This window comes from Kribbella sp. NPDC050124, from assembly GCF_044460355.1.
In the GTDB taxonomy this organism is placed as follows: domain Bacteria; phylum Actinomycetota; class Actinomycetes; order Propionibacteriales; family Kribbellaceae; genus Kribbella.
Genome location: NZ_JBITJU010000005.1, coordinates 283,576 through 341,246 on the forward strand (window position 1 = coordinate 283,576; position 57,671 = coordinate 341,246).

Consider the following 57,671-nt stretch of genomic DNA (forward strand, 5'->3'; position numbering starts at 1 on the left):
GGGTGTTCGGCAACTGGGACCCGAAGCAGGACTACACGCAGAAGTCGTACGACGGCCGATGACAGCTCTGCTCGACCAGAAGCCGGCCCCGCCGCGTGATGCCCCGGCAGGCGGCGGGCGGCCCGCGCGACGGCGCCGTACCTGGTGGATGTATCTGTTCCTGTTGCCGACCGTCCTCGGCTACGGGGCTTACACGGTGTATCCGCTGGTCGCGTCCTGGTGGTACGCGCTGCTCGACTGGCCCGGGTTCGCCCAGACCGGGACGTTCATCGGGTTGGAGAACTTCCGGCGGCTGTTCGAGGACGACCTGTTCTGGAACGCGTTCGGGAACTCCTTGGTGTTCCTCGTCGTCGCGGTCCCGCTGCGGGTGGGGCTGGCCCTGGCGCTCGCGCTGGTGCTGAACTCCCGGCGGACGCCGTTCCGCGGCTTCTTCCGCACGCTGTTCTTCCTGCCCGTGGTCACCACCGGCGCGATCGTCGGCATCGTCTTCACGCTGCTGCTCGACGCGAGCGGGCCGATCAGCCTCGCCATGGTGAAGTCCGGGCTGCTCGACAACCCGGCCAACTTCGCCGCCAACGCCGGGACCTCCCTGTACGCCGGAATCGCGGTCTGGGTGTGGAAGTGGCTGGGCATCACGCTGATCTACTGGCTGGCGGCGTTGCAGACGATCCCGCAGGACATCCACGAGGCGGCGCTCGTCGACGGAGCCGGCGCGTGGCGCGAGTTCCGGCACGTGACGCTGCCGCTGATGGTGCCGTTCCTGGTCATCATCACGCTCATCGACACCGTTGCCGCGCTCAACGTCTTCGACCTGATGCAGACGTTGACCGCGGGCGGACCGTCCTTCTCGTCGGAGGTGATCGAGATCTACATCTTCCGGACCGCGTTCCAGGCGACCGTTCCCGAGCTGGGGTACGCGTCCGCCGCGGCGGTGCTCTTCGGTGTCCTGACGATCGGGCTCGCGATCGGGCAGGCAGTGGGTGTGCGGTGGGCCCGGCGGCGGATGGGGACGTCGTGACGAGCAAGCGTCGCAGTTGGCTGACCGGCGTCGGCCTCGCCGTGGCCGCGGCGGTGTGGATCTACCCGTTCGTGTGGCTGGTCTCGGCCTCGCTCAAGTCCTCCAGCGAGGTGTTCGGCAAGGGGCTCGACCTGGTCCCCACCGAACTGCAGTGGGAGAACTACGCCCGTGCCTGGACAGACGTCGGCTTCGCGTCGTACATGATCAACACCGTCGTCATCACGCTCGGCACGGTGTTCCTGGTGATCGTCCGCAGCGCACTCGCCGGGTACGTGCTGGGCAGACACGACTTCGCGGGGAAGAAGGTGCTGATCGGGATCTTCCTGCTGACGTTCTTCATCCCCGAGGGGTACACGATCATCCCTATCACCCAGCTGACCGACCAACTGCACCTGCTGAACACCCACGTCGGCGTGATCCTCGGCCTCGGCGCCGGCGGACATGTGGCCGCGACACTGCTGTACGCCGGGTACTTCCGCAAGCTCCCCAACGAGCTCGAGGAGTGCGCCGAGCTGGACGGCGCCGGCCCGATCACGATCTTCTTCCGGGTGATGCTCCCGCTCGCCTGGCCGATCACGGCGACCGTGTTCATCCTGACCTTCCTGTTCGCCTGGAACGTCTACCTGCTGCCGTTGGTGTTCACGTTGAGCGATCCGGACCTGCGCACCCTCGCCGTCGGTATGACCGTGTTCGTGGGGGAGCAGAGCACCGACTGGTCCGGTCTGGCCGCAGCCGCGGTGATCTCACTGATTCCGGCGATCGCGGTCTTCGCCGTACTCCAGCGCCGCTTCGTCGACAGCATCGCCGGGGCGGTGAAGCAGTGAACGAGGACTACCCGCGTCCGCTGCTGAGGCGTGCGCACTGGCAGGACCTGTGCGGTCAATGGGACTTCGCGACCGGCGACGACTCGCCGTACCTGCGCAGCATCCAGGTCCCTTATCCGCCGGAGAGCAAGCTGTCCGGGATCGACGACCAGTCTCCACAGTCGGTGGTCCGGTATCGCCGGACGGTCAACCTCGATCGCGAGCCGTTGCCGGGTGAGCGGGTCCTGCTGCACTTCGGCGCTGTGGACTACCGGGCAGACGTGTGGGTCAACGACGTCCACATCGGCGCGCACGAAGGCGGGCACACACCCTTCACCCTCGACATCACCTCGGCGCTGGCGGGCCACGACGAGCACGTGATCGTGGTACGCGCCGAGGATCCGCTCGACGACGGCACGCAGCCACGCGGCAAGCAGGATTGGCGTGAGCACCCGCACGGCGTGTGGTACCACCGCACCACCGGCATCTGGCAGCCCGTCTGGCTGGAGAGCGTTCCAGCACTGCACGTACGGCGCTTGCAGTGGACGCCCGACGTGGTCCGCGGGTCGGTCACTGCCGAGGTGGAGCTGTCGCACGCACCGGCAGACGGCGCACGCGTACGTGTGGTGCTCTCCCACGAGGGGCGAGTCCTCGCCGACCAGACGGCGCTGGCCCAGGGCCAACGGCATCGCTGGGACGTCGCCATCGAGGCGGCCCGGCACCAGTTGGATCAGCGTCTGCTGCTGTGGAGTCCGGACCAGCCGACCCTGCTCGACGCGCGGGTCGAGGTCATCGAGGGAGACCGTGTCGTCGACAGCGTCACGTCGTACGTCGGTCTGCGAAGTGTCGGCGTGCGGGACGGGCGCTTCCTGCTGAACGGGCAGCCGACGTTCCTGCGGCTGGTGCTCGCGCAGAACTACTGGGCCGAGTCCCGGCTTGCCGCCCCGAGTCCCGCCGCGCTGCGTCGCGAGGTCGAGCTGATCAAGGAACTCGGGTTCAATGGAGTGCGTGTGCACCAGAAGGTCGAGGACCCACGGTTCCTTGCCTGGTGCGACCGCCTCGGTCTGGTGGTCTGGGACGAGATGCCGAGCGCGTACGAGTACTCGTCCCGCATGGTCGAGCGGCTGACGCGGGAATGGCTCGAGGTGGTCGAGCGGGACCGGAGTCATCCCTGCGTGGTGACCTGGGTGCCGTTCAACGAGAGCTGGGGTGTGTGGCACGCGACCGAGTCGGCCCAGCAGCGGCATGCGACGACCGCGCTCTACCACCTGACCCATGCGCTCGACGGCACTCGGCCGGTGATCTCGAACGACGGCTGGGAGCACACCGAGAGCGATATCTGGGGCTTGCACGACTACGCTCCCACCGCTGAGTCGCTGCGGGCCCGGTACGCGGATCGGGAAGCGGTCGAGCGGGTGTTCGGTAACCGGCCGCCGGCTCGTCGTACGGCCTTGCTCGGCGACCCGGTCCGCCGGGGACAGCCGCTGATGCTCAGCGAGATCGGCGGGTTGAGCCTGCGTCCGCCGGAGGGGGAGGAGTGGCACGGGTACGCCGCGGTGGAGTCGGTCGCCGAGTTCACCAAGCTGTTCCAGGACATGGTCGATGCCATGCTGGACAGCCCGGAGATCGCCGGGTTCTGCTGGACGCAACTGACCGACACCGATCAGGAGACCAACGGACTGCTCACCGCCGACCGGGAGCCCAAGCTGCCGATCGACGTGGTCCGCGCGATCCTCGCGCGGCCCGCCCGTTCCACCCCGGCCGAGGCGATCGACGCCGCCCGCCGGGAGGCCCGCCGTACCACTCGATGAGAGGAGTCCCATGGACCGGCCGAACATCTTGATCCTCTGCACCGACCAGCAGCGGTTCGACGCGTTGGGTGCCGCGGGCAACCCGCACATCCGCACACCGAACCTCGATCGGCTCGCGGCCGAGGGCGCGATGTTCACGAACTGCTACGTGCAGGCGCCGGTGTGCGGCCCGTCCCGGGCCAGCCTGATGACGAGCCGGTACCTGCACAACCACGGACTCTGGGCGAACGGCGTCGACATCTCGCCCGCTGAACGGGTCTTCACCCGCGACCTCGCCGACGCCGGCTACGACTGCGGCCTGGTCGGGAAGTTCCACCTCGGGGCCGCCGCCGGGGGCCGGGTGGAGCCGCGGATCGACGACGGGTTTCGGGTCTTTCGGTGGGCGCACGACCCGTACCTGCCCTGCGAGCAGAACCACTACCACCGCTGGCTCGACGCCAACTTCCCCGGCCTGCTGGAGAAGACTCTTGCTGAGGGCAACGGGGCGTTCGACCGGCTGCCGACCGAGTCGCATTACAGCCACTGGATCGGCGACGAGACCATCGACTTCCTGCGCGACGCCGCGCGCGCGGACACGCCGTTCTGCTTCGTGGCCAACTTCTTCGACCCGCACCACGGCTTCGGCGCGCCGGCCGAGTACCGCGAGCTCTACGACCCGGACAGCCTGCCGGCTCCGATCGGGGACGAGCAGGAGCTGGCCGGCAAGCCGCCGATCTACACCGAGGCGTCGATCAAGTCGTACGCCGGCATGAGCCCCGGGTTCCGGGACTTCACCGCCGCCGAGATCCAGGAGATCAAGGCCCAGTACTACGCGATGGTCACTCTCGTCGACGACGAGGTCGGCCGGATCCTCGCTGCCCTTGACGACGAAGGCCTGGCCGGCAACACGGTGGTGATCTTCACCAGCGACCACGGCGAACTCCTCGGCGACCATCAACTGTTGCTGAAGGGCCCGATGATGTTCGACTGCTCGATCCGGGTCCCCTTGCTCGTGCGTTGGCCGGGGCAGGTGGAACGCGGCCAGGTGCGGGACGAGTTGGTCGAATGGATCGACCTCGCCCCGACCGTCCTCGCCGCCGCCGGTGCCGACGGACTACCGGCCGCGCAGGGCCGCTCGCTGCTGCCGCTCATCACCGGCCGGACCGATGATTGGGTACGGCGGGACTGGGTCCTGAGCGAGTACCGGAACAGTGGCTCGCCGTACGATCCGCCGGTCCACACGACGATGCTGCGCCACGGCCACCACAAGCTCGTCGTCCACCACGGCGCCCCGGCATCAGGGCGGCCCCGGGACGGCGAGCTGTACGACCTCGACGCCGACCCTTCCGAATTGGTCAACCTCTGGCACGACGCGGCCTGCACGGCCCTCCGTACGACCCTGCAGGAGTTCCTCCTCGACGCGCTGGTGGCGACCGAGGAACGCTCGAGTCCCCGCGTGGCCAACTTCTAGCGGGAGCTCTCAGGTTTGTCGGCGAACACCGTCGCCCAGTCGTTCTTCATGCTCACGACGGTCCAGCCCCGCTCCGGGGCTCGTTCGAGTGCTTGCTCTGCGCCCGACGTGTACTCGAACTCCCGCTCGGGGTCGTCGTGCAGCACCAGCAGTTGTAGGTAGGGCCGGTCCTCATGCTGGGTGTAGTCCAGCATCGGGACGTCTCCGTTGGAGTTGCCGGCCGCGAGCACCGGGCGTCGTCCGGTCCGCGACCAGATCCGCACGGGCTTCTCCGGACCGTCGTCGAGGTAGTCGGCCGCGGCCGCTCGCATGATCGTGCCGCCACGCTCGTCCGGGGAGTAGACGAGCGCCGTACTGCTGCCGATCACTCGCTCGCTCGGCACCGCATACAGTTCCTGACTGATCGGCCGCATGAAGTCCCGGCCGCCGCCGGAGGCGATGTAGTTCGCGAAGCCGTTGTCCGCCAGGTAGGCAAGGAGCTCGACCATCGGCGCATAGGCGCAGGTCAGGTAGCCGCGACCGAGGGTGGGATGGCGGGCGGTGCGGAGAAACTGCTCGGCCCAGGTCGCGAAGGTCTCGACGCTGATTCCGCCGAACGCCGCCAGGACGCCGGCCGCCAGTGTTCCGACGTTCGTGTCATCGCCGGCGTAGTGCTCGGCCATCACCGCGCCGAACCAGCCGTAGTCGTGGTCGGCGGCAGCTTTCCAGGGCTGGCGTTCGCGCAGGTCGGGGTCTTCGACTGCCATCTCGACGAGGCGACGCAGAATGAAGTCGAGCTGGATCGGCATCGGCTTCTCGCACCAGAGGGTGCCGTCGTTGTCGAAGACGGCCACCCGCTCGACCACCGGCAGCCCCGGTCCGGAGCCTTCGCCACCGGCTCGCCTGACGAAGTCGACGATGTCGTGCTTGCTCTGGCCGTCGTTCCAACTGGGCAACGGATCAGGCATCTGCGGACCTCCGATCGGGCGACGTCGCAAGGATCCCGTGAACCTGGTCAGGCGCACCTCATCCGCAGCGGGGGAGGCGTGGCAGGCGTCGAATCGACCAGCTTTGGTGAAACGAGCCCGGGGGAGCGATGCCCCCGGGAGGCCGTCGATCTCGAAGGAGCCGATCATGGGCGAGCCGTTCAGGGGCGTGATCAACACCGACATCCGTGACTCGGTGCCGGACTGGTCGCCGTTCGAGCCGCCGAAGGCGCCCGAGGGGGCGCCGAGTGTTTTGTACATCGTGCTCGACGATGTCGGCTTCTCGGCCATGGGTTGCTACGGCGGTCCGATCCCGACGCCGAACATCGAACGGATCGCCGGCGCCGGGGTGCGGTACACGCAGTGGCACACCACGGCACTGTGTTCACCGACGCGCTCGTGCCTGCTGACCGGCCGTAACCACACCCGCAACGGCATGGCGTGCATCACCGAGTGCGCGAGCGGGTTCCCCAACGCCAACGGGGTGATCCCGCCCGAGAACGGCCAGATCCAGGAGATCCTCGGCGCCCAGGGCTGGAACACCTACATGGTCGGCAAGTGGCACCTGTGCCCGGAGGCCGAGATGAACCTGGCCTCCTCGCGACGCAACTGGCCGAGCGGCAGAGGGTTCGAACGGTGGTACGGGTTCCTCGGGGCCGAGACGAATCAGTGGTACCCGGACCTGGTCTATGACAACCACCCGGTCGACCCGCCGCGCTCGCCCGCGGAGGGCTACCACCTGAGCGTGGACATCACCGACAAGGCGCTGGAGTTCATCAAGGACGCCAAGGTGCTGGCCCCGGACAAGCCGTTCTTCCTCTACTACGCGCCGGGCGCCTGCCACGCCCCGCACCACGCGCCCAAGGAGTGGATCGATCGCTTCAAGGGGCAGTTCGACATGGGCTACGAGGTCCTGCGGGAGCAGACGCTCGCACGCCAGAAGGCGATGGGCATCGTCCCGCCGGAGACGAAGCTGCCGCCCCTGAATCCGATCGGCACGCCCGAGTCCCGCACCGGCCCGGACGGTCAGCCCTACCCGGCCCTCGACTACACCCGGCCGTGGGACTCGCTGTCGGGTGCGGAGCAGCGGCTGTTCAGCCACATGGCAGAGGTGTACGCCGGCTTCCTGGCGCACGCCGACGCGCAGATCGGCCGGTTGCTGGACTACCTCGAGGAGACCGGTCAGAGCGAGAACACGATGGTCATCGTGGTCTCCGACAACGGCGCCAGTGGCGAGGGCGGACCGAACGGGTCGGTCAACGAGAACAAGATCGCCAACGGAATCCCGGACGACATCCAGGAGAATCTCGCCAAGATCGACGACCTCGGCAGCCCGGCGACCTACAACCACTATCCCAATGGCTGGGCGATGGCCTTCAACACGCCGTTCAAGATGTGGAAGCGCTACGAGTTCCAGGGCGGTACGTCGGACCCGTGCATCATCTCCTGGCCGCAGGGCATCAAGGCCCGGGGTGAGCTCCGCGAGCAGTACCACCACGCCATCGACTTGGTCCCGACGATCCTCGACGTGCTCGGCGTCGAAGCGCCCGGGACCATCGCCGGCCACCAGCAGAGCCACTTCGACGGCATCAGCATGCGCTACAGCTTCGACAGCGCGTCGCTGCCCAGCGCACGCCAGACGCAGTTCTACTCGATGCTCGGCTCACGCAGCATCTGGCACCAGGGCTGGAAGGCCGTCACGACCCACCCGACCATCAGCGGCTGGAGCAACTTCGGCAACGACACCTGGGAGCTCTACCACACCGAAGTCGATCGCTCCGAGGCGCATAACCTTGCTGCCGAAGAACCCGAGCGACTGGGCGAGCTGATCAACCTCTGGTACGCGGAGGCCGGCAGCAACGCCGCCTTCCCACTGGACGACCGCTCCGCACTGGAGCTCCTGACGACGCCGCGACCGCAGCTCTCACCGCCGCGGAACCGCTACTTCTACTACCCGGGCGTCGCCGAGGTGCCGGAGTCCCAGGCAGCCAACATCCGCAACCGCTCTTACGCGATCGCCGCGCGCGTCGACATTCCCGGGCTCGGGGCTCAGGGCGTGCTGTTCGCGCACGGCTCGCGCTTCGGCGGCCACGCACTCTACGTCAAGGACAACCGGCTGCACTACGTCTACAGCTTCGTCGGGAGTCTCGAGCAGAAGATCGTCGCGTCCGCGGACGTGCCGACGGGCGAGGACGTGGTGCTGTCCGCAGCCTTCGAGAAGGAGGGCGAGGACCCGCCCGGCGTCGCGGTCGGCACGCTGTCGCTCTTCCATGGCGACGTCAAGGTCGGCGAGAGCCGCATCAAGACCCAGCCGGGCAAGTTCTCGATCGCCGGCGACGGCTTGTGCGTCGGCCGCGACGGCAGCGACCCGGTGACCCAGGACTACCCCGGCGAAGCGCCGTGGCCGTTCACCGGTGGGACGATCAATCGCGTCGCCGTCGACGTCAGCGGCGAACCCTACGTCGACCTGGAGCGCGAGGCCGTCGCGATGATGTCACGGGAGTAGCGGCGACATCACCGCGGACTGCCCGCGGTGCGGTAGGCAGTGAAGAGGTCCTCGAGGGTCGGGAAGATGCTGTCCTCGCCGATCGCGTCGAGGGTCCCGTACGCGCGAAGCGTCGACAGCAACTGGGTGTCGGGCCGGACCAGCACGAAGCGGGCGTTGTGCGCTTTGCTGTAGTTGATGAGGTTGGACAGGGTCACCCCGGCCGAGTAGTCGATGTCGTCGATCGCGCCGCAGTCCAGCGCCACCCAGCGGACCGGGTCGGGAGCGGCGGAGATCACCGACTCGAAGTGGTCGGCGAAGCGGTTCGCGTTGGCGTAGAAGAGCTCTGCGTCGTAGCGGAAGATCACCAGCCCGGGAAGGCTCTGCGCGCCCGGCAGGGCCGGCACGTAGGTCGGCTCGCCGGCCTGGTCCTGACCGATGACGTAGTCGCCCGGTGTGTACTGCCGCCGCACGAGGTCGAGCAGCGAGAGCACGACCGCGAGGATGATGCCCTGCTCGACGCCGACCGCGAAGACGGTGACCGCGGTGATCACGGCGACGATGAACTCGTCCCTGCGTCGCCGCCACAGCTGCTGCAGGCCCGGTATGTCGATCAGGCTGACGCCAATCAGGAAGACGATCCCGGCGAGCACGGCGTTGGGCATGTCCGCCAGCAGCCCGGTGAAGAACAAGGTGAACAGCAAGACGACGGCCGCCATCGTCAGGTTGGCGAGCTGCGTGCGCCCCTTCTGCTCGTCGAGGATCTGCGTCTTGGTCGGGCTGCCGTTGACCACGAAGGTGCCGCTGAGCCCGGCGGCGATGCTGGCGCCGCTGAGGCCGACGATGTCCCGGTTGATGTCGACCGAGTCCCCGTGCTTGAACGCGAAGCTTCGGGAGGTGGCGGCGCTCTGGGCGATGATGAGCACGAAGCAGGACACGGCCGTCGGTATCACCTTCCCCACATCCGACCAGGAGATGCCCGACGGCAGCCCGATCGGTGGGAAGCCGCCCTGCACGTCGCCGACCACGGCCACGCCGTGGGTGTCGGCGTCGGTCAGCGCGGAGATGGCGGTCAGCAGGACGACGGCGACGATGGCGCCCGGCACCACCGGGATGAAACGCTTGAAAATCTGGATGATCACGATCGTGGACAGCCCGAACGCGAACGTGCTGAGCTCGATCGAGGACAGCGAGGAGATCCAGTGCCACTGCTGTTCGAACCAGTTGCCCTTGCCCTTCGGGATGCCGAGCAGGTCCGGAATCTGCCCGGACAACACCTGGATGCCGACGCCGGTGAGGAACCCGATCAGTACTGATGCGCTCAGGAAGTCTCCGATGAAGCCCAGCCGCAGCAGACGCGCCACGATCAGCAGCGCACCACAGACCAGCGCCGTCAGGCTGGCCATGGAAAGCCACTCAGGCGATCCGGGTGTGACTCCCGCGATCCCAAGGCCCGTCAGGCCTGCCGCGAGTACTGCGGCCGTGGCCGAGTCCGCGCCCACCACGAGCAGCCGCGAAGAACCCAGCAGGGCGAACAGCATGGTGGGGAAGATGACGGTGTACAGCCCGGTCACGATCGGCGTTCCGGCGATCGACGTGTAGCCCATCACCTCCGGAATCGCCACCGCCGACAGGGTCAGTCCGGCGATGATGTCGCGCGCGAGCCAAGCCCGCTGGTATCCACGCAGCGGTTCGGGCATCAGGTTCATGTCACCCCCCGGGACTTGACGGCCGGTGCAGGATCCTGGGCCGGCGGTTGTGCCGGTTGTTGCGGACCCGGAACCGGAAGCATGTTGGTGACGACGAAGGCCACCGCGACGGCGACCACGACCTGCGGGGTCACGATCACGCCGTCCGTACCGAGCAGCACCGTGGCCAGCAGTGTCGAGGTCAGCGGCAATCGCAGCATCGCGGCAGACATGGCGCCGATGCCCATGCCGATCGCCGGCGCGAGATCCATGCCAGGCAACGCGTCCGCGGCGATGCCCAGGACCGCACCGATGAACATGGCGGGAAAGACCGGTCCGCCGCGGAACGCGCTCAGCGAGAGCCCGTAGGCGAGCAACTTGCAGGCGGCAAGCAGGATCAGTACGCCGAGCGAGTAGTCCGCGGCGTCTTCGACCAGTTCGGGCAAGGCGTCCTGGCCGGAGTACAAGACCTGGGTGAAGCTGCGGTCGGAGATCAGCTGATAGGCCATCGCGATCAGGCCGATGGCAAGGCCGAGTCCGGCTGTCACCAGCACCCGGTTCGTGTGTACGACCGGACGCAACGACAGTCCGATCCAGCGGATCAGCCAGCCCAGCAGTGCCCCGGCAATGCCCATCGGCACCGCCCAGGCCATCGTGGCGACCGTCGGCTCCACCGCCGGCGGCACCGAGGTCAGCGCGAGTGAGAAGGTGCCGAGTCCGGTCCAGTTGTCCAGACCGACGAAGACCAGAGCGCCGATGCCGGAGGCGAGCAGTCCGGGCAGCGCCACCAGGCTCAGCGTCGCACCCCCGATGCCGGCGACCTCCATGATCAGGAACGCACCGAGGACGGGGGAGCCGAGCAGCGTGCTGATCGCCGCGAAGCTGCCGGCCGATGCCAGCACCGTCACCGCCATCGGCGGCGCGTCCTTCCGGAGCAGATGCACGGTCAGCGCGGCAAGGCCACCACCGATGGCGATCAGGGGAGCTTCGGGCCCGAGCACCGCGCCGAGACTCAGCGTGGCCAAGGCGGCCAGGATGATGCCGGGCAGCTCGATGTCGGGCGTCGGACCGCCGGCCTTGAAGCCGAAGGCGGGCGAGTGCCCGCAGTTGCCGGGCAGGTACCGGATGGTCAACCCGGTCAGGAGTCCACAGAGCGCCAACCAGGGCACCGGCCACCACGCGGGGGTGCCGCCGGTGAAGATCGCCTGCGGGAGATCGTCGAACAAGGCCTCCTGGATTGCGCCGACCAGAGCCAGGAAGCCGTACGCGATCGCCGAGATCGGAATGCCGAGGATCGCGGCGAGCAACAGTGCGACCAGGTACGGCCTCGACCGGATGACCGCTGACGGGTCTTCCGCCAGCGACGCTGCGGTGCGTTGCGTATCGGGCATCAGACGCGGGCACTGATCGGCACGGTGGACTCCCCTCAGACGCCCCTACCATCCGGGGCGGGGCCGCCCGGCCGCATCGTCCGGGCCGGATGATCGACCACCGCGGCAGCACCCGGGAATGAACCCGCCGGCATCTGTGTTGACATGTCAACCTAGACTAGTGCGGTGACTGCAGATGGGGAGATGGATTCATGACCGACGTCGTGTTCGGCCTCGACACCTTCGGTGACATTCCGGAGGACGACGCCGGCGTCGCAGTGTCGGACGCCGCGGCGATCCGGCAGGTGGTCGAGGAGGCGGTCTTGGCCGACCAGCTCGGCGTCGACGCGATCGCGCTCGGCGAGCACCACCGGCCGGAGTACTCGATCTCCACCCCGGAGACGGTGCTGGCCGGGATCGCGTCCCGGACGTCGCGGATCAAGCTCGGGTCCGGCGTGACCGTGCTCAGCTCCGACGACCCGGTGCGGGTGTACCAGCGGTTCGCGACCGTGGACGCGCTGTCGAACGGGCGCGCCGAGGTCATCCTGGGCCGCGGCTCGTTCACCGAGTCCTTCCCGTTGTTCGGCTACGACCTCAAGGACTACGACGTCCTGTTCGAGGAGAAGCTGCAACTGTTCGTCGAGCTGCTCGACGAGAAGCCGGTGACCTGGAGCGGGACCACCCGGGCTGCGCTCGAGAACGCGGACGTCTACCCCAAGACCGAGTCCGGCCGGCTGACCACGTGGGTCGGCGTTGGCGGGTCACCGCAGTCCGTCGTGCGTACGGCGTACTACGGCCTGCCGCTGATGCTGGCGATCATCGGGGGAGCCCCGGACCGCTTCGCGCCGTACCTGGATCTGTACCGGCGGGCCGCCGAGCACTACGGCACGGTCGCGCACCCGGTCGGGATGCACTCGCCCGGCTTCATCGCCGACACCGACGAGGAGGCCAAGGAGCTGTTCTGGCCCCGCTACAAGGTGATGCGGGACCGGATCGGCGCGTTGCGTGGCTGGCCGCCGGTCAAGCGGCACGAGTTCGACTCCGAGGTCGCCCACGGTTCGATGTACGTCGGTTCGCCGGAGACCGTGGCCCGCCGGATCGCCGGCGCCATCCAGAGCCTCGGCGTCGGGCGGTTCGACCTGATCTACACCGCCGGCCAGCTCCCGGTCAGCGCGCGGCTGAAGGCAGTCGAGCTGTACGGCGAGAAGGTCGTCCCACTGGTTCGCGACATCCTGGCCGGGTGACCGCATGCCGACCATTGCCATCCTCGGTGCCGGGAAGCTCGGCACCGTACTCGCCAGGCTCGCCGTCGCGGCCGGATACCGGGTGCTGATCGCCGGCTCGGGTGACGTGTCGAAGATCGCGCTGATCGTCGAGATCGTCACGCCCGGCGCGGTCGCGACCACGTCGGTCGATGCGGTGGAGCAGGCCGATGTCGTCGTACTCGCGCTGCCGCTGGGCAAGTACCGCAGCATCCCTGCCGAGGCGTTGCGCGGCAAGCTCGTGATCGACGCGATGAACTACTGGTGGGAGATCGACGGTGTCCGCGACGACCTGACCGATCCGCGCACGTCGTCCAGCGAGACCGTTCAGGCATTCCTGTCCGAGTCACGCGTGGTGAAGGCGTTCAACCACATGGGCTACCACGACCTCGAGGACGGGGCCCGGCCCGCCGGATCTCCGGAGCGCAAGGCGATCGCGATCGCTGGCGAACCCGCCGACGCGGCGGCGGTGGCAGAGATCGTCGACGAGCTCGGCTTCGACCCGGTCGTCGCCGGTCCACTGGCCGAAGGCATGCGTCTCGAACCCGGCACCGAGCTGTTCGGCGCGAACGTCGACGCGGCCGAGGTGCAGGCCATGCTTGAGCGTTTCCCGGGCACAGCGCGCGGTCAGCTGGTCACCGAGGCCCGCACCGACGCCGCGTAGGTGCCCTGCACGGACCCGGATTTCCGTGCGCTGCACGGATGTACGGCGGGCCGCGCGACCCGACCCTGAAGGCAAGAGTCCTTCAGGGAGATGGTCGAAATGATGATGCCAGCCGACATGTCAGCCGCCGTGGCCGCCGAACGCCGAGCCACGCTGCTCGCCGAAGCCGAACAACACCGCCGGGCGCGCACAGCCCGACGCCCGCGCCGGAGCTTCGCCGCGGCAGTCATCCGGGTGCTTGCACGAGTCGCAGTACCTGCAGCGGGGGCACGCGTGCGCCCTCGGAGTGCGCCGTGACGAACTCCGCCTCGCCCAGGGCGCCGACCAGTGAGTTCCGCAGTTCCTCGTCGGGCGGTTCGCCGTGGAGCACCGGACCGCTCGCCGACTGCCGCGCGCCGGCCGCCGTACCGAGAACGATCGCCGCTCGCCTCGGGTGACCCTGTTCAGCAAGTACGGCGGCCAGCGCCTCGAGCGCCCGGACCAGGATGACCGACTGACCCGCCTGCGCGACCGCTTCGACGCTGGCGGTCAGCCGCTGCGCGGCCGCGGTGAGATCACGTTGCTCGAACGACCATTCGCCGAGCACGAACAACGCGCGGCCGGCGCATCGCCGGTCGCCGAGCCGGCGCAGCGCCGGGAGGCAGTCGCCCATCAGCTCGGCCGCGCGCTGGTGGTCACCACGCAGCCAGGCGAGTTGGCCGAAGCCGACGTTCGCGTGCGCCCGGTCCTCGTCACTGTCGACGGCCTCCGCGAGCTGCTGGCTCTCGGTCAGCCACTCCTCCACCTCGCGGCTGGTGACGCCGGAATAGAGCGCGCGTTGCGACATCAGGTACAACCCGTTCGCGGCGAAGCTCAGGTCACCGACCTCGCGGAAGAGCGCGACGCTCCGGTGGCCCCAGCGCAACGCGCCAGGCAGGTCGCGGTGAGCCTGCGCGACACTCTGCATGACCAGGGCTCGCTCCCAGGGATGATCGTCGCCGAGCAACTCCAGAGCTTCCTCCAGGCTGGGCAGCATCAGCTCGGGCCGAATCCACATGGCGCCCAGAGCCAGTTCGCGGGCGGCGATCGCCCGGCTCAGGTCGTCGAGTCCCGCTGCGAGCCGGACCGCCTGCTGGGCCAGCTCGAACGAGCCTTGGGAGTCCGCCGAATGCCGCAGCGCGCTGGCGGCTGCGATTCCGGTGACGACCCTCGGGGTGGCTGGTGGCTCGCCCAGCGCCTGTGCTCGCCGGATCCAGTCCTTGGCTTCGAGATGTTGGCCGGTGATGTCCCAGAAGCGTTGCAACGTCGCCACCCAGTGCCACGCGGTCTCGACATCGCCGGTGTTCGCCATGGCTGTGCGCAGGTTGGGCTGCTCAGTCGTCAGGCGATCGGCCCAGGTGCGTTGGTCGGTCGTCCGCAGCTTGGGCGCGATCTGCTCCGCGAGGGCGAGGTAGTGCGAGGCGTGCTTGGCTCTGGCATCGCCGTCTACCAGGCGCTCGACGGCGTACGCGCGAATGGACTCGAGCAGCCGGTAACGGCCGCGGCCGACCGTCGACACGAGTGACTTGTCGACCAGCCGGGGGAGCAGGGTGATCGCCTCCGCGCCGCACACGGCCCGTACGGCGTCGAAGTCGAAGTCGGCCGGGAACACGCCGAGCCGGTCGAACAGCCGGCGCTCGTCGTCGTCCAGGAGGTCGTAGCTCCAGTCGATCGCGCCGCGCAAGGTCTGCTGGCGCGCCGGGGCAGTTCGGGCTCCTGCGGAGAGAAGCTCGAACCGTTCGTCGAGATGCGCCAGCAGGTCGGCCGGTTCGAAGCTGCGGATCCGCGAGGCCGCCAACTCGATCGCCAACGGCAGTCCGTCGAGCCGTCGGCACAGTGCAGCGACGGCAGGCGCGACGTCGTCGGTGAGCGTGAAGCCGGGCGAGGCAGCTGCCGCCCGATCGACGAACAGGCGTACGGCGGCATACGTCCCGGCCTCGGCGTCCGGTGGCGGAACGGGCAACGCCGGCACTTGATAAACGATTTCGCCCGGCACACCGAGCGGCTCGCGACTCGTGGCGAGCACCCGCAAACCGTTCCCGGCGGCGAGCAGCTCAGCAACCAGTTCCGCAGTCCCCGCGATGACATGCTCGCAGTTGTCCACCACGAGCAGCCCTTGCATGTCTCCGACGACGTCCCGCAGCGCCCACCCAGGCTGCGGTACGACGCCCAGCGCGCGAGCCACCGTGTCGCCGACCAGCTCCGCGCCGACCGGGGCCAGGTCGGCGAACCGAACGTGATCGGCGACCAGCAGGGCCAGCCTGGTCTTGCCCACCCCACCGGGCCCGGTGAGCGTGACCAGGCGATGTGCGTGCAGCAACGCATTGAGTTCACCGGCTTCGTGGTCCCGGCCGACCAGGCTTGTCAGTGGCGTCGGGCGGGCGGGACTCGCGTCACGCCTTAATTGGTTCCCCAGCTCGACCAGTGCGGCACGGTCGGTGACGCCGAGCTTGCGGAGCAGCGCCGCGATGTGGCTCTCGACCGTCCGCACCGAGACATGCAGCTGCTCGGCGATCTCGCGGTTGCGGAGCCGATCGGCGATCGCCGACAGCACTTCCGCCTCCCGCTCGGTGACGCCGTACCGGCCCAGCCCGCCCTGCAGGCCCCCCATGCCTGCATTGTGACCTACGCCGCGGGGACAAACCGCAGTCGGTTGCCGTCCGGGTCCTGCAGGTCGCTGCCAGGGTCGGCCACTTCGAGGCCGAGGTGGCTGACCGGCGTACCGGCGGTCGGGAGCAGCTTCACCGCGTCGACGCCGAGCCGGAAGTAGACCGCGTCGTCCGGCCGATCGGGCGTCCAGCGCTCCATCCCGAGGTGGTCGCCGTAGAACTCGATCGCCGCGTCCAGGTCGGGTGCGGACAGGGCGACGTACGACAACCGCCGTACCGGACCTGAGGTGATCGGCGGCACCCGGAACTCCTCCGTGCGCTGGAGAAGCTCGATGCGCACACCGTTCGGATCGGAGAGGAACGCGAGTCGGCCCTGCCCGCTGCCCGCGACTCGCGGCGCCGACAACTCGGCGTACCCGGCGTCGATCAGCCGCGTGTAGTCGGCGTCCAGGTCGTCGGTCATGAAGCCGACGTGGTTCAGCCCGTACGTCGCGTCCGGGTCCGGCTCCCGGTTGTGCAGGAGCTCCACCAGGCCGGTCGCGATCTGGATGTGCACCCGGTCGACGTTCGCGCTCACCATGAACAGCCGGTCCACCACCTCCGCCCCAGCCGTCTCGCCGTAGAACGCCAAACTCGCGTCCAGGTCCCGGATCCGCCCACCGACATGGTTCAGCTCATAGATCACCGCCTGATCATGGCAAACGCTTACCGGAGGCTGTCAAGGATTGACCGCGGGTACTTGGAGAGCGTCGTCCAGCAGCGGGCGGATCTTCACCCTGCATCCCGGAGGCGACCGTGATCACGGTTGGCGGCGTAGACACCTACTACGACTACAACGAACAGTGCTGGAAGTACCGACGCCTGGGCGGCGGTCCGATCCGCCCTTCTGCCACTCCAGGCGGGAGCAAGCAGCGTCCCGAAGGCGGTCGCGGCGCCTCGCAGCAGGAGCGCGCCCCCGACAAGGCACGCGACCGCAAGGCAGGCACCCGCCGCTGACTCCGCGGTCGCGGCTGTTGCCCAGACGCGGAGCACAAACGCATCGAGCGGCACGGAGGCGGCCGCGAAGCTGAATCCCGTGACGACGAATGCTGGAAGGACGGCAGTCGCACACGCGTCGTGCTCCGGCGTATGGCGGGCAGGTCAGGTCGCGGCCGTGACACGCAGGTCGGCGACAGGGGTACGCAGACAGGCGTACAGCGCCCACCCCCACGTCGAACCAGCCGGCGCCGACGTCCAGTCGAGGTGAGGTGGTGAGTGTCGACTGCTGCCAGCGTGGGCGCAGAGCGCTGCCGGGGGCGAACGCGGATGCGACGGGTTGCCGCGTGGACACCCCGAGCAGGTAGCACGTCGCGACCACCGAGGTGAGTGCTGCTTCGGCGCGGCGGCGCCGTTCCAGCAGCCAGTCCGGGAAGTACTTGCCTTCGCGCAGTTTCGGGACCGCGACATCCAGCGTGCCGACCCGGGTGTCTCGCGGTGGCGATAGCAGTTGCGGGAGTTCACCCGGTCCGGGTCGCGAACCCCGGAGGAGCACCGCAGACGCGGTCGGCATCCGCGGACAGCAGCTTGTTGATGAAGCCTTCCATCAGCTCCCGTATCAGGTCCGGACTGGCCTGCTCGAGATGCTCGTGCAAGAACTCGGCAGGGTTGATACTGGGCCCAGCGGTCATCGCGGTGTCCTTCTTCGAGTCGGTTGTGAGAGATCACTCGAAGGATCACCCGATGACCGCGTTCACGTTCACGCGACCCACCGGGCTCTCGCCGTACAGCGCTCGGCTGGACTCAACTAACGCGAGTGCGACGTGCCGTGCGGCGGAGTTGGGCAGGTGAGGTGGCGAGTGTCGACTGCTGCCGGCGCGGGTGCAGAGTGCTGCCGCGGCGAACGCCAAGGCGACCGTCGCACGCGATCCTGGGCTAGGCCTTAGAACGTGTTTGAGATGGTTGATCAGGTCGAGGTGAAGGTTCGGCGGGCCTGTCGTTGGGCCGGTTCGCCGCGGGTGATCCGACGCGCTGTCCCGGCGATGGCGGCCCAGCGGATGATCGCTTCGGAGTTTTCCGGTACGCGTTCGTAGTCGCGGGCCAGGCGTCGGCAGGCGGTCAGCCAGGCTAACGTTCGCTCTACCACCCACCGACGCGGGTGCACCGCGAACCCCTGTTGGTCTGGTGGCTTGCGGACGATCTCGACCCTGGTACGCAGCGTGTCTCGTGCCCAGTCGACCAGCCGACCGGCGAAGCCTTGATCGGCGAACACGTGCCGCATCGACGGCGCGGCCAGGGTCGCGGCGACCAGGGCACCCTTGCCGCCGTCACGGTCCTGCCAGGAAGCGGCCAGTACCCACGCGCTGATCAGCAGGCCCAACGTGTCGGTGACGATGAACCGCTTACGGCCATTGATCCTCTTGCCCGCGTCGTAGCCTCGGCTGTCCCGGCCCACCGTGTCGGCGCCCTTGACGGACTGGGAGTCGATGATCCCGGCGGACGGGTCGGGGTCGCGCCCGGCCTGCACCCTGGCTCTGACCCGCAGCGCGGCCAGCACCCGCTCGATCAGCGCCCACTGCGCATCGGACAAGTCGGACGGATAACCACGTCGAGGAGTCGGCACCCGACCACCCTGGCCGCCTCAACACCTCCCCACACGCCACCACGCCGGTCCACATCGGACTCTTAAACACGCACTAACTAACGACTGCTGAGCATTGCAAACATCTGGGGACGGTCAAACCAGTCAGTGTCCAGTCTCAGGCCGGTCAGCGACTCAACCGTAGCCATCGCGGTCTCCCAATCGGGCCACGGACCGTGCTCACGATCGCGGAGATCGCGCAACGCGTCGAGGTGGCCGGCCAAGGCGTCTGGGTCGGCACCCCACCGTTCCTGCGGCCGCAACACATCAAGCTCGGTGACCACCACACCGTCGACCGCGTAATAAAGTCGGTTGAAGTTGTTGATCACCCAAAACACCTCGTGCACGGTGGCGTCCTGACTGAGCCGCTGCAGTACGTCCTCCTCGTCGTTGTTGACGCTGTACCTCACGGTGATGACGGCATCGTCGCGTTGTTCCAGGAAGACCGCGTCGTCGTCGTATCCGACCTCAACCGGCCGGCGCGTCGTCACGGTGGCCGCGTTACCGCCCAACCGGCGTATCACATCGTCTATCGTCAACCGTGCCTGGTGAGGGCGGACCACCGTCCAACACATACTCTCGCTGAAATCGCAGGTATCTACAGTGCCGAGATGCTCAAACATCCGCACATAGTGCTCGACGCGCTCCGGTGACGGACCCGCCATGGTGGCTCCCCTCAGCAGCTAACGGTCGGCCGACCCTACCTGGCGCCTGCGCCACGCCCACGCCCACGTCGTCAGGCCATCCATGAACTCGGATGATCGGCTGGTTCGCACATCACCGTGTGGGTGCTGGCCGCTTCCTGGCAGGACCGTGACGGCGGCAAGGGTGCCCTGGTCGCCGCGACCCTGGCCGCGCCGTCGATGCGGATCGCTGACCAAGGCTTCGCGGGCGGCGAGCTGGACCGGTCCGAGCCGATGCCGGCGGCGCAGGCTGACGATCCGCCGTACGACGCTCCGCGGGGTCTTGTTCGGCTGCCGGTGCGGACGTGACGAACGGTCGGTCAGGCCGTCGGCGCCGAGCTCGCGGTACCGGACCGACCAGCGTTTCGCGGTCGGCCACGACACCTGGAACAGCTCGGCGGCTCGAGCGATCGGCCAGCCATCGTCCACGACCAGACGCGCCAGCCGTAAACGAGCGCGCGGGGTCAAAGCAGCGTTAGCGTGGGACACGAAGACCTCCCGGTCGTTGGAGCGGTTCCTAGACAGCTCCACTCCACGCCGGGAGGTCTTCACCCATCAAGAACATTCACCTCGTGTCGTCACACGATCTCGACCAACGTGCCTGGTCAGTACACCTAGCCCAGGATCGTGAAGCGGGCGGCCTCTTGGAGTGCGTGTTCGTCGGCTGCCCAGCGGCCTGTAGGGGGCGACTGCTCGCCCGCCGACTGCTCGCCCGCCGACGGCGCCGGGCCCGGTGGGTCGGGATCGCTGGTCGGCATAGGTGCGTGGGAGCGCGCGGAGTTCGACGCGGCGGGATCAATCGGTCTCAGTGGTGGTGGATCCGCCCAGGGTGGGCGGGAGACGTGGACTCTGCCGTTCGTGATGGTGATGGTCCAGTGGCCGGCGTGGAGGTCGCTGTGGTGGCGGCGGCAGAGCAGAGCGAGGTTGTCGATGGCGGTGGGGCCGCCGTCGATCCAGCTGCGCACATGGTGGGCGTCGCACTGAATTGGTGGAGCGCCGCACACGACGCAGCCTCGGTCGCGTGCGTTGAGGGCGCGGCGCATGGCTCTGTTGACGAGGCGTTCGGCGCGGCCGACGTCGAGTGGTTCCGAGTTCGAGCCGAGCACCAGTGGGATCACGTTCGCGTCGCAGGCCAGTCGGCGAATCGCCGCTGCGGAGAGGTCGTCGCCGTACACGAGCTTGCCGGTCGCATCGGCGGTGGCCGCCTTCAGGTCCGCCAGGTCGATGGTGACAGTGATGTTCGCCTTGGCTCCGAACCCAGGCGCGAAGCCGTCGTCGGCTGGACGGGTGGTCGGATGGGGCGTGAGGCCTGTGTCGGTGGTGCGGGCGGTGGTGGTGTGCGGCCTGAGGCCTGTGTCAGTGGCTGCGGCGGCGGTGGTCAGGACGCCGGTGAGGGCGTCGGCCTGGCGCTTGTCGCGGGGGCGTGGGTCTGGTTCGCCGTCGACGGTCTTGTGTGGGCGAGCGCCGGCGTGGATCAGGGCGCGGAGCAGTTCGGCGTTCTCGTTGGCGAGGTAGCCGCGGAACGTGACGCCGTTGTCGGCGGTGCTCAGGGTGAGCGACTCGCGGGCGTAGGCCTTGCGTTCGTCAGGTTCTGGGCCGTCGGTGTCCAGGAGATCGCGGATTTTCTTGCCGGCTTGGCGAAGCTCGGCCGGTGACAGGTGGCGCGCCAGGTTGACCAGTTGCTGCTCGGCGACGTCGAGGTCCTCGGCGGGAACGGTCGAGGGGACGCGCTCGAGAGCTGACACGATCGCCTCGGCCTGAGCCGGACGCAGCAGCCACCGGCCGTCACCGCCGGCACCACGATCAGCCCCACTCGCCCCGTCGGCGGCCATGTCGGCGCCGCTCGCCCCGTCGGCGGCCATGTCGGCGCCACTCGCCCCATCCGCGGCCATGTCAGCACCACTCACCCCATCCGCGGCCACGTCGGCGCCGATCACGCCGCTGGCGGGCACCTCGGCAGGACCGGCGGAGTACTGGACAGTCGGGTCGGGGAGGGCCGCAGCTACGTCCGCGTACTTCGGGAGCGCGAGGGCGAGCCGGACGTCGCGCCGGGCGTCGATGCCGTTGATGCGATACCGGAAGGCCAGCAACCGGGCCGTGTCATGGGCGCCGAGTTCCTCGGCGTACCCGCCTGTCTCCAGGCCGCCGATGATGTGCAGGCGGTAGGTCTGGAGCCGGGCGAGCTCAGCCTCGAGCGTGTCGAGAGTCGACAGCATCTCGCCGCCGCTCATCGACCACACCGGCCGCTCACCCAGGGTTTCCATGCCCCAACCCTAGACACCGCCACCGACAGAATTCAAACCAGAATCCCCTTATTTTTAAGGGGATCCGGCTGTCCCGGTTGTCCACAGGCTGCCGTCCCTGTGGACAACCGGGTATCACGTGCTGGGTGAGAACCCCGACGACAGTGGCCTGGTTGCTGGGAGCAACATTCGGCAGTCCCAGGCGCTGTGACCACCGGTCGGCGGGGATGATGCGACCGGCGAGGCGCGGAGATCTCGTGTCAAGACGTCGGCCCCAAGGGTTCCGCTGGAAGCTACTTCCGGGTAAGACTGGTGGGTAGTGTTCGCGCCCCAGCCAGGAGGGATGTGGCATGACCACCGACGTCAGTGAGCGTGAGGCCAGGAAGGTTGCGGAAGCCGCCCGCGAGACCGAGTGGACCAGGCCGAGTTTCGCGAAGAAGTTGTACCTCGGCGACTTCGACCTGTCGCTCGTCCACCCGCACCCACGGCCCGCCGCGGACGACGTCACGCGCGGCGAGGAGTTTCTCGGCAAGCTCCGCGCCTACTGCGAGACCCTCGACGGCCTGCTGATCGAGCGCGAGGCCAAGGTCCCTGACTCCTACCTGCAGGGGTTCGCCGACCTGGGCGTGTTCGGCATCAAGATCCCGAGGGAGTACGGCGGCCTCGGCCTGTCGGCGTCGTACTACGGCGAAGCCCTGATGCTGGTCGCGTCCGTGCACCCCAGCCTCGGCGCGCTGGTCTCCGCGCACCAGTCGATCGGTGTCCCCGAGCCGGTGAAGATCTTCGGCACCGACGAGCAGAAGCAACGCTTCCTGCCTCGGTGCGCAGCGGGAGCGGTGACCGCGTTCCTGCTCACCGAGCCCGATGTCGGCTCGGACCCGGCGCGACTGGGGTCGACCGCGACGCTGACCGAGGACGGCGAGGCCTACCTGCTCGACGGCGTGAAGCTCTGGACCACGAACGGCGTGATCGCCGAGCTCGTCGTGGTGATGGCTCGCGTGCCCGCCCACGACGGCGGCAAGGGCGGTATCAGCGCGTTCGTCGTCGAGACCGACTCACCGGGGATCACGGTCGAGAACCGCAACGTGTTCATGGGACTGCGCGGCATCGAGAACGGCGTGACCCGCTTCCACCAGGTCCGGGTGCCGGTCGAGAACCGGCTGGGCCGCGAGGGCGCCGGCCTGAAGATTGCCCTCACCACGCTGAACACCGGCCGGCTGTCGATCCCGGCGACCTGTACGGCGGCCGGCAAGTGGTGCCTGAAGATCGCTCGCGAGTGGTCGGCCGAGCGCGTGCAGTGGGGCCGGCCGATCGGCAAGCACGGGGCCGTGGCGGAGAAGATCTCGTTCATCGCGGCCACCACCTTCGCCCTCGAGGCAGTGCTCGACCTGTCGGCGCAGTTGGCCGACGCGGGCAGCAAGGACATCCGGATCGAGGCCGCGCTGGCGAAGTTGTGGTCGAGCGAGATGGCCTGGAAGATCGCCGACGAGCTGGTGCAGATTCGTGGCGGGCGTGGGTACGAGAGTGCTGACTCGCTGGCCGCCCGCGGCGAACGCGCCGTACCGGCGGAGCAGATCCTGCGGGATCTGCGGATCAACCGGATCTTCGAGGGCTCGACCGAGATCATGCACCTGCTGATCGCCCGGGAGGCGGTCGACGCGCACCTGGCCGCGGCGGGCGACCTCGCATCGGCGGACGCCAACCTGCAGGCGAAGGCACGCGCGGCGGTGAGCGCGAGCGGGTTCTACGCCAAGTGGTTGCCACAGTTGGCTGTCGGGAAGGGCGCCGTACCGACGTCGTACGCCGAGTTCGGTCCGCTCGCCAAGCACTTGCGGTACGTCGAACGGGCCTCGCGGAAGCTCGCGCGGCAGACGTTCTACGGGATGGGGCGCTGGCAGGCGAAGCTCGAGTACCACCAGGGTTTCCTGGCCAGGATCGTGGACGTCGGCGCCGAGCTGTTCGCGATGGCCGCGGTCTGCTCGCGGGCCGAAATGATCCGCTCGGACGAGCCGTCCCGCGGTGCGGCGGCCTACGAGCTGGCCGAAGCGTTCTGCGAGCAGGCTCGCCTGCGCATCGAGCGCCTCTTCGACCAACTGTGGAACAACACCGACAGCGCCGACCGCCGGCTGGCCCAACGTGTCCTCGACGGCGCCCACACCTGGCTCGAGGAGGGCATCCTCGACCAGTCCGAAGGCACCGGCCCGTGGATCGCCCAGTGGCAGGCGGGGGAGTCCAAGGCGGAAAACGTCGCCCGCCGCTACCGCTGACTCACAGAACTCCGCGGGGAAATTCAGTGGCGGGGCGTTTTGGGGTGGTGGTAACTTGCTGGGCTTCTCGGTGGCTTGTGTTGTGAAGGATCGCAACGAACCGGATGGATCCGGGGCGGGACCCTGTTGATCGCCGCCAGTCCGTCGTTCGTCGACCTGCACCCACGAGACGAGGCTTCCCGATGGTCGAAACCGCACTGATCCCGTCCCCTGAGCTCGAGTCCGAGCGCGCCTTCCTGGCCGAGGCACGCGCCGCGCTGGCCCGGATGCACCGCGACGTGGCCGCCCGTGACGTCCCGATGATCGGCGGTGAGGACAACGACGAGCGCTTCACCAACGAGGCCAACACCCGCGCGCACGAGCAGCGCACGCTCGCGCTGGTCGACATGCCGGACGTCCCGCTGTTCTTCGGCCGGCTCGACTACGAGCACGGCGCGATCGAGGAGCTGGACGAGTTCTACATCGGCCGCCGGCACGTCCACGACGGGACCGGCGCCCCGCTCGTGATCGACTGGCGAGCGCCGGTCTCGGTGCCGTTCTACCGGGCCACCCGCAGCGACCGCCAGCGGGTCCTGATGCGCCGCCGCTACGGCTTCTCCGACACCGCCGAGCTGACCGGATTCGAGGACGAGCCGCTGATCGGTGCCACCGAGTCCGACCACGCCGACGCCTTCCTGCGCGCCGAGATCGAGCGTCCGCGCACCGGCCCGATGCGTGACATCGTGGCCACGATCCAGCCGGAGCAGGACGACCTCGTCCGCGCGCCGCTGCACCCGAGCGTCTGTGTGCAAGGCGCCCCCGGCACCGGCAAGACCGCCGTCGGCCTGCACCGCGTCGCCTACCTGCTCTACACCGAGCGGGAGCGTCTGACCCGCGGCGGCGTCGTGATCGTCGGACCGAACCGCTCGTTCCTGTCCTACATCCGCAAGGTCCTGCCCGCGCTCGGCGAGGTCGACGTACGCCAGATCACCATCGACGAGCTGATCAACCTGCCGGCCGCCGCGTCCGACGAGCCTGAGGCCGCGCGCGTCAAGGGCGACGCCCGGATGGCCCGCGTGCTGCATCGCGCGCTGTGGTCGTACGTCGGTACGCCGACAGCCGGAATCCTGTACAGCAAGGGATCCCACCGCTACCGCGTGCACGACTACGAGGCCGAAGAGATCGTCGCGGCCCTTCGTGAGTCGACCCGCTACGCACCCGGGCGGGCTGCCCTCGCGCAGCGGATCGCGCACGCCGTGCTGGTGCTGATGGAACGCCGCGGAGAGTCGCCGGACGACCGGGTCCAGAACGCGGTGGCCCGCTCGAAGCCCGTCAAAGAACTGGTGGACGCCGTGTGGCCGCGCGTGGCACCCGAGCAGGTGCTGCACCGGCTGTTCTCCGACGCGGAATTCCTGGCACAAGCGGCTGGTGACGACCTCACGGAGGAGGAGCGCGCGGCTTTGCTGTGGGCGAAGGCGCCGCGATCGTGGAAGTCGGCGAAGTGGTCGGCGGCGGACACGATCCTGCTCGACGAGCTCGATGACCTGATCGAACGCCGTACCGGATCGCTCGGCCACCTCGTCCTGGACGAGGCGCAGGATCTCTCGGCGATGCAGCTGCGCGCGCTGGGCCGGCGTTGCCGCACCGGCTCGGCGACCGTGCTCGGCGATCTCGCCCAGGCGACCACTCCGTGGGCTGCGGGGTCCTGGGACCGCGTACTCGGCCATCTGGAGAAGTCGGACGGCCTCGTGGCCGAGCTCGACCGGGGTTTCCGGGTGCCGGACCAGATCATCGACTTCGCCGCGAAGCTGCTGCCGCAGATCGCGCCCACGCTCGGCATCCCACGCGGTGTCCGGTCTGTCATCGATGCGCTGAGCATTGTGGAAACCACCGAGGACTCGTTGCCGGAGGCACTCATCGCGTCCTGCCGGGACGCGCTGGCAGGGGAGGGCTCGGTCGCCGTGATCGCCGCCGACGAGCAGGTCGCGGCCCTGCGCGACGCGCTGGCCGCCGCCGGTCTCGAGCCGGGGCTGCTCGGCGAGACCGAGGACACGATGGACACCGCGCGGCTGGTCTGCGTCCCGGCCACGCTCGCGAAGGGCCTGGAGTTCGACGCGGTCGTGGTGGCCGAGCCGGCCCGGATCGTCGACGCCGAACCCCGGGGGCTGCACCGCCTGTACGTCGTACTGACGCGGGCCGTCAGCCATCTCCGGATCGTCCACGCCGCACCGCTGCCGACGGCGCTGTCGCGGTCCTGAGGACCTCCGCACGGTTATCCTCCGAACCGGAGTCACCAAGGAGGTGGACGTGAGCGCAGCGACCGTCGTCGTGCTGGTCCTCGGACTGCTTGCCGGGGCAGGAATCGTCTGGGGCATCGTCGCCCTCGTGCGGCGGCAGCAGTACATCAGTTCGCTGCGGGAGCGTGGCTGGACGTTCGTGAACACCCCGGCGTTCGACTCCATCGCCCGGCTCGGCAACCCGCCGTTCGGGATCGGCTTCAACCGGCGGCCGGACGACCAGATCACCGGACGGACCGGCTCGGGCCGGTTGTTCCAGGTGATCGAGTACAAGTCCGACCACTGGTCGGGCTGGGTCGGCATGGTCACGCTGTCCAGGCGGCTGCCGGAGCTGTGGATCACCGGGGGCACGACCCAGCCGCGGTTCGGTGTCGAGGCGACCGCCGTCCAGGCTCCGCCGCAGCTGGGTCCCGGCTGGCAGGTCGGCGTACTCGATCCGGCGTTTGCCTCGGAAGCGCTGACTCCGCAGGTGTGCGAGCGGCTGACCGCGTTGGCCGCCGGCCAGCCCGGCGTGAACCTCAGCATCGACGCCGACCAGCTGGTCGTGCTGGATCCGCCGCGCAAGGATCCCGAGCTGCTCGCGCCATGGCTGGACCAGCTGGCGACAGTCGCCGACGCGATCGACGCCGCGCCGCTGGACCGCTGGATCATCCCGGAGCCGCCGCAGCGGCTGACCTTCTACCACCACCCGGAATGGCACTGGGTCGGTGAAGACGACAGCCTGCTGAGCCTCCCGCCGGTCACCAAGTCCGGTCACGGCCACGGCACCAGCGAGGTGATCCGGGGCCGCGACGGGAACGGCCCGCCGTTCGTCGCCTTCACACACGAGTGGAAGACCACGCGCACCGAGACCTACACCGACAGCGAGGGCCGGACCCAGACCCGGACCGTGACCGAGAACCACAGCGAGGCGATCCTCGGGTTCCAGTTGCCGCTCGTGATGCCCTGGCTGGAGGTCAGCCGCAAGGGCTGGGGGCGCGGGATCAGCTTCGAGAGCGAGGCGTTCAACGAGAAGTTCGCGGTCAGCGCGCAGGACATGAAGTTCGCGTACGACGTGATCCACCCGCGCCAGATGGAGTACCTGATGGCGAACCCGCCGACGCCGTTCCGGATGGCCGACGGCTGGGTCTGGTTCTCACCCGGTCAGCACAGTCACCTGGTGATCGCCCACTGCTCCGCGTTCCTCAACGGCTTCCTCACCCGCATCCCGCGCTTCGTCTACCGCAACCTCGGGCTCCCGGAGCACCCATACCCGGCCCTCGACCCGGCCCCGGCGCCGGGTGCGTAGTTGCTGCTGGCAACTACGCACCCATGGCGTGCTAGCGACCGGTCTTCTTTGCCGTCTTGCGGGCGGTCGTCTTCTTGGCCGGAGCGCGGCGGGCCCGCTTGGCGGGCGAGTCGGCCGTCCCGGCACCGCGGTCGGGCAGTAGGCCGGCGAAGGCGTCGGCGACTCGTGACGGGGGGCCGGCATCGGCAGCTCGGGCTTCCAGGCCGGCTCCGCCACCGGCCAGGTCGGCTCCGCCCCCGGCCAGGGCGGTCAGCCGGTCGACCGCTTCGGTGAGGTGGTAGGCGCCGCCGCCGAGGGCGACCCACTTGCCGACCTCCGGGTTCATCGCCAGCGCGGCGTCCCGGTTCTCGGCGTCGTTGGTGGGGTGGTCCACCCACAGCTCGACCTGGCCGGTGACGCCGACCGGAACGCCCGCGGTCGACCAGGTCACGGCCGCGCTGACAAGGTGCCGGCCGGGCCGGTCGAGGGCGAACCCGGCGGTGCTCCAGAACAGCCGGTAGCTAGCTGTCAGTTGGCCGCCGGCGGCGAGCGGCGCGAGCCGCACGGCCTCGCACTCGATCACGAACGGCCGGACGGGGCGCTCGCTGCCGCGGTCGTCGGTGACGGTCATGGTGGCGAACAGCCCTTCCAGCCGGACGTCGTTGGGTACGACGAGCTCGGCGTCCGAGGTGTTCGTCAGCGTCCAGGTCACCGTGACCGGTGCACCGAAGGCGGCTCGTGCGTTGTCGACGGTGACCTCGAGCGACAGCTCGGAGGCGTCGAACAGCTCCCGGTCACCGGCTTGCGGCGCACCGGACGGGAACCAGCTGGCGAACGGCCAGCCACCCGGCCTGATCACCGGGTCCGGCATGTGCGCCAGGTGGTTGCGGACGGTGGTGTTGAACCCGAGGTTGATCTGGTCCGGGAACACCCCGGGCGCGCCGGTGGCGGGTCCGCCGAGCACGTCGGCCACGCTCGGCGTGGTGGTCATGATCGAGTTGTCCGCCGAAGTCTCGCTCTCCTGGTGGATCTGGTTGAACGCGTGCGTGACCTCGTGGCTGGCCGACCGCAGGTACGCGCGCGGCACGTCGCGCTGCATCTCGTCCTCGGCAGTCCCGAAGTTGCTGGAGTGCGAGGCCGGGTAGCCGTCGTTGGAGAAGCTCGCCGACCCTTCGCGGGGTACGTCGATCTGGTCGTACATCACGCCCCTGGAGCACCCCATCGCGGCCGGCACCACGATCAGATGGGTCCGCCACTCGGTGTCCAGATTCGTGGAAGCCTTGCGAACCGTCGACATCAGGTTGTGCAGGTCGGCACTCGACCAGCAGATGTTCGGGTCGACGCCGCCCGGCACCGGCACATCGACCTGGTCCTCCTCGACGGTGAGCTCCCAGCGGGCGCCGGCGAAGACGGTGTCGAAGTACTCGCTGCCGGTCCCCGACGGGTGCGGGACCGGGGCCGGCCCGACCGCCCCGGTGAGTACGTCGATCTCCAGGACGGCCCGTCGCAGGTACGACGAGACCCACGTCAGCGTGATCGATCCGCGGTCCACGGTGCCCTGGAACACGCGGCCCTGGAAGCTGGGGCCGCCGAAGACCGGGTGCGGGAAGCCCGGGCTGCTTCGATGCAGGACGAAGCGCAGGCTGCGGCTCGGCGACGCGGGGAAGGAACCCTCGTGCGATCCGGCGGCCGGCTGGGTGTAGTCGAACTGGTCGACGTCGATGGTGAGCTGGCAGGGGCGGTTCCCGACAGAGAACGCGGGCACCGAGAGCCGGGTTCCGCTCAGGTAGGAGTGGTAGCGCTGCCTGGGGTGGATGGGAATCCTGCGGACCGGCAGCAGCTCGAACGGCAGGCCGCCGCGGCTCAGCGATGCCGCGACGGATCCACCCTGCCCGGGCGCGGGGCCGGCGGCGGGCTGGACGACCCACGGCGGTGCGCCGGTGTAGAGGTCGCCGCTGACGATGACGCCGTCCGGCCCGGCGTCCGGGGCGCCGCGGTCCACCCGCAGCGTGCCCACCAGTGGCCGGACCGCGCCCTTGGGCTTGAACGTCACCGCGTAGCAGCCGTCTTTGAACCCGAGGTTGCACGGCTTGACGGGGATCGGTGGCAGCTCGGGCGGACCGGACGGCGGGAACGGCCCTGGATCCGGCCCGGGAATCGGCGGCGCGTCGGGGTCCGGTTGCTCGGACTCGAACGCGATCGGGACAGCGAGCGGGACGCCCGGCGGCTCGACAGCGCCGATGCCGGACAGTTCGTGACCACTGGACATCTTTCTCCCCCTTGGAAATGGACCCCTGCTTACGGCGGGGGAGGAGTCATGCGCTCGTACACGACTTCACATCCGTCCGGGTCGGTGAACGTGAAGCGTTGCGGCGTGAGCTCGACGACGTACTCGACCAGTTCGTCGGTCGCCGTACTCAGGACCAGGGTCTGGTCGTCGGCGAGTCGATACGTCCCGGCATCCCACCAGATCATTCCCTGATCCGGACCACGGACGCCGCGGTACGTCGCGGCGACGAAGGTGAGCTCGGCCGGATACCGCCCGGCGCACTCAGCAGTGGACAGTCGTCGCCACTGGCCTTGTAAAGAAGGCCGTCCAGACGCCCCCGGCATGATTCCCCCTCGGCATTCTCATGCTCCCCCAACGATCGACGCCCAGCGTGACCTCGTCAAGGCGCTGCGCGAGGTCAGTCGAGCCAGCTCAGGCTCGACGTGGTGTCGGTGGTCGGTTTGTACTCGCAGGCGACCAGGCCCTGGTAGCCGGCAGTCTTCAGGGCGTCCAGGGTCTGGGTGAGCGGGAGGGCGCCGGAGCCTGGTTCGCCGCGACCGGGGGAGTCGGCCAGTTGGACGTGGGCCAGGCCGGCGCCCAAGGTGGTTGCGGTTTCGATCAGGTCGACACCGTTGCTGCCCAGGTGGAAGGTGTCGAAGAGCAGGGAGACATTGTCGACGTCCTTCAGCGGTCCGTGCAGGATCGCGAGTACGTCGTCCGCCGTGAGCAGTGGATAGTTGCCGTTCAGTCCTTTGGTGAGCGGCTCGATCAAGACGGTCCCGCCGAGGTGGCTGACGGCTGCTGCCGCTGAGCGAATGGCCTCGACCGCCGTGTCGGCCTGAAGCGACGGTGACCAGCGGTCGTCGAGCTGGCCGTAGAGCAGGTTGAACAGCCGGCACCCGGTGCGTTCCGCGATGGCGACCACAGCCCGCACGTTGGCGGCCAACTGGTCCTGCCGATCGGGATGCGAGGCCACGCCACGTTCGCCGGCCGGAATGTCCCCGCCGTAGAAGTTCAGCGCGCTCAGCGACACCCCCGCGGCCTCGACCGACTGCACGAAGGCGTCGAGCTCGGCCGCCGGCGGATCCGGTACGGCGAACGGCCACCACGACTCGACCGTCGTGAAACCGGCCCGCGCGGCCGCCGCGAACCGCTCCGGGTAGGGCAGTTCGGTGAACAGCATCGAGACGTTCGCACTCAGCTGATGTCCGCGGTACTCCACGTGAGAAGCCTAACACCAGCTCTTGCCAGGCGTGCAATCTTGTCTGACAATCGACGGACCCGGCGATGGAGGTGCAATGCACACAGAGTCCACCCCGCAGGCGACCAGAACGACGGGGCACCGCGGTCCCGACTGGCCGTCGGAGGCGACCCGATGGGCGCAGATCACGCTGGCCGAGGACGATCCGCTGCACTTCGACGCCGACTTCTGGCTGGACCTGATGCGCAGCAGCCAGTCCAACGCGACCTGCATCAGCGCGGGCGGCTACATCGCGTACTACCCGACGCAACTCGAGTACCACTACCGCAGCAAGTACCTCGCCGACACCGACCCGTTCGGCACCTTGGTCGACGGCGCCCGCAGTCTCGGGATGAGCGTAATGGCCCGCGTCGACCCGCACGCGGTGCACGCGGACGCGGCGGCTGCCCATCCCGAGTGGCTGGCTCGCGACCTCGACGGCAACCCGCTCGAGCACTGGGCGCATCCGGACATCTGGCTGACGTGCGCGTTCACGTCGTACCACCGGGAGTTCATCACCGAGGTGGCGCGCGAGATCGTCCGCGAGTACGACGTGGACGCGATCTTCGCGAATCGGTGGGAGGGGTACTACGGGATCTCGTACAGCGAGGCGGCCCGGCGGTCGTTCCGGGACGACACCGGTCTGGAGTTGCCGGTCGCCGAGCAGGCGGAGGGCTGGCACGAGTACGTCGGGTGGCGCCGCCGCCGGCTGAGTGAGCTGGTCGGGATCTGGGACCAGGCAGTCCGCGACATCCGCCCGCACGCGCGGTTCATCCCGAACCTCGGCGCCTTGGCCGCCCGCGATCTCGACCGCGGACTGGCCGAACGGCTGTACCCGATCTTCATCATCGACAAGCAGGGCCGGTCCGGGATCGAGGCGCCTTGGGGCGCGGGGCGTAACGGCAAGCGCAACCGCGGGGTCTTCCCCGACCGCCCGGTCCGGCTGATCACCTCGGTCGGTCCCGAACACCACCAGTACCGCTGGAAGGACTCGGTCGCACCGGGCGAGGAAGTGAAGACGTGGATCGTCGACGGCTTCGCCCAGGGCGCGTTGCCGTGGTTCACCAAGTTCAATGCGAGTGTGCCGGACCGGCGTTGGGTGGAGCCGATCGTCGAGGCGTTCACCCTGCACGCGAAGGTCGAGCCGGTGCTCAAGGACCTCCACATCACGGCCGAGGTCGCGCTGCTCGATCCGACCCGCGCCGGCCAGCTGCGCAACGACCACCGCGGTGACCACGAGGACGGCTTCTACCAGGCGCTGGTCGAGGCTCGCGTCCCGTTCGAGTTCATCTCCGACCAGGTCCTGTCTGCCGACCGGCTCCGCCCGTTCAAGGTCGTCGTGCTGGCGAACGCCGAGCAGCTCAGCGACGAGCAGTGCGCCGTACTCAAGGAGTACGTCGACAACGGCGGCTCGCTCGTGGCTGCGTACGAGACCTCTCTGTACGACGAGCGCGGCCGGGCGCGTGACGACTTCGGCCTCGGCGAGGCGCTGGGGATCCGGCTGACCGAGTCGAGTCGCGCGGTCAAGAACAACTACATCGCGCTGATGGACTCGCACGCGCTGAACCAGGGCTTCGACGGCGCGACCCGGATCATTGGCGGCACCCGCATCCTCGGCGTCGAGGCCGATGCCGTCGCGGTCGTGCCGTTCCGGTTCATCCCCGACTTTCCGGACCTGCCGATGGAGGAGGTCTACCAGCGCGACGCGCCGGACCGGCCGGCGGTGATCTGCACCGAGAACGCCAACGGTGGCCGGACCGTCTACTTCCCGTTCAACCTCGGCGCGATCTTCTGGGAGGCGCTGCAGGCCGATCACGGGCGATTGATCGCGAACGCGGTCGGGTGGGCGCTGGGCAAGACGCCGGAGGTGACTGTCGAAGGAGCGGGTCTGCTCGACGTCGCCGTCCATCGGGGGGAGACGAGTGTGGCCGTTGCCTTGGTCAACCTCACGAACCCGATGGCGATGCGCGGCCCGATCCGCGAGACGCTCCCGCTGCCTCCGCAGACGGTGTCTATCGCCGTACCGGCCGATCGGGTGAAGGTGCGGCTGCTGGTCGCCGACGTGGACGTTGAGCCGACGGTCGCGGACGGCCGGGCCGAGGTGGTCATCCCGACCGCAGGACTGCTCGAGATCGTGCACGTCGATTGGGGTCACGCATGAGGATCGGTTTCGTCGGGCTCGGCGTGATGGGCCGGCCGATGGCCGAGCACTTGATTGCCGCCGGCCACGAGCTCTCGGTCTACCGCGGGCGGACCGACGTCGAGGCCCACGTGTGCGGATCGGCCAAGGAGGCGGCGGAGCAGTCCGACGTCGTGATCCTGATGGTGCCCGACACCCCGGACGTGGAGGACGCGTTGTTCGGGGCCGATGGTGTCGCGGCCGGGTTGCGGCCCGGTTCGCTGGTGATCGACATGAGCTCGATCTCGCCGACCGCGACCCAGGGGTTCGCGCTTCGAATCGAGAAGCAGGGCTGCGACTACCTGGACGCGCCGGTGTCCGGGGGCGAGGTCGGCGCCCGGAACGCGACGTTGACGATCATGGTCGGCGGGCGACCGGAGGTGTTCGAGCGGGCCCGGCCGATCTTCGAGACGCTCGGCAAGAACATCACGCTGATCGGCGGCACCGGCGCCGGCCAAACCGCGAAGGTCGCGAACCAGATCGTCGTCGGTCTCACCATCGAGGCCGTCGCCGAGGCCTTGCTGTTCGCGAAGGCGGCCGGCGCGGATCCGGCCGTCGTCCGGGAAGCGCTGATGGGTGGGTTCGCGAGCTCGCGCATCCTCGAGCTGCACGGCGAGCGGATGGTGCGGGAGACGTTCGAGCCCGGCTTCCGGATTCGCCTGCACCGCAAGGATCTCGGCCTCGCCGTCCAGGCCGCGGCCGACCTCGATCTCGCGCTGCCGAGCACCGCCGCGACTCAGCAGTTGATGAACGCGGCCATCGCGGACGGCGACGGCGACCTCGACCACTCGGCGCTCTACAAGACGCTGCGGAGGGGACGCGAATGAGGCTGTGGTGGCATGAACCCTTCCGGATGTTCCAGACCAACCTGCGCGAGATCGACGCCGGCCTGGATGTCGAGAAGGTGCTGGACTACCTGGTGGAGTTCGGCGCCGACACCTGGCTGCTGAGTGTGGGCGGGATCCTGTCGAACTACCCGACCGACCTCGACTTCCAGACCCGCAACCCGTACCTCGCCGAGCGTCCGTCCGGCGACCTGGTCGGCGATGCGGTGAAGGCGGCTGCCCGGCGGGGGATCCGGGTGATGGGTCGGATGGATTTCTCCAAGATCGACCATCGGCGCGCGGAGGCTCATCCCGACTGGTGCTTCGTCGCGCCGACCGGTGAGGCTCAGGTCTACAACGGCCTGACGAGTGTCTGCCCGAGCGGCGACTACTACCAGCTGCGGCTGTTCGACGTACTCGACGAAGTGCTCGACCGCTATCCGCTCGACGGCTTCTTCTGCAACTGGATGTCGTTCAACGAGGTCGACTACAGCCGCCGCTACTGGGGTGTCTGCCACTGCGTGAACTGCGTGGCGGCGTACGGCGAACCGCTTCCGGAGGGCAGGAGTTCGGACAACTACGCCGACTGGCAACGGTTCTCGAAGGGTGTGCTGGCCGACCTGACCCAGCGGATCCGGGACCATCTCGCGGCCCGGCGACCCGAGGCGCCCCTGGTGCTCGGCGATCAGGCCGACATCGTCTTCCACGAGGCGAACAACGCGGTCGGCCGGCCGCTGTGGCACCATCGCACGAGCGAGAGCGTGAGCGCGGCGAAGACCTATCGCCCGAGTGTGCCGGTGCTGACGAACTCGGTCGGCTTCGTCGACATGCCGTACCGGATGGCGAGCGAGGATCCGAACCACTTCGCGCAGTACTTGCTCCAGGCAATCGCTCGCGGTGCGAATCCCTCGACGTACATCATGGGCACGCCATCGGACAATCCGTACGCGTGCCTGCAGGTCGCGGGCGAGCTGACCCGGTTCCATCGGGACCACGCCGACGTCTACACGGACCTGGTCCCGGCCGCTGAGACCCTGTTGGTTCGGGACAACTCGGCGGAGTTTCAGGGGCTGTACCTGTCGTTGCTCCAACGGCACGTGCCGTTCGACGTTCTTCCGGAGGATCGGCTGCTCGAAGCCGACCTCAGTCGCTACCGGGTCGTCGTACTGCCGGATCTCGGGGCGGTCGATCTCGGTGATTACGGCGGCGGGATCGTCGCCACGGGTGCCACGGAGGTGGCGCGACTGTCCATCACTCGGCTTGCGAGTTACAAGACGGAAGAGGCTACGCGGTCGCTGCACCTGGAGGGTGGCATCCCGGTGTTCGGCGCCTTCCACGTGGTCGAGACCTCGGCCGAGGTCGGCCTGCGCGCCTTGTCCAGAGCGCCGTACGGGCCGCCGGAGAAGTGTTACGGGCATGTGCAGTTGGAGCATCCCGGGGTCGTGCGGCAAGGCAACGTCACGCTGCTGCCGTGGACGGTCGGGCGGTCGTATCGCGAGGTCGGGTTGAGTGTGCACCGCGACCTCTTCGTCGACGAGGTGGTGAGAGCCGGTGGTCCGCAGGTGGAGACGGACCTGCCGGAGCAGGTGGAGATCGTGCTCGGCCGGTCCGCCGCCGGGTTCGTCGTACACCTGCTGAACAGATCGGGGGACACCGACCAGCGATTCGCACCGCCCGTGCGAATCGGTCCGGCCGAGCTCCGGCTCCCGGACGGCGTACGCGAAGTACACGCCCTGCGGTCGGGTGCGCGGCTGCCGGTTGCCGACGGGCGGGTCCGTCTACCGGAGATCGGCTTGTTCGAACTACTGGTCTGTGTGTGAGGAGAGCGTCATGGATCGACGAGGGTTTCTCAAGCTTGTGGTGGTGTCGGGGGCCGCGGGTGGGCTGGTCGGCTGCAGTGGGAGTGGCGGTGGGCCGTCGGGTGGGGGTGGGGAGAACGTCACGTTGCGGTACGCGTGGTGGGGGAACAGTATTCGGCAGCAGAACTACACCAAGGCGCTGAAGCAGTTCAGTACGGCGAATCCGTCGATCACGATCGAGCCGGAGTTCGCCGACTACACCGCCTTCCAGGAGCGGATGACGACGCAGATCGCGGCCCGCGACGTGCCGGACATCTTCTGGATCGCGTCACCGCAGGTGATGACGTACCACAAGAGCAAGCTGTACCGGAAGCTGGACGACCTCCCGACGTTCACGTGGGACGACTACAGCAAGGAAGACCTGGAGACGTTCAAGCTCGCCGGGGAGCTGAACACGTTGCCGTTCGGCATCTTCACCCCGGTGATCCGCTACAACGAGACCGTCGCACAGGCCGACGGCGTCACGATCCCTGCCGAGGGGCCCGGCTGGACCTGGGACAGCCTCGCCGACCTACTGGTTGCCTACAGCAAGAACAACCCGGGCAAGCGGAAGGGCGTGCCGTACGCACCCGATCACGACTTGACCTTCGAGGCGTGGCTGCGGCAGCGCGGTGAGCAGTTGTGGACCGAGGATGGGGAGGTCGGGTTCACCGTGGACGGACTGGGCAGCTGGCTCGACTGGTGGGAGAAGCTGCGGAAGGCCGGTGCCGCGCTGTCGCTGAGCGAGCAGGAGGGGATGGGGCCGGACTGGGCCCAGGTCGGCAAGAAGGTGCTGGTCAACTTCGGCAACTCCAACCACATCATCGACGACGCGAAGATGTTCCCGCAGGAGCGGTTCCGGCTGCGCCCGGCCCCGGTCGCGCCGACCGCGGCGGACGGGCACAAGTATCTGTACTTCCCGCGAATGGCGATCTACCAGCGGATCGACGACGCCAACCTCGAGGCGGCCGGCAAGGTGCTCGACTACAGCGTCAACAACCCGGAGATGCTGAAGACGGTCCGGCTGACGATGGGCGCCCCGACCAACCCGAAGGTCGCCGAGCAGGCACAGGAGTTCGCGAGCCAGGACGAGAAGGAGATGCTCGCGGTGGTCGCCAAGGAGCGCGCCGCGCAGCGCAACCCGCGCTACGAGGCGCCGCCCGGATCGAGCACCTGGCGTACGGCGACCAGCCGCATCTGCGAGGAGATCGCGCTGGGCAAGACCACGGTCCCGGACGGCGCGAAGAAGCTCGTGGACGAGATCGCGGCCGGGATCAAGCGAGCACAATGATGAGCCGGAGACCCACCTTCCACTTGAATCGGCAGGGCCGGGCTGCCCACGTCTTCCTCATTCCGTGGCAGCTCGGTTTCCTGCTGATCACCGCCGTACCGCTGTTCGCCTCGTTGTACCTGGCGTTCACCGACTACGACATCCTGAACCCGCCGGAGTGGTCCGGGTTGGAGAACTTCCAGCGGATGGTCCACGACGAGCAGTTCTGGGCCTCCGTACGGGTGACCCTGGTCTACGTCCTCGTGTCCGTCCCGCTGCAGCTCGGGTTCGCGTTGCTCCTGGCGCTGATCCTCGACCGCGGGCTGAGCGGCCTGGCGTTCTACCGCAGCGCGTTCTACCTGCCGTCGCTGCTCGGGTCGAGTGTCGCGATCGCGATCCTGTGGCGAGAGATCTTCGGTGACGAGGGCCTGATCAACAAGGGCCTGGCGCTGATCGGGATCCAGGGCGAGAGCTGGCTGCAGAACCCGAGTACGGCGCTGGCCACGCTGATCGTGCTGAACGTGTGGACGTTCGGCTCGCCGATGGTGATCTTCCTGGCCGGCCTGCGGCAGATCCCGGACGAGTTGTACGAGGCCGCCCGGGTTGATGGCGCCGGAGTGGTCAAGCAGTTCCTGCATGTCACCGTGCCGCTGCTGACGCCGATCATCTTCTTCAACCTGATCCTGCAGACGATCGGCGCGTTCCAGACCTTCACCCAGGCGCACATCATCAGCGGCGGCACCGGGGGACCGGCCAACTCGACGCTGTTCTACACGCTGTACGTGTACCAGCAGGGGTTCGTTGCCTTCGACATGGGCTACGCGTCCGCGTTGGCCTGGGTGCTGATGGTCGCGATCGCCGCGATCACCGCGCTGCACTTCCTCGTCTCGAAGTACTGGGTCTTCTACGGGGACAACTAGGAGATAGCTGATGGCAACTCTCACCGCGGGCGAAGTGATCACCAGACCGGCTCCGGTCCGGCAGCGCCGGATCAAGTCAGCGCTGAAACACACCGGGCTGTGCGTGTTCGTCGCGTTCATGATCTATCCGCTGGTCTGGATGGTGGTGAGCGCGTTCAAGCCGGCCGACCAGATCCTGACCGAGCCGGGCATCGTCCCGACTGACCTGACGTTCGACAACTTCAAGGACGGCTGGCACGCGCTGAACCGGCCGTTCTCGGTGTTCTTCGTGAACTCGCTGCTGGTCACCGTCGGGTCGATCGTCGGCAACCTGTTCTCCTGCTCGCTCACGGCGTACGCGCTGGCGCGGCTGCAGTTCCGGATGCGGAACGTGTACTTCGCGATCACGCTGGCCTCGGTGATGCTGCCGTTCCATGTGCTGGTGATCCCGCAGTACATCTTCTTCTCCCAGTTCGGCCTGGTGAACACCTACTGGCCGCTGCTGATCCCGAAGTTCCTGGCCACCGACGCTTTCTTCGTCTTCCTGATGGTGCAGTTCATCCGGACGCTGCCGCGTGAGCTCGACCGGGCCGCCTGGATCGACGGCGCCGGCCCGTTCCTGACCTTCTGGTACGTCGTCCTGCCGCTGATGCGGCCCGCCTTGGTGACGACCACGATCTTCACCTTCATCTGGACCTGGAACGACTTCTTCGTACCGTTGATCTACCTGACCAGAACGAGTGCGTTCACCGTCCCGGTGGCACTGAACTCCATGGTCGACTCCGAGACCCAGAGTGGGGTGGGCATGCTGTTCGCCATGTCGTTGCTGTCACTGATCCCGATCCTGATCTTCTTCGCGCTGGCTCAGAAGCACCTGATCCGCGGTATCGCCACCACGGGGCTGAAGTGATCGTCGTCGTGGTCGGCAGGCAGCCGGCCCGCTACCAGGAGACCGCCCCGGACGTGGACCTCCGGTTCGTCGACCGGCTGGACGACGCCGCGGACGTCTTCGGTGAGATGGAGGCAGTGATCGGCCGGGTCCCACCGGACGTCCTGGCGAAGGCTCCCCGGCTGCGCTGGGTGCACAGCCCGTCGGCCGGTGTCGACGCCGACCTGACGTCCGAGATGCTGGCGTCGCCGGTCGTGCTGACGTCGTCGGCGGGCAACGGCGGGATCTCGCTGGCCGAGCACTCGATCCTGCTGATGCTCATGCTCGACCGCGACGTGCCGCGCTGGATGCGGGCGCAGGCCGACAGGCGGTGGGACCACTACCGGCACGGCGAGTTGGCCGGGCGGACGCTCGGCATCTACGGTCTCGGCAACTCCGGGATCGACCTCGCGCAGAAGGCGAAGGCGTTCCACATGCGGGTTCTCGGCGTACGACGTCGCCCGGAGCAGCCGTCGCCGTACGTCGACCAGGTCTGCGGACTCGACGAGATGCTGGCCGAGTCGGACTTCGTCGTGGTCACGGCGCCGCGGACGCCGTCGACGGCTGGGGTGTTCGACCGCGACGCGTTCGCCCGGATGAAGGAAACGGCATACTTCATCTGCATCTCGCGCGGCGGGATCGCGGACGACGACGCGCTGCTGGAGGCCTTGCGGAGCGGGCAGATCGCGGGTGCCGGGCTGGACGCGCACGGCGTCGAGCCGCTGCCCGCCGACAGCCCGTTCTGGTCGTTGCCGAACGTCATCGTCACCCCGCACAACGGCGCGACCAGCCATGGTACGGCGCGCCGCGGCGAGGAGATCGTGCTGGAGAACCTGCGCCGGTTCGTCGCCGGTGAGTCGCTGCACAACGTGGTCGACAAGGCTGCCGGATACTGAGTGAGTTGACCAGTACACTTGCCAGACATTTCGTGACCAGACTTTTTCGTGTTGGGGGTGCTGTGGGTACCGAAGCCGGCCTCGAGCTCGGCCCGTCCTCGCTGACCGATGCGATGTACGAGTCCGTCCGCAAGCGCATCGTGAACGGCGACATCCCGCAGGGGGAGAAGCTCACCGAGGTCCGCCTCGCCACCGAGTACAAGGTGGCGCGGCCGACCGCGAAGGCGGTGCTCGAGCGGCTGACCGCGCTCGGGCTGCTGCGTCGTACGGCGCACAAGACCGCCGTCGTCCCGGTGCTGGACCAGGACGAGATCCGCGACCTGTTCTTCAGCCGGGTGACCATCGAACGGGCCGCGGTGTCGACCCTCGCCGAGACCGGGGAGGTCCCACCGGCGGCGGCGCGGGCGCAGGTCGCGATCGAGTACGCCGCCCGCGACCACGTGTTCGAGAACCAGGTCGAGGCCGACATCGCGTTCCACACCGCGCTGGTGGCGGCGGTCGGCAGCCGGCGGCTGTCCCGGATGCACGAGCTCATCATCGGCGAGGTCCACCTGACGATGGGCCAGTACCAGGCGCACCGCACCGCGGAGCCGTCCACGGTCGCCTCCGAGCACGCCGCCATCCTCAAGGCAATCGAGGACGGCGACCCCGCCGGTGCTGCCGAGCATCTCGCCTACCACTTGGAGCAGGCCCAATCCCGCCTGCTCAACTCGCTGCCCAAGGATTAGTGAGCCTGTAGTTCGTCGGCGAGCAGGGCGACGTGGAGGGAGACCCGGATGTCCGGGTCGTCGAGGTTGGCGCCGAGGAGCTGGCCTGCCTTGGCCAGGCGGTCGTAGAAGACCGGGCGGGAGATGTGCAGCGACGCGGCGGCGTCGGACTTGCTTGTCGGGTGGTTGACGAGCGCGCGGACGGCGTCGAGCAGGCCGTTCTCCTTGAGCGGGCCGAGCTCGCGTGCGACGAACAGACGGAGCCGCTCGTCGTCCCCGAGCAGAGTGAGCAGGCCACGCAGGTGCACATCCTCGAGGCGATGCACGACTCGGTCCGAGGCGTCCGCGCGGACTGACTCGACCACCTGCTGCGCCTCTTTGAGCGTGCGGTCCACCTCGGCGGTCTTGGCTGTCGGCCGACCGGCGCCGATCGCGACCGAGTGACGCCGGGCGACGCTGGCCGCCAGGTTGTCGGCAATGCGGTCGGCGTTCGCGGACGCCGTACAGGAGAGCAGCACGCGGACGTCGCGGTCGATCTCGCAGACCAGAGCCGGCACCTTGAGTTCGTACGCCGCATGCACCACCGCGGCGAGCACGTCCTGCACGTCAGCCCGGGGTCGCACCGTCAACCCGATGAACTGACGCTTCGCCAGCGGGACGCCGGACAGCTCACACCTGCGCAGTACCTCTGGATCGGTGGGATCCGCGAGCAGGCCAAGCAGCAGTTCGTGGTGGACGCGACGCACCAGGCTGTCGCGGTGCCGGTCGTGCAGCCGGTGCATGGCCAGCGCGGCGGCCGCGCGTTCGGTCAGCGCGATCAGCCGCTGCGACGGACGGGCCGGTGCCTGGACGACGAGCCGCCCCCACCCGCGGTCGCGCTTGCCCAGCCGAGTCACGAGCCATCCGGCGCGCTCGTCCCATCCGGTCCGGCCATCGACCTGCACGCCCCGCGACCGCGCCGCCCAGTCGGCAACAAACTCCTCGACGTCTCCCGGCCCCGAGCGGTAGTCGAGGATCTGATGCTGCTCACTCTCCAGTACGACGGCCGACCCGGCCAACCGCTGCACGGCCTCGAGGATCTCCTGCGGACCGGCCTCCGCGATGCTCAGCTCGGTGAACGTCTCGTGCACCCGATGCGTCTCGCGCAACTCCTGCAGTTGCTCGTCCACGATGCGTTCGCCGACCGCCTGGGTGATCGCGGCGAACCGTACTTCACTGTGAAGCGCGACCAACGGCAGCCCGACCGTCTCGCAGGCGTCGACCAGCCCGGCGGGCACCTGCCGCCAGCGGCGGCCCAGCTCGATCACCAGGCCGGCGGCCTCGCTCTCAGCAAGACTGGCCGCGAAGTCCCGCAGCCCCTCGACGGTGTCGGGCAGGGCGATGCCGGTGCTCAGGAGGAGGTCGCCGCCGCGCAGCAGTGTCGCGATGTCGGCGATCTCGCCCGAGTGGACCCAGCGGACCTCGCGGTCGAGCCCGGCCGCTCCGGCCAGGACCTCAGGCCGGGCGCCCCGCAGCACAGGCATAGCGAGGACCTGGGCAACGGTCAGAATCGCCATCCGTCAAACCTCCGACACATCGTCGGGTATTGAGCAAGAATCCTACATTCTGCAGCGCCAGGCGGAATGCGGGGGCGGTGACCATGAGGGCTGACCCCGAAGGAGCTGCCTCATGACCTCAACCATCACGCACTGGGCCGACGGCGCCGGGTACGACGGCACGTCGCACCTGTGGGCCGATGTCACCAACCCCGCCACCGGCGATGTCTCCGGTCGCGTCGCTCTCGCGAGTGACCGCGACGCCCGCTTCGTCATCGACTCCGCCAAGCAGGCGTCCGAGTCCTGGGCGGCCACTTCGCTGGCTCGTCGTACCCAGATCCTGTTCGCGTTCCGCGAGTTGCTGAACAGCCGCAAGGACGAGCTGGCGACGCTGATCACCGCCGAGCACGGCAAGGTGCACTCGGACGCGCTGGGTGAGGTCTCGCGTGGTCAGGAGGTCGTGGAGTTCGCCTGCGGGATCGCGCACCTGCTCAAGGGCGCCCAGTCCGGCAACGCCTCGACCGGGGTCGACGTGCACTCCCGGCGCGACCCGCTCGGTGTGGTGGGCATCATCAGCCCGTTCAACTTCCCGGCCATGGTGCCGATGTGGTTCTTCCCGATCGCGATCGCCGCGGGCAATACCGTCGTACTGAAGCCGAGTGAGAAGGATCCGTCGGCGGCGCTGTGGATCGCGAACCTGTGGAAGGACGCCGGGCTGCCGGACGGCGTGTTCAACGTGCTGCAGGGTGACAAGGTCGCGGTCGATGCGTTGCTGCAGAGCCCGGACGTCGCGGCGATCAGCTTCGTCGGCTCGACGCCGATCGCGGAGTACGTCTACGAGGAGGCCAGCCGGCACGGCAAGCGGGTGCAGGCTCTGGGTGGCGCCAAGAACCACATGGTCGTGCTGCCGGACGCCGATCTGGATCTGGCGGCGGACGCTGCGGTCAACGCCGGGTACGGGAGCGCGGGCGAGCGGTGCATGGCGATCAGCGTGCTGGTCGCGGTCGAGCCGATCGCCGACGACCTGGTCGCGCGGATCGCGGAGCGGACCCGGACCCTGCGCACCGGCGACGGGACCGGCGACGTCGACATGGGCCCGCTGGTCACCAAGGCACATCGCGACCGGGTCGCCGGGTTCGTCGACTCCGGCGAGCAGGCCGGCGCCAAGCTCGTGATCGACGGCCGTGAGGTGCAGGCCGAGGGCGGGCGGGACGGCTTCTGGCTCGGCCCGACCCTGTTCGACCACGTGACCCCGGAGATGGACATCTACCGCGAGGAGATCTTCGGCCCGGTGCTGTCGGTCGTCCGGGTCTCGTCGTACGACGAAGCCGTTGCCCTCATCAACGACAACCAGTACGGCAACGGGACCGCGGTGTTCACCAACGACGGCGGCGCGGCCCGCCGGTTCGAGAACGACGTCCAGGTCGGGATGATCGGCGTGAACGTGCCGATCCCGGTGCCGGTCGCGTACTACTCCTTCGGTGGCTGGAAGCGGTCGTTGTTCGGCGACACCCACGCCCACGGCGCCGAGGGCGTGCACTTCTTCACCCGTGCGAAGGTCGTCACCTCGCGCTGGATCAACCCGGCCGCCCGCCCGGCGGGTGGCCTCGAGCTGGGGTTCCCGCAGAATGTCTGATCGCACCTACGAACTCGACCGCCGGCACGTCTTCCACTCCTGGTCCGCGCAGGCGAACCTCGACCCGATGGTGATCACCAAGGCGGCCGGCTCCTACGTCTGGGACGGGCAGGGCAACCGGCTGCTGGACTTCACCTCCCAGCTCGTCTACACCAACCTCGGTCACCAGCACCCGCGGATCGTCAAGGCGATCCAGGAGCAGGCGGCCACGTTGTGCACGGTGGCGCCGGCGTACGCGAACAGCGCCCGGTCCGAGGCCGCCCGGCTGATCGCGTCGCACACCCCGGGTGATCTCGACCGGATCTTCTTCACCAACGGCGGCGCCGACGCCAACGAGCACGCGATCCGGATGGCCCGGCTGCACACCGGTCGGCACAAGGTACTGTCGACGTACCGCTCGTACCACGGCGGCACCCAGCTCGCCGTCAACGTCACCGGCGACCCGCGCCGGTGGCCGAACGACAACGGGTCCGCCGGCACCGTCCACTTCTTCGGGCCGTTCCTGTATCGCAGTGCCTTCTCGGCCAGTACCGAGGAAGAGGAACGCGACCGGGCGCTGGCGCATCTCGAGCAGGTCATCACGCTCGAGGGACCAGGGACGATCGCGGCGATCATGCTCGAGTCGATCCCGGGGACGGCGGGAATCATGATCCCGCCCCCTGGTTACCTCCAGGGCGTGCGGGAGCTGTGCGACCGGCACGGGATCACGCTGATCGCCGACGAGGTGATGGCCGGCTTCGGGCGGGCCGGCAAGTGGTTCGCGATCGAGCACGCCGACGTCGTGCCGGACCTGCTGACCTTCGCCAAAGGGGTCAACTCCGGGTACGTGCCGTTGGGCGGTGTCGCGATCAGCGATCCGATCTACCGGACGTTCGCGGATCGGCCCTATCCGGGCGGTCTGACGTACTCAGGTCATCCGCTCGCGTGTGCGGCAGCGGTCGCCACGATCGAGACGATGGAGGACGAAGGGATCGTCGAGCACGCTGCAGCGCTCGGTGACGATGTACTCGGGCCGGGGCTGCGGGAGCTGGCGGCCAAGCATGAGTGGATCGGTGAGGTCCGGGGGACTGGTGTGTTCTGGGCCCTCGAGCTCGTGTCCGACCGCGCGACTCGTGAGCCGTTGGCGCCGTACGGCGGAAGCAGCCCGCAGCTCGCCGCCATCGTCGCCGGCTGCCAGCGCCGCGGCCTCCTGCCCTTCACGAACTTCAACCGAGTCCACGTCGTACCACCCCTGACGATCACACCCGACGAGGCACGCGAAGGACTGGAGATTCTCGACCAAACCCTCACCGAAGTCGCCGGAAAGGTGCCAAGTGTGAACTGCTGACCCGCGGGGTTAGGGGCGGGGTACCGACAGGCGGTGGAGCGTGTTGGTGAGGGTGGACGGTACCGGCTGGGGGAGTTGCTCGGCCGGGGTGGGATGGGCGAGGTGTACCGCGCCACCGACGAGGTGCTGGGCCGAGAGGTCGCGGTCAAGCTGATGCTGCCGGCGCCGCAGTCGCTGGCGGTGTCGCAGCGGTTCCTCCGCGAAGCGCAGGCCTCGGCCCGGATTCGAAGCCGGCACGTGGTCGCCGCCTACGATTTCGGCGCGTACGGCGCCGGTTACTACCTCGCGATGGAGCTGGTCAGCGGGCACTCGGTGGCCGACGAGCTCGAGCGCAACGGACTGTTCCCGGCGGAACGCGCCGAGCAGGTGGTCCGGCAGGCAGCCGCCGGGCTGGCGGCCGCGCACACGCGGGGGATCGTGCATCGCGACATCAAAGCGAGCAACCTGCTGCTGGCCGACGACGGGACCGTGAAGGTTGCCGACTTCGGGATCGTCCGGTTCCTGCACGAGACCACGACGACGCTGACGATGACCGGGCAGATCATCGGCACGAGCTACTTCCTGTCGCCCGAGCGGGCCAGGGGAGAGCCCGCCGAGCCGCCGTCGGACGTGTACGCGCTCGGGTGTGTGCTCTACCAGCTCGTCACCGGGCGTCCACCGTTCACGGGTGAGTCCCCGGCGGCGATCATGTACCAGCACGTGCAGAACGAGCCGGCGCCACCGAGCGAGTTCCAGCCTGGCCTGGACGGTGAGCTCGAGGCGCTGATTCTGTGGATGCTCGCCAAGGATCCGGTCCGGCGACCGACCGCGGCGCAGATCGTCGCCGGCGAGCGACCACCGACCCACCAGACAACCAGCTTGCTCCCGGTACGGCGAACCAGATCGCGGCCCGTGGTCGCCGCAATTGCCGCAGGCATCGCGCTGGTGCTGTCGGCAACCATCGGCATCATTCTGGAGACCAGAGGCGTCCAGTTGCCGGCGACAAACGATCTGCAGCCCGTGACAACTCCTGGTACGCCGACAGCGCCGCCGCCGACCCGCCCGTCACCAACCACGACCAGCAGTCGGCCCACGACAGAGCAGGAGCACTCCGGACCTGGGAAGGCAAAGGCTGCCCCGAAGCAGAAGGCCGGGCCGAAAGCGGGGCCCGGTTCAGCGGGGACGAAGGCCACGGCGAAGGGTGCGAAGAAGGCGAAGCAGGGTGCCGCGAAGCCGAAGAAATCAGGGGACGCAGGCAACTGAATTCTGTCTCGACTTGAACCGCTGCGTAGTGCACTCGTTTCTTTGCGGAAAGTAGGCGGCTTGTTCGTCGTTTTGCCGAATTTCGTGTGGGTACCGCGTTCTTGTCGCACATTCGGAACGGGGCGGGTCGTTAGGAGGATTCCATGGGGATCGGTGTATCCGTTTTCCTGCTCGCCGTCGGTGGCGTGCTGGCTTTTGCCGTGTCCGATCGCCTGAGCGGCGTCGACCTGACCGCGGTCGGGTGGGTGCTGATGGGCGCCGGCGCGATCGGTCTCGCGGTCGCGCTGATCTTCGCGAACCAGCGGAGCCGGACCACGCACACCTCCGTGCACGAACGCCGCGACCTGCGCGAGTGAGCGGAGAGGGAGCGATCATGGCTGACACACGCAAGCCGCCGGCACCCCGCGAACTGTTGCTGGACGCCTTGCTCGACAAGGTGGCCGAGGACCGGTTTCCCAGCATTCCGATGCTCCGGCGGATCGCCGCACTGGCGGAGTGATCCGCAGCCGAACACCACGTTCGTTGCCTGAAGCCACTTGGAGAACCTCCGAGCCGGCACCGCGGATCGTGGTGGCGAGTGTCCAGACCTACCTGCGCTTCGCCGAGCTGGACGGCGTCGCCGACCACCGGTCCGGACGATCTCCCACCGCGACCTGATCGCCGTCGTGAGCACGGTCGAACTCCAGGAGTTCGGCGAGTTCGCGCTGCGGCAGAACCTGGAGAGCCTCTCCTGGGTCGAGCAGACGGCTCGCCGCCACGACGAGATCGTCCGCCGGGCGGCAGCGGTCACGAGTGCGCTCGCACCGTTCCGGCTGGTCACCATCTACCACTCCGACGACGCCGCGCGGGACCGGATCGAGGAGTTGTACGACGACCTCGTGCTGGCACTGGACCGGATCGACCGGCGCAGCGAGTGGAGCGTGAAGGTCTTCGCCCGGACCCGGTCGACGCCCCCGGACCCGGTCGACGCCCCCGGCGCCGGTCGAGGCGGAGTCGCCGGCTTCCGGGGTCGCCTACCTGGAGCGCCGTCGAGCGGAGATTCGCGGTCGTCAGGAGGCCGCGGTGGATCAGCAGGCGCTGGCCGACCAGCTGTTCTGGGACCTGGTGCCGGCTGCCGCGGCGACTCGGCGGCTCGCACTGCAGGACTCGCGCTTGACCGGTCGCAGCGACAGCATCGCGTTGAACGCGACGTTCCTCGTCGACGACGACCGCCGTACCGACTTCTTCGAGCTGGTCAACGCGCTGCGGGCCAAGTACCCGTCCTTCGACCTCGAGGTGAACGGACCCTGGCCGCCGTACTCGTTCGCCGTACTGGACAAGCCATGACGGTCGATGCGGCGGCGCGGACCGAACCCAGCCTGGTGGATCCGAGCTCGAGAAGGCGGTACGCCGGGCTGACAGCTTTTCCGGCCGCGCGGGTGGATGATTGCCGTGTGGCGGACGGAGAAGAGCCGAGCACGCTTGCCGATCCGGCCGAAGGTCGTGACCGCGCGGGTGCTGCTGTGTTCGCTCAGCTGGCGACGGAGCTGCACGACGTCGAGGGCGTCGAGGAGACGGTCGAGGCGGTCGTGCACTTCGCGCTGGCCGCGCTCCAGTGCACCGCGGCCGGGGTGACGCTGGTGGCCGGCGGGCGGCCGGAGGTGCTGGCGTCCACCGATCCGCGGGTCGCGGCGCTGTACCGGCTGCAGATCGAGGCCGACGAGGGCCCGCTGATCACCGCGGTCCGGGAGCAGCGCCTGGTCGTGGTCGCCGACGTGGATGCAGACGACGACTGGCCGGCTGCCTGGATCGAGCAGGCGCGGGCGGTGGGAGTCCGCAGCGTGGTGCACCTGCCGTTGCTGGTCGGCGGCCGGGTCGCGGCGGTGCTGAGTCTGTTCGGCGACACCCCGAACGCCTTCGGCCCCGACGACCTGGCGGTGGCCGAGATCCTGGCCCGGCATGCCGCGGTGGCGATCGCCACAGCCCGCGAGGAGGCCTCACTGGCGCAGGCGATCGACGCCCGCAAGCTGGTCGGCCAGGCGATGGGCATCCTGATGGAGCGCTACGACCTGGAGAGCGACCAGGCGTTCGAGGTGCTCAAGCGGTACTCGCAGCAGCACAACCGCAAGCTCCGCGACGTCGCCCAGGAGCTGATCGAGACCCGCCTGCTGCCGCGCTGACGGCGGTTCGTTCCCCGAGTGTTCGCCTGCTCGTTCCCGAGCTGAGTTGTCTTGGTGCCCAAACCCAATTGTATTGGTGCCTAATGTATTTGGGTCAAACACCGGCGCCGAAGAAGGGGACGATGGGCACCTCCGCCGCAGTTCGTGCTCGTGGGATCAGCAAGTATTTCGGTGCGGTGGTCGCCCTCGACGCCGTCGAGCTGGAGTCGCGCCCGGCCAGATCCATGGGCTGGTCGGCCCCAACGGCGCCGGCAAGACCACGTTGCTCGGGCTGCTGCTCGGGCTGGCCGTCGCCGACAGCGGCAGCCTCGAGATCCTCGGTACGCCGGTCGGTCGCGCACTCGCGGCACCCGATGGCGTCGCCGGGTTCGTCGACGGTCCTGGGCTGTATCCCTCGCTCACCGCACGGCAGAACCTCGCCGCGCTGACCAGGCTCCGCGGCCTCGGTACGGCGGGGATCGCCGACGCCCTGGACCAGGTCGGGGTCACCGATGTCGCCGACGACCGCGTCCGCGGGTTCTCGCTCGGAATGCGCCAACGCCTCGGCTTGGCCGCCGCCCTGCTCACCACGCCACGCCTACTGGTGCTCGACGAGCCGTCCAACGGCCTCGACCCGGCCGGCAAGAAGCATGTGTACGGCGTCCTCACCCGACTGGCCGCGGACGGTACAGCGGTGGTGCTGTCCAGCCACCGGATGGACGACGTCGAGACGCTCTGCTCGGAGGTCACCATCCTCGCCACCGGACGAGTCGCGTTCTCCGGTCCGCTGACCAAGCTCGCCGCCGAGAGCCGTGAACTCGACTACCGGCTGCTCACCTCCGATCCCGGCGACGCTCGCGGCCGACTTCGCGAACCCGGCGCAGCTGAACCACTTCGACTGGTACCAGGCGCACGACTGGTCCAAGCCCTACCCGGGTGAGACCGAGATCTTCGCTCCTCAGGACGTCCCGGGCGCAGTCATTCCCTCGGCTGAGAACGACGGCTGAGCTCGACGGCGACTCGGGCGGCCAGATCGGCGTTGTTGCGGGCGAGCGCGAGGTTCGCCGGGACGCTCTCCCCGTCGGTCTCCTTCTCGATTCGCTCCAGCACGTACGGCGTGACAGCGGGGCCGGTGATTCCGGCCTCGCTGCTCGCGTTCAGGGCAGTCGTGAGTACGGCGTCGATCCGTGCGGCCGGAATCTCGTCGGGGACCGGGATCGGGACGGTCAGCAGCACCCCGGTGTCCGGCCGGGTGCGGAAGCGCAGTACGTCGCAGACCACCTGCTCGTCCTCGACGCGGTGCGGCACCGGCAACCCGCTGGACCGCGTGTAGAAGGCCGGGAACCAGTCGTGCTGCCAGCCCAGCACCGGTACGCCGATGGTCTCCAGGTACTCCAGGGTCCGCGGCAGGTCGAGGAACGCCTTCGCGCCGGCGCAGACCGTGATCACCGGGTGGTTGCCGATGGCATCGAGGTCGGCGGAGACGTCGCCGGTGACCTCGGACCCGCGGTGTACGCCGCCGATCCCGCCGGTCGCGAACACCGAGATGCCGGCCGCGTGGGCGAGCGCGACCGTCGCCGACACCGTGGTGACGCCGACGTCCCAGCGCTGCGCCTGGGCAACGGCCAGATCGCGCTCGGCGATCTTCCGCGTGCCCAGCAGGACCCGCTTCTCCTCGTCCGCGGTGAGGCCGACGTGCGGACGGCCGTCGAGGATGGCGGTCACCGCCGGGGTGGCGCCGTGCGCGCGGATCGCCTGCTTGCAGATCTCCAGCGCCTCGGCGTTGAAGGGGACGGGCAGCCCGAGGGTCGAGAAGATGGTCGACTCCAGGGCGACCACGGCACGACCTTCGGCCAGCGCGCGGGACACGTCGTCGGACAGGATGATGTCGGTCAAGACTGCTCCCTCATACATCGGTGGTCAGGGTGGCGCCAGGTTCGGTGAGGACCCGCCTGGCGAGGTGGTGGCCGGCTTCGACTGCCTGGACGACGTCGGCGTGGTCGAGGACGGCGGACAGGAAGCCCGCCGCGAAGGCGTCGCCGGCTCCGGTGGTGTCGCGCACTTCGTCGACCGGCGGCACCGGGACGGTCGCGGAACTGTTGCCATCGGCATGGATCTCGGTGGGATGCAGGCCGTTCTTCACGATCACCGTCGTACCGGGGAGGTCGCGCAGGGAGCCGGCGTCGGCCTCGATTCCGTTCGCGAACACGTACGCGGGCCGGAGGCTGCTGATCAGGTTGCGGAAGGACTCGGGGCCGATCGCGTCGATGAGAGCGACCGACGCGGCGTCGAGGGTGACGATCGCGCCTTCGGCGTGCGCGATGTCCGCGGCCTGACGGAGGACCGGCCAGGACGGGCCGACGAGTGAGTACGCCGAGAGGTGCACCGCCGCCGCGCCGGAGATCCAGGCGTCCGGTACGTTGCTCAGCTCGGCGGCAGCCGCCCGGTCGGGGAACAGCGTGCGCTCGCCGCGGTCGTCGACCAGGATGACGATGCTCCCGGTCCGGCCGGCCCGCTGCACCTTTGCGTCGACCCCGGCCTTGGTGAGCTCCTGGACCAGCGCCTCGCCGACGGTGTCGCCACCGACTCGTCCGATGAACCGGACCGGCGTACCGAGGCTGCTCGCGAAGACCGCGACGTTCGACGCCGCCCCACCGCGGGTCCGCCGGATCCGGGCCGGATTGTCCGTCCCGAACCGCACCCCACTGTCGGACCAGACGACGACGTCTTCGACCAGATCGCCGATGCACACGAGAGTCACGGCAGCACTCTACGAGTGATCGGACCGGCGCCACGGCCTTGTCAGCGGTATCACAGTGATCAATACTGCTCGCTACGACAAGCAACGAGACAAGTTCAGTCACGCCTACCGTCCAAGGAAGTGATCGCTGTGTCGTCTCCGAGTCGTTACACCCCCTCGCGCCGGGACCTGCTCAGGTCCGGCGCCGCAGTCGGCGCGGGCGCCGGAATCAGCGCCGCCGTCGGCGAGACCGCGCTCGCCGGTTCAGTCGCGGAACCGGCGCGCGACCAGAACGAGAAGCCGATGGTCGACGTGCCGTTCGAAGGCTTCGAGAACGTCCGGGTCGGGCTGATCGGCCTGGGCAACCGTGGCGGTGGCCAGGACGTGCGCTTCGGCGCCGTGTCCACCGTCACCGCCGTCTGCGACATCCGCCCCGCCCAGGTCCAGCGCACGATCGGCCGGATCATGGCTCAGGGGTTCCAGGACACCCCGCCGGCCGGTTACTCGAACGGCGAGGAGGACTACCTCAACCTGGTCAAGCGCGACGACATCGACCTGATCTACATCGCGACGCCGTGGGAGTGGCACTACCCGCAGGCCAAGGCCGCGATGGAGCACGGCAAGCACGTCGCGATCGAGTTGCCGATCTCACCGCACCTGCACGAGATCTGGGACCTGGTGCGGACGTCGGAACGCACCCGGAAGCATTGCATGCTGCTGGAGAACGTGAACTATTTCCGGCCCGAGCTGCAGCTGTTCAACATGGTGAAGGCCGGCCTGTTCGGCGACGTGCAGCATGGGTCGGGCGGCTACATCCACGACCTGCGCTGGCCGTACTTCTTCGGCGGCGCGTACTACCCGGAGTACTGGCGCCGCCGATGGCAGACCCGGATGAACGCGCTGCACTACCCGATGCACGGCCTCGGTCCGGTCTCGGCTGCGATGGGGATCAACCGTGGTGACCGTTTCGACGAACTGGTCGCGGTGGCCACGCCGCCGAAGGCGCTGGCGTTGTTCCGGTCCGAGGACTCGCGGGTCGGACCGGACCACTCGTCCTGGGACGACGCGCCGTACATCTCCGGCGACCGCCATACCGCGTTCGTCACGACGACGTCCGGGCGGTTCATCCGGGTCGAGCACGACGTGAACTCGCCGCACCCGTACACGCGGGAGACGACGCTCACCGGGACCCGTGGGTCCATCGAGCTCGACAACGCCCGGGTGTACCTGGAGTCGCTCGGCCACAACAACCACAGCTGGCGGACCGGGAGCGCCTACAACAGCATCCTGACCCAGCACGACCACTGGCTGTGGCCCGCGCTGGAACGCCTGGCCGAGCAGTACGGCGGTCACGGCGGCGGCGACTTCGTGTCGATCTTCCGGCTGGTCCAGCTGATGCGGCTGGGGATGACGCCGGACATCGACGTGTACGACTCGGCGGCGTGGTGCTCGGTGATCCCGCTCAGCCACGAGTCGATGAAGACCAAGCAGCTGCGACCGGTGAAGGTCCCGGACTTCACCCGGGGCCACTGGCAGCAGGCCCGGCCGACGTTCGACCGCTCGCGCCCGGCCGACCCGTGGCTCGAGGAGCGATGACATGAACGATTAGTGAGAACCACGCTACCCGCAGCTGGCCGGCAGTCGGTGAATGTGGGTTGTTCGCTGACTGCCGGTAGCATTGCCTGCTTCCGAGACGGGGACAGGTTGGTGCGCGGTTGCGGTGGGTACGGGTGTCTGAATGCTGGTAGCGAAGCGGTACCGACTGGGCCCATCCATCGGCCGGGGCGGGATGGGCGAGGTGTTCCGCGCCACCGACGAACAACTCGGACGTCCGGTCGCGGTGAAGTTGCTGCTGTCCACCGACCGTGACCCGCGGTCGGCGGAGCGGTTCCACCGTGAGGCGCGCGCTGCCGCGCGACTGAACGACCGGCACGTGGTGTCGGTGTACGACTTCGGCAACCACGACGACGGGTTCTTCCTGGTCATGGAGCTGGTCGAGGGCGGGACCGTCGCCGACGAGCTCACCGCGCACGGGCCGCTGCCGAAGGACCGGGCGATCGACCTGATCGAGCAGGCGGCCGCCGGTCTCGCCGCGGCGCACCGCGAGGAGGTCGTCCATCGGGACGTGAAGCCGGGCAACCTGCTGATCGCCGCCGACGGGACCGTCAAGGTCGCGGACTTCGGCATCGCGCACCTGCCGGGGGATGGGGCCACCACCCTCACCGAAGCCGGCGCGATCATCGGCAGCACGCTCTACCTCGCGCCCGAGCGGGCCATGGGCAGTCAGTCCGGCATGGCCGCGGACGTGTACGGGCTGGGGTGCGTGCTCTACCAACTGGTCACCGGTGGACCGCCGTTCACCGCGGAGCACCCGACCGCGATCCTCTACCAGCATGTCGACGCCACCCCGGCACCGCCGAGCCTGACGCGCCCCGAGCTCGCGGGCACGTTCGAGGCGGTCCTGCTCCGGATGCTCGCCAAGGACCCCGCCGAGCGCCCGACCGCCGCCGAGATCGCGGCCGGCTCCTTGCGTGCCGAGCCGGTCGCAGCTACGCCGCCACCGAAGCCGCTGTCGCAGCGGAAAGCATTGCTGGCCGGCGCAATCGCCGTACTCGCGACGGCGGCTGCGGTCCTGGCGGCGGTCGCGCTCAACGGTGAGTCGCCGACACCGCCCACCACCGACGTCGGCCCCCAGCCCAGCGTCACCTCCAATCCACCGACCACAGCCCCGACCGCGACCGGCTCCGAGACCACCACCGACCGGACCGAGCCCGGCACGACGACCCGGACCACCCCGACGACCGCGACGCCCTCCGAGACCCCGTCGCAGCCGAGCACGACGCCGTCGTCCACGCCGCCCACGTCAGCCACCCCGACACCTACCCGGACGACCAGCTCGGCCACCCCCACCGAGGAGCCGTCCACAACCGCTCCTTCGAGCACCCCACCACCCGAGTCCCCGTCAGGCACCCCGGCGACACAGTCCGCGACACCTGGCGCCCAAGGCAACGGATCCCCGGGCGCGGACTAGGGAGGAGACACGCCCTAGTCGAGCAGCTCGAGGGCTTCCTGGATGGTGTTGGTGACGGGGGCGCCGGTGGATTCCAGGGCGGGGCGGGCCATGGCGCCGGTGGCGACCAGGATGCACTGGGCGCCGGCGGTCTGGGCAGCGGTGGCGTCGTCGACGACGTCGCCGATCAGTACGACGTTCGCCGGGTCGAGGGACTGTGATTCGAGGTGCAGGCGCAGGCTGTCGGCCTTGGAACCGCCGCCGACGTCACCGGGCAGCCCGTCGACGCGGGTGAAGTACTCGGTGAGTCCGTACTGCTCGATGGTCGGTACCAGCCGGGCGTGGAACCACATCGACAGCAAGGACTGCGTCCGGCCCGTCTCGGCCAGGCGGCCGAGCTCGGCCGGGACGCCGGTCGCGAGTGCGCAGGTGTGGAGCAGGGCGTCGTACTGATCGTGGTAGAGCTTGTCGACGCGAGCCCACTCCTCCTCGTCGAGTAGCCGCTGCAGGACCTGCTCGTAGGACACCCGCATCGGCCGCGCGTACACCGCCTGCCAGTCCGCCCAGGTCAGCCCCGCGCGCCCGAAGTCGGCGCACACCGCGTTCACCGAGGCCAGTACGGCGTCGTTGTCGTTCAGCAGCGTCCCGTTCCAGTCCCACACCACATGTGAAATCACCGGCCAAGCCTAAACGTGGCTCCGCCGCGGCCGAATTTCAGCGCTGTAGACAGTGGCTTTACAGCGCTGTAAGGTCGCCGCATGTCGCGCCGCCCCAACATCTTGTTGCTGATGACCGACCAGCACCGGGCCGGTTTCACCGCCGGGTCCGGATTCGGTCTGGACACAATGCCTTCCCTGGACGGGATCGCGGCCGCGGGCGCGACGTTCGACCGCGCGTACACGAGCTACCCGGCCTGTGTGCCGGCCCGGACCAGCCTGCTGACCGGCCGGTTCCCCACCGCGCACCGGGTGCGGCAGAACAGTACGGCGCAGCACGCGTACTACGCCCACGACCTGCTGGACGTGCTCCGCGGCTCCGGCTACTCGTTGCACTTCGCCGGGAAGCCGCACATGCATCGCGGAGCCGCTGACTTCGACACCTTCCACGGGCCGTTCATGCACGACCGCGGTCCCGCCGCCTCATCCACCGATGCTGCCTTCGACGAGTGGCTGCACGGACTCGACCACGGTGTGTCGGCGGACCCGACGCCGTACCCGCTCGACGCGCAGCTGCCGTACCGGATCGTGTCCGGCGCACTCGATGCAGTGGGTACGACGACCGAGGAGGATCCGTTCTTCCTGTGGGTGTCGTTCCCCGAACCGCACAACCCGTACCAGGTGCCGGAGCCGTACTTCAGTCTGTTCGCCGAGGACGACGTACCCGATCGGCTGGCCGGACCGGAGGCGATCCCCGACCTCGGTTGGCGCTACCGGTGGCTGCACGAGCTGACCACCGGAAAACGACCTGGGTACGACGACGCCTGGCGCAGGTACCGGGCCAACTACCTCGGGATGCTGCGGCTGATCGACGACCAGATCGCCCGGCTGCTCGCGGGTCTCGGTGACCGGCTCGACGACACGCTCGTGGTGTTCGTCAGCGATCACGGCGACTACGTGGGGGAGTACGGGCTGCAGCGCAAGGGCGCCGGCATGTCCGACGCGCTGATGCGGATCCCGTTCGTCATCAGCGGACCGGGCGTGGCGGCGGGACATCGTCAGGAGCTGGTGTCGATGGTCGACCTGCTGCCGACGGTGTGCGAGGTGATCGGCGCCGACCTGCCGGACGGCGTGCAGGGCAGGAGTCTCGCGCCGTTGCTCGCCGGCGAGAGCGGACCCGAGGCCGAGTTCGGCAGCATCTACGCCGAGCTCGGGTACGGCGGTGTGTCCTACGACGAGCGCGATCGCCCGGACCTGCATTTCCCGTACGACGGTTCGACGTACGACGAGCTGAACAGCGTCACCCAGAGCGGTGGCGAACGCATGCTGGTCAGCGGCCACCACAAGCTGATCGTGGACGACCGCGGCCACCGAAGACTGTTCGACCTGCAGGCTGATCCGGCCGAGCTGGTCGACCTGTCCGACGACCCCGCCCACCATGACGTGCTGGACGCGCTCCAAGCCACCCTGCTGCGCTGGCTGATCCGCGTCGCCGACGACCTGCCGGCCGGGGCCTACACACCCAAGACCACGAAGCACAACTGGCGCTGGGTCTGACCCGCGCAGCGCCGCGGGTCCAGCGGCCTGCGGGTCGCCTGATACGGCGGTGATCCGGTACACAAGGCGATGGACGCCGCACTGGCCGCCTACGGTGGAAAGGTGACCACCGAGCGCGCCCCGGCAAGCTGCTGTGGATGGTCACCAGCTCGCTGGAGCCGAACCACCTCCGGGCTGAAGTAGTCTGGCGACCGTGACCAGCAGACCGCGGTTGGCCGACGTGGCCGCTCGGGCCGGTGTCTCGATGAAGACCGTGTCGAACGTGATCAACGACTTCCAGCACGTGTCGCCGCAGATGCGGGCCCGGGTCCAGGCCGCGATCGAGGAGATCGGCTACCGGCCGAATCTGTCGGCGCGCAACCTCGCGCTCGGTCGGGCCGGGATGATCGCGCTGGTCGTTCCACAGCTGGACATGCCGTACTTCGCCGCGCTCGCCGGTCAGGTGCTGGAAGCCGCGGCGCGCAGCAACTGGGTGGTGCTGATCCAGCAGAGCGGCGGTGATCCGGCCGTCGAGCGGGACGCCCTGGCCGGGCACTTCACGCAGCGGATGGACGGGCTGATCCTCAGCTCGCAGCGGATCGGTCCGGCCGAGTTGCGCGACCGCACCGACCAGACGCCGTTGGTGATGTTGGGGGAGCGCAACTACCAGGGCATGGTCCAGCACGTCGCGATCGACAATGTGGCGGCTGCGCGGACCGCCGTACAGCATCTGATCGACATCGGGCGGCAGCGGATCGCGCTGATCGGCTGCAGTCCCACCGACCGGCGGCACCCGCGGCTGCGCGGCTACCGGCAGGCGTTGCGGGCGGCCGGGTTGTCCGAGCGGGACGACTGGATCAAGCCGGTCCGGAGCAACCTCGGCGAGGAGGGTGAGCGGCAGATGGCCGAGCTGCTCGCCGAGAATCCCAGCGAAGCACCGGACGCGGTCTTCTGCGTGACCGACTGGGTCGCACTCGGCGCGATCCGCGCCCTCCAGACCCACGGCCTGCGCGTCCCCGACGACGTCGCCGTGGTGGGCTTCGACGACATCCCGTACGGTCGCGCCGCCACGCCGACGCTGACCACCATCTCCCCGGACCGTACGGCGATAGCCACTCTCGCTGTCGCCTCCCTGGAGGATCAGGTGACGGCTCTGGCCGCCGGCACGCCGTACCAGGTCTCCGAACAACAGGCCGGCTACCAACTCACCGTCCGCGAAAGCACCGCCGGGCTCAGACGGTGAGGTCCCTGAAGTCGAGCAGGCGGTTGACCACTTGGCCGGCTACTTCGGCGAGGGGCCGGTCG

The 57,671-nt window shown here is 68.8% G+C and carries 48 protein-coding genes and 4 pseudogenes (2 of these 52 only partly in view); 34 read left to right on the top strand and 18 right to left on the bottom strand.

What is annotated here, in order from left to right; genetic code table 11:
• The 5 genes in view from ACIBL3_RS15955 to ACIBL3_RS15975 are tightly spaced (at most 10 nt apart) and all read left to right on the top strand, a layout consistent with a single transcriptional unit that may run on beyond the window.
• Positions 1 to 62: the 3' end of an ABC transporter substrate-binding protein gene (locus ACIBL3_RS15955; protein ID WP_396354092.1), read on the top strand. It extends 1,432 nt beyond the left edge of the window; 62 of the gene's 1,494 nt are visible here — the last part of the coding sequence; its start codon lies beyond the left edge, outside the window; it ends in the stop codon at positions 60 to 62.
• Positions 59 to 1,018 carry a carbohydrate ABC transporter permease gene (locus ACIBL3_RS15960; protein ID WP_396354094.1) on the top strand — a complete coding sequence of 320 codons (960 nt, stop codon included), beginning with the start codon at positions 59 to 61 and terminating at the stop codon, positions 1,016 to 1,018. The genes ACIBL3_RS15955 and ACIBL3_RS15960 overlap by 4 nt, the downstream gene beginning before the upstream one ends.
• Entirely contained in the window at positions 1,015 to 1,842 is an 828-nt protein-coding gene (locus tag ACIBL3_RS15965; protein ID WP_396354096.1) for a carbohydrate ABC transporter permease, read from the top strand. The genes ACIBL3_RS15960 and ACIBL3_RS15965 overlap by 4 nt, the downstream gene beginning before the upstream one ends.
• Positions 1,839 to 3,632, top strand: a complete 1,794-nt coding sequence (locus ACIBL3_RS15970) for a glycoside hydrolase family 2 protein (protein ID WP_396354097.1) — start codon at positions 1,839 to 1,841, stop codon at positions 3,630 to 3,632. Before ACIBL3_RS15965 ends, ACIBL3_RS15970 begins: the two co-directional genes overlap by 4 nt.
• 10 nt (positions 3,633 to 3,642) lie before the next feature.
• On the top strand, positions 3,643 to 5,082 hold the full coding sequence (locus tag ACIBL3_RS15975) for a sulfatase-like hydrolase/transferase (RefSeq protein ID WP_396354099.1): 1,440 nt from the start codon (positions 3,643 to 3,645) through the stop codon (positions 5,080 to 5,082).
• Here the strand turns inward: ACIBL3_RS15975 and ACIBL3_RS15980 are convergent.
• Complete coding sequence (locus tag ACIBL3_RS15980; RefSeq protein WP_396354101.1) at positions 5,079 to 6,029, bottom strand: HAD family hydrolase; 951 nt, start codon at positions 6,027 to 6,029, stop codon at positions 5,079 to 5,081. The two genes, ACIBL3_RS15975 and ACIBL3_RS15980, sit on opposite strands and share 4 nt — an antisense overlap.
• 166 nt (positions 6,030 to 6,195) lie before the next feature.
• Here ACIBL3_RS15980 and ACIBL3_RS15985 point away from each other — a divergent pair, with 166 nt between their 5' ends.
• Positions 6,196 to 8,553, top strand: coding sequence for an arylsulfatase (locus tag ACIBL3_RS15985; RefSeq protein ID WP_396354102.1), 2,358 nt, complete (start codon positions 6,196 to 6,198; stop codon positions 8,551 to 8,553).
• Between the two features lie 8 nt (positions 8,554 to 8,561).
• Here the strand turns inward: ACIBL3_RS15985 and ACIBL3_RS15990 are convergent, their stop codons facing one another.
• Complete coding sequence (locus ACIBL3_RS15990; protein ID WP_396354103.1) at positions 8,562 to 10,232, bottom strand: SulP family inorganic anion transporter; 1,671 nt, start codon at positions 10,230 to 10,232, stop codon at positions 8,562 to 8,564.
• A 5-nt stretch (positions 10,233 to 10,237) separates the two neighbouring features.
• Complete coding sequence (locus ACIBL3_RS15995; RefSeq protein ID WP_396354105.1) at positions 10,238 to 11,611, bottom strand: chloride channel protein; 1,374 nt, start codon at positions 11,609 to 11,611, stop codon at positions 10,238 to 10,240.
• 191 nt (positions 11,612 to 11,802) lie between these two features.
• Between ACIBL3_RS15995 and ACIBL3_RS16000 the strand changes: the two genes are divergently transcribed.
• Positions 11,803 to 12,834: an LLM class flavin-dependent oxidoreductase gene (locus ACIBL3_RS16000; protein WP_396354107.1), complete on the top strand. Its 1,032-nt coding sequence runs from the start codon at positions 11,803 to 11,805 to the stop codon at positions 12,832 to 12,834.
• A 4-nt stretch (positions 12,835 to 12,838) separates the two neighbouring features.
• Positions 12,839 to 13,516, top strand: coding sequence for an NADPH-dependent F420 reductase (locus tag ACIBL3_RS16005; RefSeq protein ID WP_396354109.1), 678 nt, complete (start codon positions 12,839 to 12,841; stop codon positions 13,514 to 13,516).
• A gap of 226 nt (positions 13,517 to 13,742) precedes the next feature.
• Here the strand turns inward: ACIBL3_RS16005 and ACIBL3_RS16010 are convergent, their stop codons facing one another.
• Together ACIBL3_RS16010 and ACIBL3_RS16015 are read right to left on the bottom strand one after the other, a co-directional pair.
• Positions 13,743 to 16,145 (bottom strand): ATP-binding protein, encoded by a 2,403-nt coding sequence (locus ACIBL3_RS16010; RefSeq protein ID WP_396354111.1) that lies wholly within the window; start codon positions 16,143 to 16,145, stop codon positions 13,743 to 13,745.
• Positions 16,146 to 16,159: 14 nt separating this feature from the next.
• Positions 16,160 to 16,828 carry a VOC family protein gene (locus ACIBL3_RS16015; protein ID WP_396354112.1) on the bottom strand — a complete coding sequence of 223 codons (669 nt, stop codon included), beginning with the start codon at positions 16,826 to 16,828 and terminating at the stop codon, positions 16,160 to 16,162.
• 110 nt (positions 16,829 to 16,938) lie between these two features.
• On the opposite strand from ACIBL3_RS16015, the gene ACIBL3_RS16020 reads away from it, so the two are divergent.
• On the top strand, positions 16,939 to 17,139 hold the full coding sequence (locus ACIBL3_RS16020; RefSeq protein ID WP_396354114.1) for a hypothetical protein: 201 nt from the start codon (positions 16,939 to 16,941) through the stop codon (positions 17,137 to 17,139).
• A 319-nt stretch (positions 17,140 to 17,458) separates the two neighbouring features.
• Here the strand turns inward: ACIBL3_RS16020 and ACIBL3_RS16025 are convergent.
• The 5 genes and pseudogenes from ACIBL3_RS16025 to ACIBL3_RS16045 all read right to left on the bottom strand — a co-directional run.
• Positions 17,459 to 17,810: pseudogene (locus ACIBL3_RS16025) on the bottom strand (transposase); the annotation flags it as partial.
• Between the two features lie 275 nt (positions 17,811 to 18,085).
• Positions 18,086 to 18,742, bottom strand: a complete 657-nt coding sequence (locus ACIBL3_RS16030; RefSeq protein WP_396354115.1) for a transposase — start codon at positions 18,740 to 18,742, stop codon at positions 18,086 to 18,088.
• 77 nt (positions 18,743 to 18,819) lie between these two features.
• Complete coding sequence (locus tag ACIBL3_RS16035) at positions 18,820 to 19,383, bottom strand: DUF6461 domain-containing protein (protein WP_396354117.1); 564 nt, start codon at positions 19,381 to 19,383, stop codon at positions 18,820 to 18,822.
• Positions 19,384 to 19,647: 264 nt separating this feature from the next.
• Positions 19,648 to 19,932, bottom strand: a pseudogene (locus ACIBL3_RS16040) (leucine zipper domain-containing protein); the annotation flags it as partial.
• 125 nt (positions 19,933 to 20,057) lie between these two features.
• Positions 20,058 to 21,707, bottom strand: coding sequence for a DUF222 domain-containing protein (locus ACIBL3_RS16045; RefSeq protein ID WP_396354119.1), 1,650 nt, complete (start codon positions 21,705 to 21,707; stop codon positions 20,058 to 20,060).
• A 329-nt stretch (positions 21,708 to 22,036) separates the two neighbouring features.
• On the opposite strand from ACIBL3_RS16045, the gene ACIBL3_RS16050 reads away from it, so the two are divergent.
• From ACIBL3_RS16050 to ACIBL3_RS16060, 3 genes are all read left to right on the top strand, one after another.
• Positions 22,037 to 23,953 carry an acyl-CoA dehydrogenase family protein gene (locus ACIBL3_RS16050; protein WP_396354120.1) on the top strand — a complete coding sequence of 639 codons (1,917 nt, stop codon included), beginning with the start codon at positions 22,037 to 22,039 and terminating at the stop codon, positions 23,951 to 23,953.
• A gap of 182 nt (positions 23,954 to 24,135) precedes the next feature.
• Positions 24,136 to 26,190, top strand: a complete 2,055-nt coding sequence (locus ACIBL3_RS16055; RefSeq protein ID WP_396354121.1) for a HelD family protein — start codon at positions 24,136 to 24,138, stop codon at positions 26,188 to 26,190.
• 49 nt (positions 26,191 to 26,239) lie between these two features.
• Positions 26,240 to 27,517, top strand: a complete 1,278-nt coding sequence (locus tag ACIBL3_RS16060; RefSeq protein ID WP_396354123.1) for a hypothetical protein — start codon at positions 26,240 to 26,242, stop codon at positions 27,515 to 27,517.
• Positions 27,518 to 27,548: 31 nt separating this feature from the next.
• Here the strand turns inward: ACIBL3_RS16060 and ACIBL3_RS16065 are convergent, their stop codons facing one another.
• The 3 genes from ACIBL3_RS16065 to ACIBL3_RS16075 all read right to left on the bottom strand — a co-directional run bounded on the left by ACIBL3_RS16065 (position 27,549) and on the right by ACIBL3_RS16075 (position 30,987).
• On the bottom strand, positions 27,549 to 29,765 hold the full coding sequence (locus tag ACIBL3_RS16065; protein ID WP_396354125.1) for a hypothetical protein: 2,217 nt from the start codon (positions 29,763 to 29,765) through the stop codon (positions 27,549 to 27,551).
• Positions 29,766 to 29,794: 29 nt separating this feature from the next.
• Complete coding sequence (locus ACIBL3_RS16070; protein ID WP_396354126.1) at positions 29,795 to 30,109, bottom strand: hypothetical protein; 315 nt, start codon at positions 30,107 to 30,109, stop codon at positions 29,795 to 29,797.
• A gap of 74 nt (positions 30,110 to 30,183) precedes the next feature.
• Positions 30,184 to 30,987, bottom strand: coding sequence for a hydroxypyruvate isomerase family protein (locus ACIBL3_RS16075; protein WP_396354127.1), 804 nt, complete (start codon positions 30,985 to 30,987; stop codon positions 30,184 to 30,186).
• 76 nt (positions 30,988 to 31,063) lie between these two features.
• Between ACIBL3_RS16075 and ACIBL3_RS16080 the strand changes: the two genes are divergently transcribed.
• The 8 genes from ACIBL3_RS16080 (at position 31,064) to ACIBL3_RS16115 (ending at position 40,567) form a co-directional block, all read left to right on the top strand.
• Positions 31,064 to 33,166: an alpha-amylase family protein gene (locus ACIBL3_RS16080; RefSeq protein ID WP_396354129.1), complete on the top strand. Its 2,103-nt coding sequence runs from the start codon at positions 31,064 to 31,066 to the stop codon at positions 33,164 to 33,166.
• A complete protein-coding gene (locus tag ACIBL3_RS16085; RefSeq protein WP_396354131.1) occupies positions 33,163 to 34,011 on the top strand; it encodes a 2-hydroxy-3-oxopropionate reductase in 849 nt (282 codons plus the stop codon). Before ACIBL3_RS16080 ends, ACIBL3_RS16085 begins: the two co-directional genes overlap by 4 nt.
• On the top strand, positions 34,008 to 35,828 hold the full coding sequence (locus tag ACIBL3_RS16090; RefSeq protein ID WP_396354133.1) for a hypothetical protein: 1,821 nt from the start codon (positions 34,008 to 34,010) through the stop codon (positions 35,826 to 35,828). The genes ACIBL3_RS16085 and ACIBL3_RS16090 overlap by 4 nt, the downstream gene beginning before the upstream one ends.
• Before the next feature lie 10 nt (positions 35,829 to 35,838).
• Positions 35,839 to 37,137, top strand: coding sequence for an ABC transporter substrate-binding protein (locus tag ACIBL3_RS16095; protein WP_396354135.1), 1,299 nt, complete (start codon positions 35,839 to 35,841; stop codon positions 37,135 to 37,137).
• A complete protein-coding gene (locus ACIBL3_RS16100) occupies positions 37,134 to 38,036 on the top strand; it encodes a carbohydrate ABC transporter permease (RefSeq protein WP_396354137.1) in 903 nt (300 codons plus the stop codon). Before ACIBL3_RS16095 ends, ACIBL3_RS16100 begins: the two co-directional genes overlap by 4 nt.
• A gap of 10 nt (positions 38,037 to 38,046) precedes the next feature.
• The gene (locus ACIBL3_RS16105) at positions 38,047 to 38,925 is read left to right on the top strand and encodes a carbohydrate ABC transporter permease (RefSeq protein ID WP_396354139.1); all 879 of its coding nucleotides are present in this window, start codon (positions 38,047 to 38,049) and stop codon (positions 38,923 to 38,925) included.
• Positions 38,922 to 39,839, top strand: a complete 918-nt coding sequence (locus tag ACIBL3_RS16110) for a D-2-hydroxyacid dehydrogenase (RefSeq protein ID WP_396354141.1) — start codon at positions 38,922 to 38,924, stop codon at positions 39,837 to 39,839. The genes ACIBL3_RS16105 and ACIBL3_RS16110 overlap by 4 nt, the downstream gene beginning before the upstream one ends.
• Before the next feature lie 62 nt (positions 39,840 to 39,901).
• The gene (locus tag ACIBL3_RS16115; protein ID WP_396354143.1) at positions 39,902 to 40,567 is read left to right on the top strand and encodes a GntR family transcriptional regulator; all 666 of its coding nucleotides are present in this window, start codon (positions 39,902 to 39,904) and stop codon (positions 40,565 to 40,567) included.
• Here the strand turns inward: ACIBL3_RS16115 and ACIBL3_RS16120 are convergent.
• Entirely contained in the window at positions 40,564 to 42,102 is a 1,539-nt protein-coding gene (locus ACIBL3_RS16120) for a PucR family transcriptional regulator (protein WP_396354145.1), read from the bottom strand. The two genes, ACIBL3_RS16115 and ACIBL3_RS16120, sit on opposite strands and share 4 nt — an antisense overlap.
• A 112-nt stretch (positions 42,103 to 42,214) precedes the next feature.
• Between ACIBL3_RS16120 and ACIBL3_RS16125 the strand changes: the two genes are divergently transcribed.
• From ACIBL3_RS16125 to ACIBL3_RS16170, 10 genes and pseudogenes are all read left to right on the top strand, one after another.
• Positions 42,215 to 43,717, top strand: a complete 1,503-nt coding sequence (locus ACIBL3_RS16125) for a CoA-acylating methylmalonate-semialdehyde dehydrogenase (protein ID WP_396354146.1) — start codon at positions 42,215 to 42,217, stop codon at positions 43,715 to 43,717.
• Positions 43,710 to 45,044, top strand: coding sequence for an aspartate aminotransferase family protein (locus tag ACIBL3_RS16130; protein ID WP_396354147.1), 1,335 nt, complete (start codon positions 43,710 to 43,712; stop codon positions 45,042 to 45,044). Before ACIBL3_RS16125 ends, ACIBL3_RS16130 begins: the two co-directional genes overlap by 8 nt.
• A 33-nt stretch (positions 45,045 to 45,077) precedes the next feature.
• On the top strand, positions 45,078 to 46,286 hold the full coding sequence (locus ACIBL3_RS16135; RefSeq protein ID WP_396354148.1) for a serine/threonine-protein kinase: 1,209 nt from the start codon (positions 45,078 to 45,080) through the stop codon (positions 46,284 to 46,286).
• Positions 46,287 to 46,429: 143 nt separating this feature from the next.
• Positions 46,430 to 46,642 (top strand): DUF6458 family protein, encoded by a 213-nt coding sequence (locus ACIBL3_RS16140; RefSeq protein WP_396354150.1) that lies wholly within the window; start codon positions 46,430 to 46,432, stop codon positions 46,640 to 46,642.
• Between the two features lie 17 nt (positions 46,643 to 46,659).
• On the top strand, positions 46,660 to 46,785 hold the full coding sequence (locus ACIBL3_RS16145; RefSeq protein ID WP_396354151.1) for a hypothetical protein: 126 nt from the start codon (positions 46,660 to 46,662) through the stop codon (positions 46,783 to 46,785).
• Between the two features lie 23 nt (positions 46,786 to 46,808).
• Positions 46,809 to 46,943, top strand: a complete 135-nt coding sequence (locus ACIBL3_RS16150; protein WP_396354153.1) for a hypothetical protein — start codon at positions 46,809 to 46,811, stop codon at positions 46,941 to 46,943.
• Between the two features lie 8 nt (positions 46,944 to 46,951).
• Positions 46,952 to 47,167 (top strand): annotated as a pseudogene (locus tag ACIBL3_RS16155) (GvpL/GvpF family gas vesicle protein); the annotation flags it as partial.
• A gap of 106 nt (positions 47,168 to 47,273) precedes the next feature.
• Positions 47,274 to 47,612, top strand: a pseudogene (locus tag ACIBL3_RS16160) (GvpL/GvpF family gas vesicle protein); the annotation flags it as partial.
• A 107-nt stretch (positions 47,613 to 47,719) separates the two neighbouring features.
• Positions 47,720 to 48,445: a GAF and ANTAR domain-containing protein gene (locus ACIBL3_RS16165; RefSeq protein WP_396354198.1), complete on the top strand. Its 726-nt coding sequence runs from the start codon at positions 47,720 to 47,722 to the stop codon at positions 48,443 to 48,445.
• 262 nt (positions 48,446 to 48,707) lie between these two features.
• The gene (locus ACIBL3_RS16170; protein WP_396354155.1) at positions 48,708 to 49,364 is read left to right on the top strand and encodes an ATP-binding cassette domain-containing protein; all 657 of its coding nucleotides are present in this window, start codon (positions 48,708 to 48,710) and stop codon (positions 49,362 to 49,364) included.
• A gap of 38 nt (positions 49,365 to 49,402) precedes the next feature.
• Here ACIBL3_RS16170 and ACIBL3_RS16175 read toward each other — a convergent pair whose 3' ends face one another.
• Together ACIBL3_RS16175 and ACIBL3_RS16180 are read right to left on the bottom strand one after the other, a co-directional pair.
• On the bottom strand, positions 49,403 to 50,320 hold the full coding sequence (locus ACIBL3_RS16175) for a pseudouridine-5'-phosphate glycosidase (RefSeq protein WP_396354157.1): 918 nt from the start codon (positions 50,318 to 50,320) through the stop codon (positions 49,403 to 49,405).
• A 10-nt stretch (positions 50,321 to 50,330) separates the two neighbouring features.
• On the bottom strand, positions 50,331 to 51,185 hold the full coding sequence (locus ACIBL3_RS16180) for a carbohydrate kinase family protein (protein ID WP_396354158.1): 855 nt from the start codon (positions 51,183 to 51,185) through the stop codon (positions 50,331 to 50,333).
• Between the two features lie 129 nt (positions 51,186 to 51,314).
• On the opposite strand from ACIBL3_RS16180, the gene ACIBL3_RS16185 reads away from it, so the two are divergent.
• Both ACIBL3_RS16185 and ACIBL3_RS16190 read left to right on the top strand, forming a co-directional pair.
• Positions 51,315 to 52,760, top strand: a complete 1,446-nt coding sequence (locus ACIBL3_RS16185; protein WP_396354159.1) for a Gfo/Idh/MocA family protein — start codon at positions 51,315 to 51,317, stop codon at positions 52,758 to 52,760.
• Positions 52,761 to 52,902: 142 nt separating this feature from the next.
• The gene (locus ACIBL3_RS16190; protein ID WP_396354161.1) at positions 52,903 to 54,195 is read left to right on the top strand and encodes a protein kinase; all 1,293 of its coding nucleotides are present in this window, start codon (positions 52,903 to 52,905) and stop codon (positions 54,193 to 54,195) included.
• Positions 54,196 to 54,209: 14 nt separating this feature from the next.
• Here ACIBL3_RS16190 and ACIBL3_RS16195 read toward each other — a convergent pair whose 3' ends face one another.
• Positions 54,210 to 54,851, bottom strand: coding sequence for an HAD family hydrolase (locus tag ACIBL3_RS16195; RefSeq protein ID WP_396354163.1), 642 nt, complete (start codon positions 54,849 to 54,851; stop codon positions 54,210 to 54,212).
• An 81-nt stretch (positions 54,852 to 54,932) separates the two neighbouring features.
• Between ACIBL3_RS16195 and ACIBL3_RS16200 the strand changes: the two genes are divergently transcribed.
• The gene (locus tag ACIBL3_RS16200; protein WP_396354165.1) at positions 54,933 to 56,387 is read left to right on the top strand and encodes a sulfatase; all 1,455 of its coding nucleotides are present in this window, start codon (positions 54,933 to 54,935) and stop codon (positions 56,385 to 56,387) included.
• Between the two features lie 193 nt (positions 56,388 to 56,580).
• A complete protein-coding gene (locus ACIBL3_RS16205) occupies positions 56,581 to 57,609 on the top strand; it encodes a LacI family DNA-binding transcriptional regulator (protein ID WP_396354167.1) in 1,029 nt (342 codons plus the stop codon).
• Here ACIBL3_RS16205 and ACIBL3_RS16210 read toward each other — a convergent pair.
• A protein-coding gene (locus ACIBL3_RS16210; RefSeq protein WP_396354169.1) for an ANTAR domain-containing protein crosses the window boundary here: on the bottom strand, positions 57,599 to 57,671 show its end. Its footprint extends 617 nt past the window's final position; the window shows 73 of its 690 coding nt (coding positions 618–690); its start codon lies off the right edge, out of view; its stop codon occupies positions 57,599 to 57,601. The genes ACIBL3_RS16205 and ACIBL3_RS16210 overlap by 11 nt on opposite strands.

Bases quoted from the DNA above. Each gene is read 5' to 3' on its own strand.
- ACIBL3_RS15960 (WP_396354094.1), top strand. From the start codon at position 59: ATGACAGCTCTGCTCGACCAGAAGCCGGCCCCGCCGCGTGATGCCCCG.
- ACIBL3_RS15975 (WP_396354099.1), top strand. From the start codon at position 3,643: ATGGACCGGCCGAACATCTTGATCCTCTGCACCGACCAGCAGCGGTTC.
- ACIBL3_RS15980 (WP_396354101.1), bottom strand. From the start codon at position 6,029: ATGCCTGATCCGTTGCCCAGTTGGAACGACGGCCAGAGCAAGCACGAC.
- ACIBL3_RS15985 (WP_396354102.1), top strand. From the start codon at position 6,196: ATGGGCGAGCCGTTCAGGGGCGTGATCAACACCGACATCCGTGACTCG.
- ACIBL3_RS15990 (WP_396354103.1), bottom strand. From the start codon at position 10,232: ATGCCCGAACCGCTGCGTGGATACCAGCGGGCTTGGCTCGCGCGCGAC.
- ACIBL3_RS15995 (WP_396354105.1), bottom strand. From the start codon at position 11,611: ATGCCCGATACGCAACGCACCGCAGCGTCGCTGGCGGAAGACCCGTCA.
- ACIBL3_RS16000 (WP_396354107.1), top strand. From the start codon at position 11,803: ATGACCGACGTCGTGTTCGGCCTCGACACCTTCGGTGACATTCCGGAG.
- ACIBL3_RS16005 (WP_396354109.1), top strand. From the start codon at position 12,839: ATGCCGACCATTGCCATCCTCGGTGCCGGGAAGCTCGGCACCGTACTC.
- ACIBL3_RS16010 (WP_396354111.1), bottom strand. From the start codon at position 16,145: ATGGGGGGCCTGCAGGGCGGGCTGGGCCGGTACGGCGTCACCGAGCGG.
- ACIBL3_RS16035 (WP_396354117.1), bottom strand. From the start codon at position 19,383: ATGTTTGAGCATCTCGGCACTGTAGATACCTGCGATTTCAGCGAGAGT.
- ACIBL3_RS16045 (WP_396354119.1), bottom strand. From the start codon at position 21,707: ATGGAAACCCTGGGTGAGCGGCCGGTGTGGTCGATGAGCGGCGGCGAG.
- ACIBL3_RS16050 (WP_396354120.1), top strand. From the start codon at position 22,037: ATGACCACCGACGTCAGTGAGCGTGAGGCCAGGAAGGTTGCGGAAGCC.
- ACIBL3_RS16055 (WP_396354121.1), top strand. From the start codon at position 24,136: ATGGTCGAAACCGCACTGATCCCGTCCCCTGAGCTCGAGTCCGAGCGC.
- ACIBL3_RS16065 (WP_396354125.1), bottom strand. From the start codon at position 29,765: ATGTCCAGTGGTCACGAACTGTCCGGCATCGGCGCTGTCGAGCCGCCG.
- ACIBL3_RS16070 (WP_396354126.1), bottom strand. From the start codon at position 30,109: ATGCCGGGGGCGTCTGGACGGCCTTCTTTACAAGGCCAGTGGCGACGA.
- ACIBL3_RS16080 (WP_396354129.1), top strand. From the start codon at position 31,064: ATGCACACAGAGTCCACCCCGCAGGCGACCAGAACGACGGGGCACCGC.
- ACIBL3_RS16085 (WP_396354131.1), top strand. From the start codon at position 33,163: ATGAGGATCGGTTTCGTCGGGCTCGGCGTGATGGGCCGGCCGATGGCC.
- ACIBL3_RS16090 (WP_396354133.1), top strand. From the start codon at position 34,008: ATGAGGCTGTGGTGGCATGAACCCTTCCGGATGTTCCAGACCAACCTG.
- ACIBL3_RS16095 (WP_396354135.1), top strand. From the start codon at position 35,839: ATGGATCGACGAGGGTTTCTCAAGCTTGTGGTGGTGTCGGGGGCCGCG.
- ACIBL3_RS16100 (WP_396354137.1), top strand. From the start codon at position 37,134: ATGATGAGCCGGAGACCCACCTTCCACTTGAATCGGCAGGGCCGGGCT.
- ACIBL3_RS16105 (WP_396354139.1), top strand. From the start codon at position 38,047: ATGGCAACTCTCACCGCGGGCGAAGTGATCACCAGACCGGCTCCGGTC.
- ACIBL3_RS16120 (WP_396354145.1), bottom strand. From the start codon at position 42,102: ATGGCGATTCTGACCGTTGCCCAGGTCCTCGCTATGCCTGTGCTGCGG.
- ACIBL3_RS16125 (WP_396354146.1), top strand. From the start codon at position 42,215: ATGACCTCAACCATCACGCACTGGGCCGACGGCGCCGGGTACGACGGC.
- ACIBL3_RS16130 (WP_396354147.1), top strand. From the start codon at position 43,710: ATGTCTGATCGCACCTACGAACTCGACCGCCGGCACGTCTTCCACTCC.
- ACIBL3_RS16140 (WP_396354150.1), top strand. From the start codon at position 46,430: ATGGGGATCGGTGTATCCGTTTTCCTGCTCGCCGTCGGTGGCGTGCTG.
- ACIBL3_RS16145 (WP_396354151.1), top strand. From the start codon at position 46,660: ATGGCTGACACACGCAAGCCGCCGGCACCCCGCGAACTGTTGCTGGAC.
- ACIBL3_RS16190 (WP_396354161.1), top strand. From the start codon at position 52,903: ATGCTGGTAGCGAAGCGGTACCGACTGGGCCCATCCATCGGCCGGGGC.
- ACIBL3_RS16200 (WP_396354165.1), top strand. From the start codon at position 54,933: ATGTCGCGCCGCCCCAACATCTTGTTGCTGATGACCGACCAGCACCGG.